A 53948-nucleotide genomic window follows, 5' to 3' on the forward strand; every position below is an offset into this window, starting at 1 on the left:
ACCGGTCGACTTGGCGATGAACGAGGGGAACATGGGCTGGCCGACGACGTTGCGGTTGGACTTTCCGCGTCCGGCCCAGTGCGTGTGCTTCAGATAGACGACCATGATCAGGTGCACCGTGATCAGAGCGAGGAGCGCACCGGGGACGAAGAGCACGTGGACGATGTACAGACGCCGGTCGATCGCGGTACCGGGGAAGGGGCCGTCCCAGAAGAGGAAGCTCAGGTAGGTGCCGACGACAGGAATGGACAGGACGATGGAGTTGGCGGTGCGCAGGCCCGTACCGGACAGCAGGTCGTCCGGCAGGGAGTAACCGCAGAAACCCTCCAGCAGGGACAGCAGGAACAGGGTCACCCCGATGATCCAGTTCCCCTCGCGGGGCCTGCGGAAGGCGCCGGTGAAGAAGATCCTCAGCATGTGCACGCCGATGGCCGCCACGAAGACGAGCGCCGCCCAGTGGTGCATCTGACGCATCAGCAGGCCGCCGCGCACCTCGAAACTGATATGGAGGGTCGACTCGTACGCCTTCGAGACGAGCAGCCCCTGCAAGGGCTCGTAGGAGCCGCTGTAGGGCACCTGGGCGAGACTGGGATCGAAGTAGAACGTCAGGTAGGTCCCCGTCAGCACGAGGACGATGAAACCGTAGAGCGCGATCTCCCCCAGCAGGAACGACCAGTGGTCGGGGAACGCCTTGCGCAGCAGCCGGCCGGCCAGTTCCGACACCGGTGACCGCCGGTCGGCCGCGACGTATGCCCGGAAGGCCGCCTGCCGTGCCCTCCCCCTCATCCTCTCCCTGCGCCGCCGTAGTAGCACGCCCGCACCACTCCTCTTCCGCCCGGCCCTTCGTGTGCGCCGCCCGGGCCCGACGGCTCGCGCGACGGGCGCTCGATTACCCGAAGGCCTCGTTCCTCAACCAGCCGCCTCCCCGCCCCGGAATGAAACGGGGGCGGGACGGGCATCCAGGACCGACACCCGCCGGTGACCGCCGGCGCCTCACCTTTCAGGGAGTTCAGGGAGTCCGAGTGGGGAGTGACAGCGGCATCATCGAACAGCTCGCGGCGGAGCACCGCGGGATCCAGGACCTTCTCGACCGGGTACGGTCCGCTCCGCCCGGCACCGACGAGCGCGCGTCACTCGTGGAGCAGGCCGGCAGCCGCCTGGTGAGCCATCTCGTGGCGGAACGGGAGTGCCTGTACCCGCTCGTGCACCGTTACGTCGTGGACGGGGACAAGGGGGTGGACGAGCTGCTCGCCGTGGACGAGGACATCCAGCGGACGCTGAAGTCCCTCGAGGCCGTCCCGGCCCACAGCGAACGGTATGTGCGTCTCCTGCTGTGCCTCGTCTCGGGTGTCACCGCACACGTGGTCGGGTTGGAGCAGCGGCTGTTCCCCCGCCTGCAGGTCATGGGCCCCGCAGACGTCCTGCGTGCCGCGGGGGCCGGGACACGGCGCGCGGAAGCCGGCGGGCCCACCCGACCACGCCCCGACGCGCCCGACTCGCCGGCACTGACCAGGCTCACCTCCGCCGTCTGGGGGCCCTGGGACCGTCTGCGCGACCGGCTGGGGCGCCGAGGGCTTCAGTGAGCCCGGACGGGCGACCCGCACCATGTGGCCGACCGTTCGGCCGACACCCCGGCCGTTCCTTCCGGTCCCGCCGTTCGGCCCTCCGGGGAGCCGGGGTCCGCTCTCCTTGCCGCCGTGTCCCGTCGTACGCGGGATCGGCATCGGTTCTCTGATCGGTCATGGTGCGCACGGTCGCGCGGCGCGGGCCGTCACCATCCGGTCCCGCGGGTGGCCGGCTGTCGTTGTGCCCGTGCGATGAGCAGGGCGACGTCGTCGTGGCCGCCGGGGTGCCGGAGGTGGTGCAGCAGCCGGTCGCAGGTTTCTTCCGTGGAGTGGTCGAGCCGCGCCAGAAGTCGGAGGAGGTCGTCCAGGCGTTCGTCGATGGGGTCGTTGCGGGTTTCGACCAGGCCGTCGGTGTAGAGGACCAGTTGACCGCCGGGTTGCAGGTCGACGGTGGTGGTCTCGAAGAGGACGCCACCGACGCCGAGCGGAGCGCCGGTGGGGAGATCGAGGAGTTCCGGTGGTCTGCCGGGCCGGGTGAGGACCGGGGGCAGGTGGCCGGCGGAGGCCACCTGCAGGCGGGCGTGGTGGGGGTCGTACACCGCGTACACGCAGGTGGCGATGTACGGGTCGAGGTCGAGGATGATCTCGTCGAGGTGCGTGAGGATGCGGGCGGGGTCGAGGTCGAGCTTGGCGAGGGTCGAGGTGGCGGTGCGCAGTCGGCCCATCGTGGTGGCGGCCTGGATGCCACTGCCCATGACGTCGCCGACGGTCAGGGCGGTGCGGTCGTCCCCGAGGGGGATGACGTCGTACCAGTCGCCGCCGACCTCGCTGAACGCCTGGGCCGGCAGGTAGCGGGCGGCGACCTCCAGGCCCGGGTGCCGGGGCGAGAGCCTGGGGAGCAGGCTGCGCTGGAGGGTCTCGGCGGCGCTGCGGATGTGATGGTGAAGGACGGCGTTGTCGATGCTCAGCGCCGCGGTGGAGGCGAGTTCGCAGGCGAGGGCGACGTCGTCCTCGTCGAAGGGCAGGGGGTTGCGGGCGCGGGCCATGCCCATGACGCCGATGACCCTGTCCCGGGCGATCAGGGGGACCGCCAGATCCGTGTGGACACCGGTCTCGGCGAACACGCGGGCGGCCTCGGAGTCGGTGGCGATCCGAGCGTGGTCGCCGCTCTCCAGGTGGCTGATCAGGTGGGGCTTGCGGGTGCGGACGACATGAGCCGCCGGGTGGTCCGCATGGTAGGTGGCGAGCCGGCCGGGCGACACGATCGCCTGGGCGGCGTCGGTGGGGTACGCCGTCTTCACCGCCATGGCACGGAACAAGGCCGGGCCCTCGCCCATGTCCGGGCGGCCCGTCTGCAGGATCGAGTCCAGGAGGTCCACCGCGACCATGTCGGCCAGGTCGGGCACGACGGCGTCGGCCAGTTCCTGTGCGGTCCGCTCCGTCTCCAGGGTGGTGCCGATACGGGCCGAGCCGCTGGCCACCAGGCGCAGACGCTGCTGGGCCCGGTCGGCCTTCCTGGCCGCCTCGTAGCGGTCGGTGACGTCCACCACCACGTTGGCGATGCCCAGCGCCTTGCCGTGCTGGTCCTCCAGCCGGTAGAACGACACGGCCCAGGCATGATCGTTTTCCGGGTCGGCGCGTGTGCGGCCCACGATCTGCTCGTCCACCACGGGGGCTCCGGACGCCAGCACCTGCCGCATCACCTCCTCTGCGGCCTGGAAGGGCGCGCCGGGCAGGATCTCGGTGAACCGGTGTCCTGTGTGGGCTGCCTCGGGGACGCCGTGCATCGCCGCCAGGGCCGGGTTGACCTCCACGTACCGCAGGTCGGTGTCCAGGATCGCGAGGCCGATCGGCGCCTGGGTGACCAGCCGGGTGGACAGTGCCACCTTGCGCTCCACCTGCCGCAACGTGGACCGGTCCGTCGCCAGCCCCAGCGCGTAGTGATCGCCGAGGTTGTCCGTCAGCCGCATGTTGCGGAACTCGACCAGCCGGGTGCCGCCGTCCTTGTGCCGGACGGGGAAGGCGCCGGCCCAGCCCCGGCCGGTCTCCATCACCTGGCCGAAGAGCATGATCGCCGCGTCCTGGTGCTCCGGGTGCAGGAGGATCGGGGCCGCGTAGCGCCCGAGCACCTCGGCACCCGTGTAGCCGAAGAGCTGCTCGGCCTGCGGGCTCCACATGTCGATCCGGCCGTCGGCCTCCAGCAGCACCGCGGCGACGCCCAGCAGATCCATCAGGCCGCTCGGGCCCGTGGCGGCGTCCTCCGGATCGCCCGGCTGGTTCGGACGCTGTTCCGCTGACGTCATCGCACTGGCTCCCTTCGCCTGCCGCATCGGCGTGGCCACGTGACCGCGGCGGATCGGATGAAGCTGTCTTCCTGCAGGTCAGCGTCCCTCTTCAGGATCCGGTACGGGCCCCGGGAGGGCCAGTGGGAGTGAGAGCCCGGCAGGACGCCGGCCGAGACGACCACCCCGCCGCGGGGGTGGGGATCCGCGCCGTCGCGAGGGCGTGGCATGACCGAGGGTCCCCGCACGGTGTGACAGGGAGAGGGCGGGAAGCGCGGGTGCGGCGGGCTTCCCGCCCTGTGGCCCGCACGGCCAGTGGTGACCCGTCCCACCGTCCGGATGACGAACGTCGTGCGGACGACTCGCACGGTGCCCCCGTAGGCCGGCCGGTGCGGCTGGTGGTCGTCGATGGCCCGGACGACGTCGCCGAACTCGGCGTGGCACATGTGCGTGTGGATCTGGGTGTCCGGGCGCACCCGCCGGTGGTCAGCCGGAACGCCTCCGTCGCCCACTCCAGGTAGGCCCGACGGCCGGCGGCGCGCAGCGGCAGGGTCGTGCGTATGACGGCGGTCGTTCCCGCTCACCGCTGCGGTGCAGTCCCGGATTGCCACCGGGTTCCCTCTTGCGACGCAACCCGCCTGGCGGACGGGGCGACTCGACGCCGACGTCATCAGCCTGGAGGCCGCCCGCTCCATATGCAGGTCGCCCGCGAACTCGCCGCCTGCGGATACCCCCGTGAGGCCGGCCCCGGTGTCTACGACATCCACTCCCCCGCGTCGCGAGTGCCGCGGAGGCCGCCGACCTGCTGCGCACGGGCCTGAGGGCCATCCCCGCCGCACGGCTCCGGGTCAACCCCGACTGCGGCCTGAAGACCCGCGGCCGGCCCGAGACCCGCGCCTCCCTGGAGAACCTGGTCGCCGCCGCCCGCACCGTCCGCGAGGAGCTGTCCTCCTCGTGACCTGACCGGACGCCGACGGTTCGGGCGCCAACTCGCAGCGTGGACAGTTCCACCGGCGTACGTCCGGGCTGCCGGAGCGGGCCTTCGTACGCACCCTTCCGTCGGACTCGGTGTTCGAAGAGTGCCGGAGGGCCCCCGGACGGTTCCGTGGGGCCCCCTGTCGTCCGGAAGGAGTCAGTGCGCGGCCGGAACCGTGCTGCCGCCGGCGGCTGCCGCCGACTTGGGGTTGAGCAGGCGTTCCGCCAGTTCGCCGAAGAGCAGGCCGAAGCCGGCCCACAGGACGGTCTGGATGGCCAGTGCGGACAGCCGGAACCGCCACAGCAGGGCGGCCGGGAAGTCCCCCGGCACCTCGTTGACGACCGGCAGGAACGCGTAGGCCAGGCCGATGACGAGGGCGAAGGCGGCCACCGCGGCGACCGTCGCCCACCAGGTGCCCAGGCTGGGCGCAAGGCGCTTGCCCAGGATGGTGGCGACGACCGCCAGGAGGACGCTGAGCAGCATCATCAGGAAGTACAGCGTGGTCCGCTTGCCGATGGTGTCGGGGTCGCCGACCGAGGGCGGATTGGCCGGGTACTTCAGGAACGGCACGACGTAGACGGCGAGCAGGGCGCAGCCGGACAGCAGCAGCGCGGTCGCCCGCGGGGTGAAGCGGCCCACGCGGCCGAGCGCGAAGCAGTAGGCGAGCGCGGCGATGCCGCCGAAGGCGACCCCGTAGACGAGGACGCCGGTGGCCAGGCCCGCGGTGGACTGCAGGGAGCGGGAGACGACTTCCATCTCGTGCTCGTGGGAGTGCGCGTCCTCGAAGGCGATCGCCTTGTCGACGCTCGGCTCACCGAGGAGGTAGGCCGCGATCAGGGCGAGCACGCCGGCGGCAAGGCCGGCGAGCATGCCCCGCACGAGAAGGTTCCGTACGGTTGCGGAGTTCATGAACGGGTGCTGTCCCCTCGCGTCAGTGGCAGGGGAAACCGAGCAGGTGGCGGGCGTCGTGCACCCACTCGTGGACGCCGGTTCCGTTGAGGACGGAGGTGGCGCCCTGCTCGGCGCCGACGAAGTAGAGCAGGACGAGCATCAGGATGCCGAAGAAGACCGCCCAGGGAGCCACCGCCTTCAGCGGCAGCTTGGCGGGGACGGCGGGAGTGGTGGCTGTCGGCCGGGCGACGGTCTGCGCCATGGCAGGACCTCCTCTGGGAGTTCGCGTCCCATCTCGGTGGTGCACAGGACGACGGCCACGGGTCTGACTCACGAACACCCCTGCGGGGGCCGCATACAGTGGCGCGACCGTGCCGGATTCCCACCGGCTTCCGTCTCGCCGTCGTCGATATCGGACAGACCGTACCGCGCGGCGCGGGGATGGCCAAGACCGCATCCACCGGCGTGATCTTCCTCTCCCACCGAGGGGGACGGTACGGGCTTCGTGGTTCGGCGGTGACGGAATTCCGGCGCTACGGCGGCCGGCCGGCAGTACGGTCCGGTCAGCCGATCGGCTCACGAACCCCCGTGCCCCGCCCGGGTCAGCCGCTTTCGTTCGATGAGGGTGGCGACGGCGTGCAGCCAGGTGGCCGCTGTGTCGTCCGCGGGGATTCCGCCGGCGAGTTCGGTGCCGGTCCGCAGCCATTCCCGTGCGAGGGCGGCCGCTTCGCGGCGGGGCAGGGGTTGGGGCAGGTCCGCGGCGCGGGTGAGTCCGCCGGCACGGACGGTGTCGGCGAGGAAGGCGACCGAGCGTGGCTCGGTGCCGAGGCGGTCGAGGGTGACGGCCGCGGCCGCGGCGCCGTCGCCGAACAGGGCGGTGCGGCGGGGGCCGGGTTCGGCGGTGAGGCCGTGGCGCAGCAGGGCGGTGATGTCGAGCCCGGCCAGTTCGTCGTCCGTGCGGTCGGGCGGGTGCGGGGCGTGGTCGTTCATGGCGGGGCCTCGGGTGTCTCGTCTCATCTGGCTGGTCCGCCGCGGCTCAGCCGACGGTGACGGTGTAGGTGATGCGCCGGGGGGTCTGGGAGGGGGTGGCCGCCCCCGTGGTCGGGGTGGCGGAGGGTCCCGTCGTCGCGGGGGGCACGGTGGAGGTGTTGCCCTGGCAGGTGGTGAAGGTGCAGTGCAGCAGCGTGAAGCGGGTGGTCCCCTTGGCCTTGGCCTCGAAGGTGAAGGTGAGCCGGCCGCCGGCGCCGGCCGCCGGCTCGTCGCCGGAGTGCGGCGCGTAGGCGTGGCCGCGGCTGACCAGTACCGAGGTGTCGGGCTTGGGGTCGACCAGGTACCAGTACTCGCGGGTGGAGGCGTTCTGGTGGACGGTGAGCGTGAAGCGCTCGCCCGGCTTCGCGGTGATGCTGGTGTCCTTCACCGAGTGGCTCGTCGGGTGGCCCGCGGTGCTCGTGGGGCCGCCGGCCGGGTCGTCGGTGCCCGAGCCGCAGCCCGTGGCGAGAGCGAGGAGCGCGGTCGCCGCGAGCGCGGCACCGCTCCTGCTACCGCGGAAGATAGACGCTGTACGCATTGGGGAGATCACTGTTGGAAGCCTTGCCCATGTGGCCGTTGATGAAGTCGTCCTCGCTGACCCAGGTGGTCGAGCCCCAGGGGTTGTACACCTGGAGCATGTCACCCTCCTGGGCGATGATGGTCATGGCGTGGGCGCTCTCCTTGCCCGAGACGTCGACGGGCACCGGCCGTCCCTCCGCCACCGACTTCTCGACCTGGGTGAGGACGGCCCTGCGGTCGGCGGCACTGTCGAGGTCCTGGCGCTCGTAGTCGGTGCCGGTGGCGCTGCCGACGGTGGAGTCGTTGATCCGCTCCTGGCCCTCGGGGCCCATGCCGCCCCAGTTCTTGCCGCCGTCGCCTTCGGTGTGCAGCCGGTGCTGTTCGGCCACCAGGCGCTGTTTGAAGGCCTCGGGGTCGTCCTGCTGCCCGTCGGGGCCGCCGGTGAGGTCGAGCGCGTAGAGGGGGTCGACCATGGCGCGGGACGTGACGGTGGACGAGGCCACGCAGGTGCCCTCGGAGCCGTCGCCGCCCTGGATCCAGCGCTGGCCGTCGAACATGACGTCGTCCTTGTTGTTGTTCGAACCGTCCGACGCCTGGCCCTCGTCGTTCATGCTGTCCTTCCGGGTGATCACCGGAGTGAGGTGCCGGCGCAGCCAGGCGGGGTCCTTGCCGTGGATCTTGTTCTGGAACGTCCCGATCTCGGCGACGCTGTGGCCGGCGGCCAGGGCCTTCATCAGGTAGGCCCGTTCCTGCGGGCTGTCCGACCGCGCCAGCATCCGCTCCATGGCCATCTCGTCGTCCAGGCTCAGCTGGTCCATGCGGGTCGACGCGCGCGCCAGGTCGCCGGGCGTGAGGATCTCGTTCAGCTCGGTGTCGGCGTCCGCGACGCCCGTGTCCGCGAGCATCAGCTTGTCGACGGCGGTGAGTTCGCTGGTCTCCATCTTTCCGGCCCGCGCCTCGGCCGCCCACTTGTTCAGGTCCCGGGCGGCGACGCGGGTGGCCTCCTGCATGTCGGCGACGGCGGTGTGCATCAGGTCGACCGCGAAGGAGCCGAAGTGGGCGGCGTTCTTGCGGTCCCACTCCTCCTCGTCGTTCTCGTGCAGGTCGTCGAAGAAACCGTCCTTGCCGCCGAGCGTCTTCTTCTGCTCCAGCAGCTGCCCGCGGCCCTGCTCGTCCTTGCCCTGCGCGGCGATGACCGCGTCGGCCAGCGTCAGCAGCACCGACGCGCAGCCCTGGAACGCCTCGCTCATCTGGGTCGCGGACCGGCCGGCGGCGTTCACCGCGTCGGAGGCCAGGACGCTGGTGTCGCCGACCCACACCTCCGGAAGGCCCTTGCGGCCCACCCGGTCGACCTGGTCGAAGACGCTGCCGACTTGGTCGACCTGGCCGCGGTAGAGGCTCGCCAGGCTCTCCAGCAGGGCCGGGTCGCCGCCTGGTTCGGGCACGGAGAGGGCGTCGTCGATGAGGTCGAGGAGGTCGTTCTTGCTGCCTGCCTGAAGCATCTTCTTGGAGAGCCCGGCGAGCCATTCGAGGCGGAGGGAAGGGGAGTCGAGAGGAGAGGAGAAGAACGACACGGGCCCGCTCCTCAGTAGCTCGACAGGACCGAGGTGCGCCCGCCCTGCGTCGATGTGTCGGTGAGGCTGCTCGTACCGCCGACGGTGACGCTGTCCGCGTGCGTCTTCACCAGGCCGTCGGTGCCGTGGTAGGTCTTCTTGGCCAACTGCACCTTGCCGCCGAGTTCGTGCAGGGCCGACGCCAGTGTCTTGGCCTCCGCCTCCCAGGCCTTGACGAACGCGTTGAGTGCCGAGGCGGCGTCCTCGCCGCCGGCGTCGTCGTACGAGTAGGTCATCCGCGCCTTGACGGCCGAGCTGATGGCGTCCATGTCCCTGCCGGCGTCGTCCAGTTGCCGGGCCTGGCCGGTCATACCCGCCTTGACCTGGTAGCCGTCCGATCCCACCGTGCCTCCCCCGTATGCATCCGATCGCGACCGCGGGCAGGCTAACACGCAGCGTATATGCGGACGATCACACGCCGATCCCCTCACACACCTCCTCCACATCGCGCACCCGGGGCAGCCGCCGCGGCCGTTCGTCCCGCCCGGAGGGCCGGCCGGAAGCGCCGTCGGCGCGGGGGCTGTGAGCCGGCGAACGCCGGGGCCTCGGATCCACTCCGGGAGCGTCGTGAGGCTCTTCCCCGGCGTTCAAGCGCCGCGACACCGGCGGCGGCACCGGCGGCCTCGCCCGGAGCGCGGCCGGCGTTCAAGCGCCGCGACACCGGCGGCGGCACCGGCGGCCTCGCCCGGAGCGCGATGTTCCGGTGCAGGACGCCGTCGCGGCGTTCGCCGAGGAAGCCGCGCGGACGGACGGTCGTGCGGACCTCGACCAGCTTCGCCGCCACGGCGACGGGCAGGCCGTTCCTCGCGACGGGCAGGCCGTTCCTCGCGGCGGGGACGTCGTCCGGGGGCCTGGCCCGATGCGGCGGCCGGTACGGCCGGTGTCGCGTCACCCGGCGGGGAGGGTCTCCCGCATCGCCTTCGCCGTGCCGGCCGGGTCGTAGTCCTCGGGAACACCGGGGACCAGGACGATGTCGCCGGCGATGTGCCGCGAGCGCAGCGGGGCGATCTCCTGGTACGCGGGTGAGTCCCACCAGGCCCGGGCCTCGGCGATCCCGGGGAAGGAGATCACCACGACGTGACCGGGCCAGCTGCCCTCCTTGACCTCGTGCTGCGCGGCGTGGACGAGGAAGCGGCCGCCGTACGGCTCGAAGGTGTCGGTGATGCGCTCGATGTACTCGGCGATCTCCGGGTGCGGGGCGGCTTCCTGCAGGTGCGCTATGGCGTAGGCGGGCATGGCGTCCTTCCGGTCGTTCGGGCTCCGTACGCCGATGATCGTGCCACGCGGGCCGGCCGGGATCGATGACCTGGGAGGTAAGGACGCTCAGAGGCGCGGGAGGCGGTGGCGGCCGGGGTTCACCACGGAGGTGAGGCCGTTGAGCAGCAGGCGGGTGCCGCCGCGGAGGTGGGCGGCGTCCTGGGTGCCGTCTCCGGTGGGGACGAGCCAGGTGTACTGCTCGGTCCAGGTCAGGCGGGAGCCGGCGGGCTGGTCGGCGAGTTCGACGGTGACGAGGGAGATCCAGCGGATGCTGCCGTCGACCTCGGCCTCGTAGACGTGGACGATCCGGGTGTCCGGCACGATGTGCAGGAACCGGGAGCGGTAGGCGAGGTGCTCCTCGGTGTCGCCGGAGACGAAGACGTTGCGGGCGGTCTCGCCGCCGCCGACCCGGAAGTCCAGCTCGTGCTCGGCGGTGGCGGATCTGCCGGGGAGGCGGAACCAGCGGCGCCGCAGGGAGGGTTCGGCGAAGCCGCGGAAGACCTCGGCCGACGCCACCGTGAAGTCCAGGTCCAAGGAGAAGGAGCCGTGCATCGCGCGGGGTGCCGGGGCAGCGGCCGGGGCGGTGTCGTCCGGGGAACCGGCCCGGGAAGCGGCCGGGGGATTCGGCGCCTCCGCCTGCGCGAGGTGACCTGCGTCCATTGGCTCAACCTAACACGGGCGGGGGCGCCTTCCCGGCGCCCCGCGCCCGTGGTCAGAGCCAGCCTTCGAGCGATTTCAGGAAGCCGTCGAGGTCGTCGCGGTGGATGCAGTGCCCGGTGTCCGGCACGTACACGACCTCGAAGCCGCGTCCGCGCAGCCGTTCGGCCAGCTCGTCCGGTACGAGGTGGTGGTCGCCGGCGCCCTGGACCAGCGAGGGCACCTCGGCGCGTGCCGGGATCAGGTCCCGGTCGCTCTGCAGCCACTCGATGGCCCGCACGTCCCAGCGGGCGTACCCGGCCAGCTCCGCCTCGATGTCCTCGGGCTGCCAGCGCGGGCAGAGTTGGCGGATGCTCTCGGCGGTGGCCGACTTGGTGGCCTGGGCGAACTCCCGTACCTCGTCGACCGATGTGGCGCCGAGCTTCCACGCCGGGTCGCTGTAGACGACCTGGGCGGGGCGCAGGCCGGGCACCGCGAGGGCGAGCACGGGTGCGCCGAAGGAGTGGGCGAGGGCCAGGTCGACGCCGGCCGGGACCGATTCCACGAGGTCGGCGGCGAGCAGTTCGGGGGTGTACGCGTCGGCGTGCGGGCTGTCCCCGTGGCCGCGCAGGTCGGGCATGATCACGCGGAAACCGCGCTCGGCGAGGGCCGGTGCGACCCGGCGCCAGGTGGCGGCCGACGACATCACGCCGTGGACGAGGAGCACCGTCCGGTCGCCGTCGCCGACCTCGTGCAGTGCGAGCTTCATGATCGGGGGTGTCCTTTCGACACACGGTGGGACAACGGACCACGGGGGTTACGGGGTTCGCGCTGTTCGGCTGTTCCAGGGGTTCAGCGGCTCAGCTGTTCGGCTCGGCCAGTTCCAGCAGTGCCTTCGCGGCCAGCCGGTAGCCCATCGGGCCCAGGCCGACGACGATGCCGGAGGCCAGCGGGGCGATCACGGACTCGTGGCGGAACCGCTCCCGGGCCCAGACGTTGCTCAGGTGCACCTCGATCCAGGGCCGCGGGTAGGCGGCGAGGGAGTCGCGCAGGCTCCAGCCGGCCATCATCAGCGCACCGGGGTTGACGATGGCGCCGACGGTGTCGTGGTGCCGGTTGATGTCACGCACCAGGTCGCCCTCGGAGTCGTGCTGGAGGGAGAGCACCTCCCAGCCGGCCCCGCTCACCTCGGCGGCCACGGCCTTCTCGATGTCGGCGAGGGTGTCGGTGCCGTAGATCTCGGGCTGACGGCGGCCCAGGATGCCGAGGTTGGGGCCGTTCAGCAGGAGCAGGGTGCTCATGGGGTCACCTCACTGTTCGACGTACCGGACGGTCCGGAGCCGTGCGGGGCCCGGGTGCGGGGGGAACCGGCGCCCTCCAAACTGAGCTCGGCGTCGGCGAGTTCCTCCGCGCGGATCATCGCGGCCCGCAGGACGGGCGGCGTCATCAGCGAGGTCACGATCGCGACCAGGATGATGATGGTGTACGCGTCGGTGTTCAGGACGCCGAGGCGCAGACCCGTCATCGCCACGACGACCTCGACCACGCCACGGCAGTTCATGCCGGCCCCGAGGGCGAGCGCCTCCCAGCGGTTGAGGCGGCTGAACCGGGCGCCGAGGAAGGCGCCGGAGAACTTGCCGAGGACGGCGACGGCGAGCACGGCGAGGGCCGCGGCGAGGACGGCGGGGCGGCGCAGGCCGGTGAGGTCCATCCGCAGCCCGGCGGTGGCGAAGAACAGCGGGGCGAGGAAGCCCAGCGCGGTGCTCTTCAGCGGTTCCAGCTTCTCCCGGTCCAGGTCCTTGCTGGTGCCGACCAGCACGCCGACGACGAAGGCACCGAAGATCGACTCCAGCTTCATCGCCTGGGTGGCCGCGGCACCGAAAAGGACCAGGACGACGACCGTCATGATGGTGGGGGTGGCGCCCTCGGCCCGGCCCGCCCGGCGCAGCGCGGCGCCCACCAGCGGGCGGCCGGCCAGCACGGCGAACAGCACGACACCGACCGGGTAGAGCACGGCGGTCGCCACGACACCCGCGGTGAGCCCGGCGGTGGCCATCGCGGAGACCACGGACAGCAGGAACCAGCCGACGATGTCGTCCACGACGCCGGCGGAAAGGATCAGCTGGCCGATGCCGCGGTGCAGCAGCTTCATGTCGAGGAGGGTCTTGGCGATCACCGGGATCGCGGTGACGCACATCGCGACGCCGAGGAAGAACGCGAAGACCGTGGAGTCGACGCCGTCCGGCAGCAGGGTGCCGCTCAGCGCGAAGCCGGTGGCGATACCGAGGCCCAGGGGCAGCACCAGGCCGGCGATGCTGACCCGGGCGGCGGTGATCCCGCGCTTGCGGACGAGGCCGAAGTTCAGCTCGGCGCCGGTGACTCCGACGAGCAGCAGCACGCCGAGCTGGCCGGTGGCGTCGAGCATGTGCATCTGCTCCGGCCGCTGGGGCAGCAGCCAGTGGGAGAAGGCGGGCAGCACGTGCTGGAGCACGGACGGGCCGAGCAGCAGTCCCGCGCACAGCTCGCCCACCACCGCGGGCATGCGGAAGCGCTCGGCGAGCCGGCCGAGGACGAGCGCCAACAGCAGCAGGAAGGCCAGCTGGAGGAGGAAGACCAGCAGGGAGTGGGGGGCGATGGTCGGCACGGGGTCGGCGAGCGTCACCGGGCCGGCGGGCGTCGGAGGACTGGCGAGCGTCACGGGCTCTTCCCTCGTCGGAGCGGTCGAGGCGGTCGGAGCGATCGAGGCGGTCGGGGCGGTCGGTGGGGTCAGCGGGCGGTGTCGGCGCCCTGGCCGCTCAGACTGCGGGACAGGAGCGCGATGACCTCGGCGCTCCGCTCGACGTGGAAGAAGTGCCCGCCCCGGAAGACGTGGACGTCGGTCGGACCGGTGGTGTGCTCCTCCCAGGCGTGGGCCTCGTCCAGTGTGGTCCGGGGGTCGGCGTCACCGGTGAGCACGGTCACCGGGCAGTCGAGCACCCTGCCGGGGTCGTGCCGGTAGTTCTCGATGGCGGTGTAGTCGCTGCGGATCGCCGGCAGGAACATCGCCAGCACCTCCGGGTCGGCCAGGATCGCCTGGTTGGGACCGCTGAGGGCGCGCAGTTCGGCCAGCACCTGCTCGTCGGTGGCCGCGTGCACGCGCTCGTCGCGGTACCGGGAGGGGGCGCGCCGGCCGGAGGCGAACAGCCGTACCGGGGCGGGCAGCCCGGCCTCGCGCATGCGCAGGGCGACCTCGTAGGCGAGGACGGCTCCCATGCTGTGCCCGAACAGGGCGAGCGGCCGGTCGTCCGGATGGCGCAGGGCCGCGAAGATCTGGTCGGCGTAGTCGGGGATGTTGTCGATGCCGGGTTCGTGCCGGCGCGTCTGGCGGCCCGGGTACTGGACGGCGAGGACCTCGACCGCGGGCGCGAGGGCGGTCGCGACCGGGAAGAAGAAGCTCGCGGAACCGCCGGCGTGGGGCAGGCAGACGAGCCGTACCGGGCTGTCGGGCGAGGGGCGGAAGACGCTGACCCACTTCTCGAACTGTGCCGTTGCTCCAGGCATGCCGAAGGGCTCGCTTTCAGTCGGGGAACCGCGCGGATCAGCGTCTGGTACGGGACTTCGGCAGGTTAGGCCGAGCGGTCGCGGAGCCGGTATCCCCCAACCTGATAGCCCGCGGGCGGATCACGGCCGGAACGGGCCGGCGGGCCGTACGCTCACCACGAGTCACCCGAGCAGGGCCCGCCAGCAGGCCGTACCGAGGGGGTTTCCATGTCCGCTGTGTCACCCGACCACCCGATGGCGTCCGCGAGTTCACCGGACACGGACGTACTCGTCGTCGGATACGGTCCGGTCGGCTCGGTGCTGGCGGTGCTGCTGGCGCAGCGCGGCTGGCGGGTGACGGTCCTCGAACGCCGGCGGCGGCCGTACGCGCTGCCCCGTGCGACGAGTTTCGACGGGGAGACCGCCCGGCTGCTGGCCGGTACGGGCGTCGGCGGGGAGCTGGGCCGGATCACCGAGCCGGGCACCGGCTACCAGTGGCGGACGGCGGACGGGAAGACGCTGCTGGACATCGAGTTCACCACCGAGGGGCCGTACGGCTGGCCCGACGCGAACACCATGCACCAGCCGGCGCTGGAGGAGCTGCTCGCCGCCCGCGCCGCCGAACTGCCCGGCATCACGGTGCTGCGGGACCGGCGGGTCGTGGACCTCGCCGACGGCCCGGACGGCGTCACGGTGACCGCGGAGGACGAGGAGGGGGCCACGCGGGCCTTCTCGGCGCGCTGGGTGGTCGGCTGCGACGGCGCGAACAGCTTCGTACGGGAACGAATGGGCGTGTCCGTCACCGATCTCGGGTTCTCCTACGAGTGGCTGCTGTGCGACGTGGAGCTGCGCGAGCCGCGGGAGTTCGTGCCGACCAATGTGCAGCTGTGCGATCCGGCCCGGCCGACCACGCTGGTCGGGAGCGGGCCGGGGCACCGGCGCTGGGAGTTCATGCGGCTGCCGGGCGAGCGGGCGGCCGACCTGAACCGGGAGGAGACCGCGTGGCGGCTGCTCGCGCCGCACGGCGTCACCCCGGAGACCGCGCGGCTGCTGCGCAGCACGACGTACATCTTCCAGGCGCGGTGGGCCGACGAGTGGCGGGCGGGGCATGTGCTGCTGGCCGGGGACGCGGCCCATCTGATGCCGCCGTTCGCGGGGCAGGGCATGTGCTCGGGCGTACGGGACGTGGTCGGGCTGGCGTGGCGGCTGGACCTGGTGCTGCGCGGTACCGCCCCGCGGTCGCTGCTCGACAGCTACACCGAGGAACGCCTGGCGCAGGTCCGTGAGTCGATCCTGGCGTCGGTGCAGCTGGGGCGGCTGATCTGTGTGACGGACGCGGCGGCCGCGGCGGAGCGGGACGCGACGGTGCTGGCGAACCGGCGCGGGCGGGGGCCGGGCCGGCCGGACCCGGCCCGGCCGATCACCGGCGGTCTGCTGCACCGCCCCGACGGCACCGACGCCCGGGTGCCGCCCACGGGCGAGGTCCTGCCGCACGCCCGGCTGCTCGGGCCGTCAGACGCCCAGCCGCTGGAGGACCCGGTGCGGGGCGGGTTCGTCCTGTTCACCAAGGCGGAGACGGAGCCGGACCTCACCCCGGACCAGCGGGCGTTCCTGCGGGCCGTCGGTGCCGGGACGGTGCGCCTGTGGCCGGCCGGCGGACCGTACGACGGCACGGGCGGCGCGGCGGACGCGGGCGGCGCGGCGGACGCGGGCGGTGCGGTGGACGCGGTGGACGCCGACGGGGTGCTGCGCGCCTACCTCGACCGGTACGGCGCCACCGCCCTGCTGGTACGCCCCGACTACCACGTCTTCGGTGCGGCGACCGGTCCGACCGGGGCGGCGCTGCTCGTGGACGACCTCCGCACCCGGCTGACCGCACCGACACCGGCACCGGAACCCGCGGGGCGCGCGGGCTGACCCGGGCGCGGGCGGGCGAGTTGAGCCGGGCGCGGGCGGGTTGCCGCCGGGAGAGTCTCCGCGCGCAGGGCGCCGGCCGACGTCGGGCAGGCGGGCGACCGCTGCCGGCCGGCGGTACCGGCGGGCACGCGGGGACGGGCTCCGGGCGACGGAGGCGCCCGGGTGGGCGCGAGCGGGCGGGGAAACCGCCGGTGCCGGCCACGCGGCACGGCCGGGCAGCTGGGCACCTGCCTGTCGGCCGCGTGCCGGGCCCGGGAACCGGCGGCGCCGGCCGTCGCCGTGCGGGCGGGCGATCGCCACCGGTCGGCGGTATAGGCGGGCGTGCTGGGAGGGGCTTCGGGTGGTGGTCCGTCGGGGGGTCAGAGGTGGTGGGCCAGTAGGACCGCGCCGCGTAGGGAGGACAGGCCGCCCAGCCGGGCGGGGGCCAGGGGCGGGGTGGGGTGGCCGGGGCGGGTGAGTGCGGTGAGGTGGGTGTCGACGGCGGGCAGGAGCGCCGGGATGCCCGCCGCGAAGCCGCCGCCCAGCACGGCTCGGTCGGGGTGGAGGAGTTCGGTGACGCTCGTCAGGGCCGTGGCCAGGGCGCGGGCCGTGCGGTCCAGGGCCGTGAGCGCCCAGGGCAGCCGGTCGCGCAGGCCGTCGCGCAGCTCGTCGAAGGTGACCGGGGCGCCGCGGAGTGCGGCGGCGTGGGCGAGGGTGGCCGGGCCGGACGCGGTCGCCTGGAGGCAGCCCCGGCGTCCGCAGACGCACTCGGGGCCGTCCTGGTCGATCGTCAGGTGACCGATCTCGAAGGAGCCGCGCGCGGGTCCGGGACACAGCGTGCCGTCAAGGACGAGCCCGCCGCCCACCCCGGTGCCGACGCCGACGTAGAGGAGGTGGGCGCAATCCGCCGCGTCCGCCTCGGCGAGGGCGCCGAGGTCGCCGTCGTCGGCCCAGGCGACCGGCGTTCCGGGGAACAGCCCGCGCAGGGCGGGGCCCAGGGCGAGCCCGGTCCACGCGGGACGGCTGGGCCAGGCGGTGATCCGTTCGTCCGGGCCGACGGTGGCGGGCATGGCGACGCCGACGGCCCGTACGTCCGCCAGGGCGGGGAAGGCCTCCAGGTGTGCGGCGAGGGCGGCCAGGTCGTCCTCGGCGTCCCGGCGCGGGCCCCAGGTGAAGACCGACTCCTCGGTCCCTCCGTCGTCGGTCTCCACGCGCAGGGCGACCTTGGTGCCGCCGATGTCGACACCCAGACGGCCCGGCGCCGGACGGGCGCCGGGCCGTCGGTCCCGGGGAGCGGGCACGCTCAGTCGCCCGGTACGGACGGGCACAGCGCGAGCAGGTCGCAGGGGCGGCGCAGGACCGCGTCGGGTCCGGCGGAAAGCAGTTCCTCCTCGTCGGGACCGACCCACAGGGCGGCGGCGGAGGCCACGCCGGCGTCACGGGCACTGGCCAGGTCGGTGGGCGCGTCGCCGACCATGATGGCCTGTTCGGGCGGCACGTCCAGCAGTTCCAGCGCGCGCCGCACGATGTCCGGCGCGGGCTTGGGCCGGGGCACCTCGTCGGAGCCGATGACGTGTGCGAAGAACGGCAGCAGGCCGAGTCCGTCGAGCAGCGAGCGGGCGCGGTCGCCGGCCTTGCCGGTGGCCACGGCCAGCCTCAGGCCACGCACCCGCAGGGTCAGCAGGAGTTCGAGGACGCCGTCGAAGACCTCCACGCGGTGGGCGAGCCGGTAGCTCTCGCGGACGAAGGGCTCCTCCATCTCCAGCGGCAGGCCCATGATGCGCATGATGTCGGGGAAGTAGCGCCCCTGGTGGCGCACGTACTCCTCGAACGGGGCCGGGCCGTCGCCGACGACCTCGGCGTAGGCGACCGCGAAGGCCTCCCGCATGACGGCGAAGCTGTCGACGATCACCCCGTCCAGGTCGAAGACGACCGCCCGCCGGGTTGCCGTCAGGAGGCCGGCCGGGGCGAGGGGCCGGTCGGGCGAGTGGACTGTCATGGGGTCCTCATCTGCTGGTGGTCTAGCTGGTACGCGGGCTCGCTCGGCGTGTCGCGTCCGGCCCGGGCGGAGGCGTAGAGGCGCTCCACGAGCCGTACGGTGGTGCGTGCCTCGGCGATGGCCCGGCCCCGGCCGGCCGGGTCGGCGAGGAGGGCGGGCACGCCGTCCAGTTGCCGTCCGTACTCCGCGCCGACGGGTTCGGCGGGGACGGGCAGCCGGCGGGTGGTGCCCTCGCGGGTGAGGGTGAGGACGGACTCGGGCTGCCGGTTGGGGCTGAAGCCGAAGGTGCAGCGCAGTTCGGCGGTGCCGGTGCTGCCCTCGATCCGGATCAGGGACAGGTCCGTCGCCTCGTGCGAGGCCCAACTGGTGTGCAGGGAGACGGAGATGCCGTCCTCGCGGAGCAGGAAGCCGCGGGCCGTGTCCTCGACGTCGCCGGTGAGGGCGGCGGCGGGCCGCTCGCGGCGCCAGGCCGCGGACCACGCGCCGGTGTTGAGGAAGTCGTCCGAGACGGAGCCGACGGCCTGGTGGACCGGGGACGGACCGAGCAGTGCGGTCAGGGTGTCCACGAGGTGCCAGCCGAGGTCGACCAGGGCGCCGCCGCCGGCTTCGCTGCGCCGGGTGAACCAGCCGCCCGCCCGCGGCACCCCGCGGGCTCGCACCCAGGCCAGGTCGACATGCCGCACCTTGCCCAACTCCGGCAGTGCGGAGACGAGTTCGAGGACGTCCGCGCGGTGGCGGGCGGCGCTGCCGGCCAGCAGCAGGCCGCCGGTCCGCTCGGCCTCGGCCAGGGTGTCGGCCTCGGTGCTGGACAGGCACACCGGTTTCTCCAGGAAGACGGACACGCCCCGGCCCAGCAGGCCGGCGGCGACCGTGGTGTGCAGGTGGTTGGGTACGGCGACGACGGCGAGGTCGACGGAGCCGGGGTCGAGCGCGTCCGTCCCGGCGTGGGCGGGGGTGCCCGTCGCCGCGCCGACGTCCGCCCGGGCGGCGGGGTCGGGGTCGACGACGGCGACCAGGTCGAAGTCCGGGTGGGCCCGCAGCCGGGGCAGCCACAGCTCCCGCCCCGCCCAGCCGAGCCCCACCACGGCGGCTCGCACGCTCATATCGCGGCCACTGCGTCCGCGATGATCTCGGCCGTGATCTCCAGGTTCCGCTCGTCGGCGAGGAGCACCCGGTGGTGCAGCCAGACACAGTCGCCGTTGATGGCCTCGGTGTTCGGGCAGCGCTCGGCGATCTGCTCCACGGTCTCGTCGGGGGCGCCGACCTCCCAGAACGCGTCGGTGCGGTAGACGGCGCGGAACGCGGCGAACGCGGGCAGCCCGGCCTCCACCAGCCGGTCCACCAGGGCGTTGCGGTCCGCCTCGGTGATGCCGGGGATCCGGAACATCGCCATGTAGTGGGTGTTCTGGTCGGCGCGGACGTCACCGCCCTGCGGTACGACGCCGTCGACGGCGCCGAGCAGCCGGGACAGCAGTGCCCAGCGCCGGTCGCGCAGCTCCGTCTGGGCGGGCAGGCGGCGCAGCTGGGCGCGCAGCACGGCGGCGGAGAACTCGTTGAGCCGCATGTTGGTGCCGGCGACCTGGTGCTTGTAGTGCCGGTCGGTGCGCGGCCGGCCGCAGCTGTGCCGGAGGAACGCCGCCTCGTACAGGTCGCTCTCGGGGAACACCACGGCGCCGCCCTCGCCGGCGGTCATCAGCTTGCCGTTCTGGAAGGAGAACGCGGCGACCGTGCCGAGTTCACCGACCCGCTTGCCCTGCCAGCGGGCGCCCTGGGCGTGGGCCGCGTCCTGCAGGATCGGTACGCCGGTGTCGGCGGTGAGCTTGCCGAGGGCGTCCATGTCGGCCATCAGACCGGCCATGTGCACGGGCATGATCGCGCGGGTGCGCGGGGTGACGGCGGCGGCCGCGGCGGCGACGTCGATGTTGTACGTGTCCGGGTCGACGTCGACGGGGACCGCGACGGCGCCGATGCGCTGGGCGGCCTGGGAGGAGGAGATGAAGGTGAAGGCGGGCACGATGACCTCGGTGCCCGGGCCGACGCCCATGACCTGGAGGGCGAGTTCGAGGGCGTGGGTGCCGTTGGTGACGGCGAGGGCGTGCGGGGCGCCGTGGAAATCGGCGAACTCGCGCTCGAAGGAGGCGACTTCCTCCCCGCCCATGCGCCACCACTGCCCCTGTTCGAGGGCGCGGATCAGTCCGGTCCGCTCCTCGTCGTCGTACTGGGGCCATGTGGGGAATTCCGGTGCCGGTCGCGCGTTCATGGTTCTCCAAATCTCCGTCGGGAACGGGCTGGGCGGGATGAGCGGGCGAGGCGAAGGGGGCGACAGAGCCGGTCCGGACGGTTCGCGCAGTGCTGGCCGTCCTCAGACTAGGGCGCGGTGTGCCGGGCCTCCCATCCCTCGGTCTGGTAGTCGGCCGGTGGCTCGGTCAGGGCGTGTGCAGTCCGAAGAACGCGCGGTAGGAGTCGATCTGTCCGGTGAGCATGTGGCGTCCGTGGTGCACGGGGAGTCCGTGTGCGGCGGCCTCGCGCAGCAGCCGGGTCTCGCGGGGTTTCATGATGATGTCGGCGACGACGGCGCCCGCCGGCAGCGCGTGCGGCGCGAAGGGCAGCGGGTCGTCGGGGCGCAGGCCGAGCGGGGTGGCGTTGACGGCGATGTCGGTGTCGGCCAGGGGCGGTTCGCCGGCGGTCCGGACGCGGCCGGGCCAGTGGGCGGCCAGCCGGTCGACGAGGGTGGTCAGCCGGGGGGTGTCGGGGTCGGTGATGGTCAGCCGGTCCGCTCCGGCGGCGAGCAGGGCCGCCGCGATGGCGCTGCCGGCCCCGCCCGCGCCGACGAGCGCCACGCGGGCTCCCTTCGGCTGGTGCCCGGCCTGGGTCAGACCGGCCACGAAGCCGGAACCGTCGAAGTTCTCGGCGAGCCAGGTGCCGTCGGGTTCGCGGCGCAGCGCGTTGGCGCTGCCGGTGATCTCGACGGTGGGACCGCGCCGGTCGGCGAGCAGGGCGGCGGCCGTCTTGTGCGGGACGGTGACGAACAGGCCGTCGAGGTTGCCGACGCGCTGGAGTCCGCGGACGACCGGTTCCAGGTCGGCGGGGCGGACGTGCACGGGGACGAGTACGGCGTCGATGCCGAGGCGGGCGAAGAGCGGGTTGAGCAGGCCGGGTGACTGGACCTGGCCGACCGGGTCGCCGAGGACGGCGTAGAGCCGGGTGGTTCCGCTGACCAGGGTCTGCTCGGGGGCGTCGGCGGGGGCCGGCCGCGGGGTGTCGGTCATCGTGGTGCCTCCGTGCTGCGCGCCGCCCCGGTCGCGTACGACTCGGCGACGGCGAAGGCGAGTTCCATGGACTGTTCGGCGTTGAGGCGGGGGTCGCAGGCGGTGCGGTAGCGGGCGGGCAGGTCGGCCTCGGTCAGGCCGCGGGCGCCGCCGGTGCACTCCGTGACGTCCTCCCCGGTCGCCTCCAGGTGCAGGCCGCCGGGGTGCGTGCCGAGCGCCCGGTGCACCTCCAGGAAGCCGGTGATCTCGTCGAGGATGTGGTCGTAGCGCCGCGTCTTGTAACCGGACGCGGTGGTGCGGGAGTTGCCGTGCATGGGGTCGCAGCTCCAGATCACCTGGCGGCCGGAGGCGGTGACCTTCTCCACGATCGGGGGGAGCACCTCGCGTACCCGGTCGTGGCCCATCCGGCTGATCAGGGTGACCCGGCCCGGCTCGCCGTGCGGGTCGAGGCGCCGTACGTAGTCGAGCGCCTGTTCCGGGGTGGTGCCGGGGCCGATCTTCACACCGACGGGGTTGGCGAGCAGTTCGGCGAAGGCGATGTGCGCGCCGTCGGGGTGCCGGGTGCGCTCCCCGATCCACAGGAAGTGGGCGAGTCCGCTGGACAGCCGGGGCTCGGGGCCGTCGGGGTCGACCCACAGCAGGGTGCGTTCGTAGTCGAGGAGCAGGGCCTCGTGGCTGGTCCAGATCTCGCCGAGCCGGGGTGCGGGGGCGCCGATGCCGGTGATGAAGCGCAGCCCGCGGCCGATCTCCGCGGCGCGTGCCCGGTACCGGCGGCCTCCGGGAGCGGTGTCGGCGAACCGGCGGTTCTCCTCGTGCAGGGCGTGTACGTCGGCGAGGTCGCCGTGGGCGAGCCGGCGGACGACGGTCATCGCCTCCCGGGCGTGGTGGTGGGCGCGTGCCATGCGTTCGGGGTCGGGGGTGCGGGCGGCGTGGCCGGGTTCGGCGGAGTTGACGAGGTCGCCCCGGTACACGGGCAGTCCGTGCGCGTCGAGGGTCGCGGAGCGGGGTTTGGCGTACTGTCCCGCGGCGCGCGCCACCGTGACCACGGGCAGGCCGGATGCGTGGGTGAGGACCAGCGCCATCCGCCGGAGCAGGCCGAGGTTGGCCCGCAGGTGGGGTTCTGTGCTCTCGGCGAAGGTCTCGGCGCAGTCGCCGGACTGCAGCAGGAGGGCCTCGCCGCGGGCGACGGCGCCTAGCCGGTCGAGCAGCCGCCGGGTCTCGGCGGGTGTGACGAGGGGCTCGCCGGCGGTCAGCCGGCGGACCACGGCCCGGGCCCGGTCGGGGTCGGGCCAGCCGGGCTGCTGTGCGGCGGGCCTGGCCAGGGCCGCTTCGAGCCGGTCGGCGAGGGTGCGCTCGACCGCCCGCCGCCGGGTCCGCCCGGGGGTGCCGGGCGGCCACCGTGGTGAGTACGTCATGTCACCGCCGCCTCCGTTCCCGCGGTGCCGGCCGGGGCGCCGGTGACGAGCCGGTCGAGGGGGGCGCGTTCCATCCGGGTCAGGGCGTCGGCGACCGCCGGCTCGGGCACGTCGGTGACGAGGTCCGCGCCGGACGGGCCGTCCAGGACGAAGGTGAGGCCCGAGCGCGCCTTCTTGTCCCGGCGCATCAGCGTGATCAGCGTGCCGGGGTCGGTGTCGTCGGGCAGTGCGGTGGGCAGGCCGTAGGAGGCGACGTGCGTGCGGTGTTCGCTCACCCGGTCGGGGCTGATCCGGCCGAGGAGGCCGGCGAGGAGGCCCGCGAAGACGGTGCCGATGGCGACGCCCTCGCCGTGCCGCAGGGCGAAGCCGGTGGCGGCCTCCAGGGCGTGGCCGAGGGTGTGGCCGTAGTTGAGCAGGTGCCTGCGGCCGGTGTCGCGTTCGTCGGCGGAGACGATGCCGGCCTTGAGGGTGACACCGGCCGCGATCTGTTCGGCGAGCGGCAGTCCGTGCAGGCCGGGGGCGCCGATGAACTGGCAGCGGGCGATCTCCCCGAGTCCGTTGCGCAGTTCGCGGGGCGGCAGGGTGGTCAGGTAGTCGGTGTCGCACAGCACGGCGGCGGGCTGCCAGTAGGCGCCCACGAGGTTCTTGCCTTCGGGCAGGTTGACGGCGGTCTTGCCGCCGACGCTGGCGTCGACCTGGGCGAGGAGGGTGGTCGGCAGGTGGACGACGGGGACACCGCGGTGGTAGAGCGCGGCGGCGAGGCCGACGACGTCGGTGGTGGTGCCGCCGCCGACGGAGACGACGGCGTCGGAGCGGGTCAGTCCGAACCGTACGAAGGCGGCGCACAGGGACTCCACCGTGGCGAGGTTCTTGTCCGGTTCGCCGTCCCGGGCGGGCAGCAGCAGCGTCTCCGCGCCGGTGTCGGGCACCCATTCGACGGGGCGGGCCGAGACCACGGCGACGCGCCGGGCGCCGAGTCTGTCGATGATCCCGGGCAGGGCGGAACGCACTCCGGGGCCGATGAGCACATCGTAGGACCGGTCGCCGAAGCGCACCGGGACTTGTCTGGTCACTTCCGTCTCACCTTGTTCGGTAGTGCGCGGACTGTTCGGTGGTGCGGGAGTCGGTCGGTCGCCCGGAGCCCGGCCGGCGGCGGCACACCGGCGGCCGGGTCTCCGTGGCGGACGGGCCCCGGAGGGCTCGGGCCCTCGGGAAGGGCGTTACTGGCCGGCGGTCACCCGGCGGATGCGGGACTCGGCGCGCTCCTTGCGGTCCTGCTCGTCCAGGTGCGGGTAGGACGGGCAGCCGTAGACCCGCTGGAACGGCTCGAAGGTGTCCCACTCGGGGCGCCGGCGCATCTCCTGGGCGACCGCGTTGTGCTCGCTCCAGAAGTCGCCGCCGATCAGCCGGATCAGGTAGCGCTCCAGCGTGTCGCGGTCGGTGGTGCGACCGGCGTCGGCGGCGACCGCGACGAGTTCCCCGTCGTAGAAGGCGTGGATGAGCCGGATGTAGGTGTCGTAGCCGGTCTTGAAGAAGTTCTCGTACTCCGCGATCAGCCGGTCGGCGTCCTGCGGGTCCTTCAGGGCCCGGCTGAGCGTCTGGGCGGCGCGGACCGCGGTGGCGGAGGCGACGAGGACGCCGCCGGAGAACATGGGGTCGCCGAAGCAGCCGGCGTCGCCGACCATGACCCAGCCGGGGCCGGTGACGGTGTCGGTGTGGTAGCAGTAGTCGGTCTCGACCTTCAGGTCCATGACGGGGCGGGTGCCGGTCAGCCGGGTGGTGATCCGGGGCACCCGGGCGAGGTGCTCCTCGAAGACCTCCTCCGGGGTGGAGGCGCGGAAGACGTCGCGGGGCATGACGGTGCCGACGCTGATGACGTCCTTGGACAGCGGGATGGCCCACACCCAGCCGTCGGCGTGCGCGCCCACCTGGATGTCGCCCTCGACGCCGGGGTTGTGCTTCTCGTCCAGGCCGTCGTAGTGCCGGAACACCGCGACCATGCGGAGCTTCTCCAGCGTCTTGCGCAGCCCGAACTTGTGGGCGATGCGCCCGGCACGCCCGCTGGCGTCGACGACGTACTGCGCGCGGACCTCGTGCTCCTCGCCGTCCTTGGTGTAGCGGACGCCGACCATGCGGTCGCCCTCCATCAACAGCTCGCCGACGGCGGCGCCGTAGTGGACGTCGGCTCCGGCCTTGCCGGCCTCCTCTACCAGCATGCGGTCGAACCTGGCGCGCTGGACCTGGAAGGCCCGGTCGTAGCGGCCCTCGCCCTGCTTCCCGAAGTCGGCGCGGAAGACGCCGGAGAAGAACTTCGTCTCGGTCGGGTCGATGAACTCGCCGCCGAACTTGGGGACGTAGCCCCCGCTCTCCACCGCTTCCCGGATGCCGATCCGGTCGAACAGGCCCATCATGTACGGCAGCAGGGACTCGCCGATGTGGAAGCGCGGGTTCTCCTCGCGCTCCAGGAGCATCACGGAGTGCCCCTCCTTGGCCAGTGTGTAGGCGCTCACCGCGCCTGCGGGTCCGCCGCCGATGATGACGACGTCGGCCGAGTTCTTGCTCATGGGATGTCCTTCCGGTCGGTTGCTGGTGACGTTGGTCGGGGTGGTCCGCCGCCCGGTCACGCGAGGTCGGCGGGGTCGAGGTCGCCGGTGAGGAGGGCGGTGACGAGTCGGTGGTGTTCGGCGTCGTCCACGACGGTGCGGACGCGTTCACGGCCGTCCCGGACGACGAGGAAACGGCGGCCCTTGAGCACGGCCTGGCCGTCGGCGAAGGTCCTGCCGCACAGGGTGCCCTGGCCGTCGTCCGGGGCGGCGGTGGCGTGGTGGGCGCGGGCCCGGTCCTCCAGTTCCTTCCAGTCGTGCCACCGGCGGGCCTGGAGCCGGAAGGTGTAGACGGTGCCCCACCGGGTGACGCGCCCGCGCCGCTGCACGGCGACGGTGCCGTCCTCCTTGCCCACGAGCCGGTACTGGCAGCCGTACTGGGTCTGCACCTCGTCGCCGACGCGCAGCGGTTCCAGGTACGACGGTCCGGGGTAGCCGACGTCGACGAGCCACTCCTCGCCGTCGAGGACGGCCCGGAGGAACATGTGCTCGATCTCGGTGCCGAAGTTCTCCCGGCCCTCGGCGGTGCTCGCGGCCAGCAGGGACACCTCGTAGCCCAGTGCGGACAGGAGCCGGAAGAAGAGCCGGTTGAGCTGGAAGCAGGTGCCGCCCAGACCCTCCGAGACCACGGTGCGGAACGCCTCGTCCTCGTCCACGTCCACGAGGTTCACGCCGTCGGCGAAGCCCTGCCCGGCGACGTTGTACGGCAGGCTCGTCAGGTGCTGTTTGTGCAGGGTGCGCAGGGTGGCCAGGTCCGGCCTCGGCGCTCCCTGCGTCCAGCCGATGCGGCGGAGATAGGCATCCACGTCGAACATGCGGTCATCTGCTCCCTTCGGGGTCGGTGGGGTGGTGGACGCCTCAGACGGACAGGGCGACGGGCCCGGCCGTGTCCTCGCCGTACAGGCGCTCGGTCAGGTGGGCGACGATCCTCGCCGGGGTCGGATGGTCGAAGACGAGGCCCGCGCCGAGCTTGGTGCCGGTCAGCTCGCCGAGCCGGTTGCGCAGTTCGAGCGCGGTCAGCGAGTCGAAACCGATCTCGAACAGGCCCTGGCCGGCGTCGACCCGGTGGGTGTCGGCGTAGCCGAGGACGACGCCGATCTGGGAGCGCACCAGCTCCAGCAGGGCCTCGGCCCGCTCCCCCGCCGGCAGCCCGGCGAGGCGCTCGGCGAGCCGGCGCCGCTCGTCCCCGGTGACGGCGGCCCGCGCCGACTGCCGGCCGGCGCGGACGAGTCCGCGCAGCAGCGGCGGCACGGCGGCCCCGGCGGTGGCGTCGGCGCGCAGGCCCCGCAGGTCCAGCTTGGCCGGCACGAGCAGGGTGTGGTCGCTGCCCAGCGCCGCGTCGAACAGCTCCATGCCCTCCTCGGGTGTGAGGGCGAGGACGCCGCCGCGGCGGCTGAGCCGGCCGCGGACGCGTTCGTCGGCGCCGGCCGCCATGCCGGTGGTCTGCTCCCACAGGCCCCAGGCGAGCGACCGCGCCGGGAACCCGGCCGCCCGGCGGAGGGCCATCAGCGCGTCCATGCAGGCGTTGGCGGCGGCGTAACCGCCGGTGCCGGCGCCGAGGAAGACCGCGGAGACCGAGGAGTAGGCGAGGAACGCGTCCAGGTCCGGGGCGAGTTCGCGGGTCAGCTCGTCCAGGTGCCGGGTGGCCGTCACCTTGGGCGCGAACACCCGCGCCAGCCGGTCGGGTTCGATCTCGCCGACGACGCCCGCGTCGTACAGGCCGGCCGCGTGGACGACGGCGGTGAGGCGGGGCTTCCCGGGCGCGGCGAGCCCGGTGAGCAGTGCCGCGACCGCGTCCCGGTCGGTCGTGTCGCACGCGGGCACCGCGACCGACTCGGCGCCCAGCGCCTCCAGCTCCGCCACCAGCTCCCGTGCTCCCTCGGCCTCCGGGCCGCGCCGGCCGGCCAGGACGAGGTGCCGGATGCCGTGCCGGGTCACCAGGTGCCGGGCGAGCAGCCCGGCCAGGGAACCGGTGCCGCCGGTGATCAGGACCGTGCCGTCCGGGTCCAGCGCCGGTTCCGCGGGGCCGGCCGGGGTCCTCCGCGCGAGCCGCGGCACGTACAGCGCCCCGTCGCGGAGCGCCAGCTGCGGTTCACCGGTGGCGAGCACCGCGCCCAGCAACTCGCCGGTGTTCTCGGCGCCTTCGGCGTCGGTGTCGGTGCCGGTGTCGAGGAGGACGATCTGGTCGGGGTTCTCGGCCTGTGCGGCGCGGATCAGTCCCCAGACGGCCGCGCCGCCGGGGTCGGTGACCGTCTCGTCACCGCCCGCGGGCACCGCGCCCCGGGTGAGCACCACCAGCCGGGTGTCCTCCAGGCCGCCGCCGGCGAGCCAGGTCTGGACGACCTCCAGGACGCGCTCGGTCACGGCGAGCGGGGTGTCGTCCCGTCCTGTGGTCACGGCCTCCACGGCGACGGCGCGGGGCAGCCCGGCGCCGTCCTGGGCGTCCTCGGCGAGGGTCGCCACCTCCTCCGCGGTGGACAGCCGCAGCCAGGACGGGGCCTCGGTGCCCTGGGGCCGGGGCAGCGGGACCCAGTCGACGCCGAACAGCATGTCGCCGCCGCCGCTGGTACGCAGCTGTTCGGGGGTGACCGGCCGGAACACCAGGGAGTCCGCGCTGAGGACCGGGCTGCCGGTCTCGTCGGCGGCCTCCAGGGACAGCGCGTCCGGCGCGGGCCGGGCGACCCGGAGCCGCAGGGCCGTGGCGCCGGCGGCGTGCAGGGTGAGCCCGTTCCAGGCGAAGGGCAGCATCGTGCGGTGTTCGCCGCTGCTCAGGAACGCCTTGGTGTGCAGGGCTGCGTCGAGCAGGGCGGGATGGAGGCCGAACTCCGCTGCGGCGGCGCGCTGCTGTTCGGGCAGGGCGATCTCGGCGAAGAGTTCCTCGCCGCGCCGCCACACCGCGCGCAGGCCGCGGAAGACGGGGCCGTAGCGGTAGTCGTGGTCGCGCAGTCCGGCGTAGAAGTCCTCCGGGGTCACCTCGACGCGTTCGGCGCCAGGCGGCGGCCAGGTGGTGAGGTCGGGGTGGGCGGCGGCGCGGGTGCGGGGGGCCGGGGTGAGGACGCCGGTGGCGTGCCGGGTCCAGCCGCCGGTGCCGGCCGGGCCGTCGGGCGTGGAGTGGAGGGTGACGGTGCGGGCGCCGTGGTCGTCGGGTCCGCCGACGCTGACCTGGACGCGTACGCCGCCCTGCGCGGGCAGGACGAGCGGTGCCTCGATGACGAGTTCGTCCAGGGTGGCGCAGCCGGCCTCGTCGCCGGCGCGGACGGCGAGCTCCACCAGTGCGGTGCCGGGCAGCAGCACGACGTCGCCCACGGCGTGGTCGGCGAGCCAGGGGTGGCTGTGCAGGGACAGCCGGGAGGTGCACAGCACCCCGCCGGTGTCGGGCACCTCGACGACCGCGCCGATGAGCGGGTGGCCGGCGCCGGCCAGGCCCAGCGAGGCGGCGTCCGCTGCGGCGGCCGGGGCGGGCAGCCAGTAGTGCTGGTGGTCGAAGGCGTACGTCGGCAGGTCCACGCGTGCGGCGGTGCCCTCGCGCAGGAGTGCCGTCCAGTCCACGGGGACGCCCTTGACGAACAGGTCCGCCAGGGAGGCCAGCAGCCGCCGGGGGCCGCCGTCGTCGCGGCGCAGGGTGCCGGTGACCAGCACGTCGGCGCCGTCGGCGGTCTCGCTGATCGCCGGAGCCAGTACCGGGTGGGCGCCGACCTCCACGAACACGGTGTGCCCGGTCTCCAGCAGGTCGGCGACGGCGGCGCCGAAGCGGACCGGCCGGCGTATGTTCCGGTACCAGTAGTCGGCGTCGAGTACACCGGCCCCGGTGACGCGCTCGCCGGTGACGGTGGAGTGGAAGGGGATGACGGGAGCCTGGCCGCGGACGTCGGCGAACGCCTTGGCGAGGGGTTCGCGCACCGCATCCACGTGCGGGGTGTGGGAGGCGAAGTCGACCGCGATCCGCCGGGTCCGGACGCCCTGCGCCGTCAGTGCCGCGAGGACCTCGTCCAGGGCGTCGGCGTCGCCGGACACCACGACGGAGGAGGGGCTGTTGACCGCCGAGAGGTGGACGCGGCCCGCCCAGGGTTCGACGGCGGCGGCCGCCTCCGCCTCGGACAGGGACACGGCGATCATGCCGCCGTGCCCGGACAGCCGCTCGGCGATCACCTGGCCGCGCAGCGCCACCAGCCGGGCGGCCTCCTCCAGCGGCAGTGCTCCGGAGACGCAGGCCGCGGCGATCTCGCCCTGCGAGTGACCCACGACCGCGTCCGGGACGACGCCGGCCGCGGCCCACACGGCCGCGAGGCCGACCATCACGGCGAAGCCCGCCGACTGCCCGACGTCGGCGCGCCGCAGCAGTTCGGCCGGTGTCCGGCCGCGCAGTACGTCCTCCAGTTCCCAGTCCACCCAGGGTTCCAGCGCTCGGGCGCACTCGGCGATCCGCTCGGCGAACACCGGTGAGCTGTCGAGGAGTTCGGCGCCCATGCCGGCCCACTGGGCGCCCTGGCCGGGGAAGACGAAGGCGACCTTGCCGGCGGCGGCCGGGGCGGGGCCGCCGGTCACGACGGCGGGGCTGTGCTCGCCGCGGGCCAGCGCGCCCAGCCCGGCCAGTGCCTCCTCACGGGTCCCGGCGACGACCACGGCCCGCTCGGGCAGGACGGCCCGCCGGGTCACCAGGGCCGCCGCGACCTCGGCGGGCATCGCGTCGGTGGTGTCGAGGAACGCGGCGAGCCGGGCGGCCTGCCCGGCGAGCGCCGTGGTGCCCCGGGCCGACACCACGAGGGGTACGAGCCCGGCCGGGGCCGCCTGCGGCGCGCTCGCGTTCTCCTCGACGTCGTCGGCCTCCTCCAGGATGACGTGCGCGTTGGTGCCGCTGAGCCCGAACGAGGACACCGCGGCCCGGCGCGGTCGCCCCGGGTCGGCCCACACGCGGGCCTCGGTGAGCAGCCGCACCGCACCGGCCGACCAGTCGACCTGGGAGGAGGGCGCGTCGACGTGCAGGGTGGCGGGCATCTCGTGGTGCCGCAGCGCCTGTACGGCCTTGATCACGCCGGCCACCCCGGCGGCGGCCTGGGCGTGTCCGATGTTCGACTTCAGCGAGCCGAGCCACAACGGCCGCTCGGGGTCGCGGTCCCTGCCGTACGTCGCGAGCAGGGCCTGGGCCTCGATGGGGTCGCCGAGGACGGTGCCGGTGCCGTGGCCCTCGACGAGGTCCACGTCCGCCGGGGCCAGCCCGGCCGCGGCGAGCGCCTTGCGGATGACCCGCTGCTGGGAGGGCCCGTTGGGGGCGGTGAGGCCGTTGGAGGCGCCGTCCTGGTTGACGGCGGAGCCGCGGATCACGGCGAGCACCGGGTGCCCCTTGCGCCGGGCCTCGGAGAGGCGTTCCAGGACGACGACGCCCGCGCCCTCGGCCCAGCCGGTGCCGTCGGCGGCGTCGGCGTACGACTTGCACCGCCCGTCCGGGGCCAGCGCCCGCTGCCGGGAGAACTCCATGAACATGCCCGGACCGGCCATCACCGTGGAGCCACCGGCGAGGGCCAGGGAGCACTCGCCGCCCCGCAGCGCCTGCGCGGCCAGGTGCAGGGCGACCAGCGAGGAGGAGCAGGCGGTGTCGACGGTCACCGCCGGGCCCTCGAAGCCGAAGACGTACGACACCCGGCCGGAGGCCACGCTGGCCCCGGCGCCGGTCAGCGCGAACCCGCCGACCTCTTCCGGTACTTCGCCGCCGGAGTAGTAGTCGACGCCCATGATGCCGCTGAACACGCCGACGTCGCTGCCCTTGAGCGCGGTCGGGTCGATACCGGCCCGCTCCAGCGCCTCCCAGGAGGTCTCCAGCAGCAGCCGCTGCTGCGGGTCCATGGCGACCGCCTCACGCGGCGAGATCCCGAAGAACAGCGGGTCGAACAGCGGCGCCTCGTGCAGGAAGCCGCCCTGCCCGACGTACGACGTCCCGGCGTGCTCGGGGTCGGCGTCGTAGACCGCGTCGAGGTCCCAGCCGCGGTCGGCGGGGAACCCGCTGACACCGTCGCGTCCTTCCCGCACCAGCCGCCACAGTTCCTCCGGGCTGCCGACTCCGCCGGGCAGCCGGCAGGCCATGCCCACCACGGCGATCGGCTCGTCCGGGTCGTGCCGCACGGGCACCGGCGCGGCGGCGGCCGGGGTGACGCCCTGGAACTCCTCGTGCAGGTGCCGGGCCAGGGCGAGGGGGGTCGGGTAGTCGAAGACGGCGGTGGCGGGCAGGTTGAGGCCGGTGGCCTCGCGGAGCCGGTTGCGCAGTTCGACGGAGGTGAGCGAGTCGAAACCGGCGTCCTTGAACGCCGTCTCGGCCCTGACCCGCTCGGGTCCGGCGTGCCCGAGGACGTTCGCGACGTGGGTGCGGACGAGGTCGAGGAGCAGTGCCTCCCGCTCGGCGGGGGCCAGCCCGGCCAGCCGCCCGGCCAGTCCGTCCCGGCCCTCGCGTCCGGTCCCGCGCGCGGCACGCCGTCCCGCGCGGACGAGCCCGCGCAGCAGCGGCGGCACGGTGGTCCCGCCGGTGGCGTCGGCCCGCAGCGCGCGCAGGTCCAGTCTGACCGGCACGAGCAGGGTGTGCCCGCTGCCCAGCGCCGCGTCGAACAGCTCCATGCCCTCCTCGGCGCCGAGGGCCAGCACGCCACCCCGGCGGCTCATGCGGCTGCGGGACAGCTCGTCCAGGCCGGCGCCCATGCCGGTGGTCTGCTCCCACAGGCCCCAGGCGAGCGACTGCGCCGGAAATCCGGCCGCCCGGCGGCGCGCCGTCAACGCGTCCATGCAGGCGTTGGCGGCGCCGTAACTGCCGGTCCCCGCACCGAGGAAGACACCGGAGACCGACGAGTAGGTGACGAACACGTCCAGGTCCGGGACGAGTTCCCGGGTCAGCGCGTCCAGGTGCTCCACGGCCGTCACCTTCGGCGCGAACACCCGTTCCAGCCGTGCGGGGTCGATCTCCGCGACCACGCCCGCGTCGAACACACCGGCCGCGTGGACGACGGCGGCCAGCCGGGGCTTCCCGGGCCCGGTCAGCCCGGCCAGCAGGGCCGCCACCGCGTCCCGGTCGGTCACGTCACAGGCTGGCACGGCGACCGACTCGGCGCCCAGCGCCCTCAGCTCCGCCACCAGCTCCCGCGCCCCCTCGGCCTCCGGGCCGCGCCGGCTGACGAGGACGAGGTGCCGGATGCCGTGCCGGGTCACCAGGTGCCGGGCGAGCAGCCCGGCCAGGGAACCGGTGCCGCCGGTGATCAGGACCGTACCGTCCGGGTCGAGCGCCGGCCCGGCCGAGCCGGCCCCGGCGGCCCGGACGAGACGCGGCACGTACAACGCGCGCGAACGGACCGCAACTTGCGGTTCACCGGTCGCCAGTACCGCGTCGAGGTCCACCTCGTCCGTCTCGGTGTCGACGAGGACGATCCGGTCGGGGTTCTCCGCCTGTGCGGCCCGCACGAGCCCCCACACGGCCGCCCCGCCGGGATCGGTGACCGCCTCCTCGCCCCCGGCCGGCACCGCACCCCGGGTCACCACGACCAGCCGGCCGTCCTCGGCGGCCTGGTCGTCCGCGAGCCACGCCTGCAGGGTCTCCAGCACCCGGCCCACCAGCGCCACCGGGGTCTCCCCGGCCGCACGGGCGTCGACCACCGACGCCACACCGGCTCCTGCACCGGTGCCCGACACGGGGGGCAGCTCGCTCCACTCCACCCGGTACAGCGCGTCGGTGCCGGGCGCGCCGGCCGCCGCTTCGAGCTGCTCGCCTGAGACGGCCCGCGAGACCAGCGAGTCCAGCGTCAGCACCAGGTCGCCGGTGTCGTCCACGGCTTCCAGCGACAGCGTGTCCGGGTCGGGCCGCAGCAGCCGTACCCGGACCGACGCGGCACCGGAGGCGTGCAGCGTGAGCCCGTTCCAGGCGAACGGCAGCCGCACCACCGCCTCCCGCTCCGCCACGGAAGCGTCAAAGACCTCGGCCGCCGCGTCCAGGATGCTCGCGTGCAGCGCGGCGTCGAGCAGTGCCGGGTGCATGCCGAACCCGGCGGCGGCGTCCCGCTGTTCCTGCGGTACGACGACCTCGGCGAACAGCTCGTCGTCGCGCCGCCAGACCTTCCGCACGCACCGGAACGCCGGGCCGTAGCCGTATCCCGCGCGCGTCAGCTTCTCGTAGCCGTCGGAGATGTCGACCTGCCGGGCGCCGGGCGGGGGCCAGGCGGTGAAGTCGAACGTGCCGTCCGTCGCGGGGGCGGTCGTGGTGAGTCTGCCGGAGGCGTGCCGGGTCCAGGCGTCCGGCCCGCTCTCCGCCCCGGCCTCCTGACGGGTGGAGTACACCTCCACACTGCGGCCACCGGTCTCGTCCGGCCCGCCGACCGCGACCAGGACGCGCACGGCACCCTGCTCGGGCACGACCAGTGGAGCCTCGATCACCAGCTCCTCCAGCACTCCGCAGCCCACCTCGTCACCGGCCCGTACGGCCAGCTCCACCAGCCCGGTACCGGGCACGAGCACCACTCCTCCGATGGCGTGGTCGGCCAGCCAGGAGTGCGTGCGCAGGGACAGCCGGGAGGTGAGGACCAGCCCGTCCGACTGCGGCAAGGGCACCACCGCGCCCAGCAGCGGGTGATCCGCCGGCCCCTGCCCCAGGGCGGCGGCGTCCATGAGGGGGCTGGGTGCCGGGAGCCAGTAGTGCTGGTGGTCGAAGGCGTACGTCGGCAGGTCCACGTGCGCCTGGGCGGCGCCCTCGGGGAGCGTGGCCCCCCAGTTCACCTTGGTCCCGTGTACGAAGAGACGGGCCACGGCCGAGAGGAGGGTCTGCGCCTCACCGCGCTCGTCGCGCAGTGCCGGCACGCTCACGGCGTCCTCCGCCGCCGACTCCGCGATGGCACCGGTCAGGGCGCCGCCGGGGCCGAGTTCCAGGAACACCGATCCGCCCGTGGCGCCGATGCCGTCCGCGAAACGGACGGGACGGCGGACGTGGTCCACCCAGTACGCCGGATCGCTCAACTGCCCCGGCTCGGCGAGCCGGCCCGTCACGTTCGACACCACCGGCATCGTCGGCTCGTTCCAGGACAACCCCGACAAGGCCGCGGCGAAGTCCGACAGCATCGGCTCCATCAGCGCCGAGTGGAAGGCGTGCGAGACGGTCAGCCGCTTCACCCGACGGCCCTGCTCGCGCAGCTTCTCCGCCACTGCCAGGACAGCCGTCTCGTCACCGGACAGCACGACCGAGCCGGGCGCGTTCACCGCCGCCAAGTCCACCCCGTCACCGAGGTGTTCGGCGACCTCCGCCTCGGTCGCGGCGACCGCCACCATCGCACCGCCCGACGGAAGGGCCTGCATCAGCCGACCCCGCGCCGCCACCAGAGCCGCCGCATCCTCCAGCGACAGCACACCGGCCACATGCGCCGCGACGACCTCACCGATCGAATGCCCTGCCACCACGTCCGGCCGTACGCCCCACGACTCCACCAGCCGGAACAACGCCGACTCCACCGCGAACAACCCGGCCTGCGTGAACACCGTCCGGTCCAGCGCACCGTCACCCGCGGCACCGAAGACCACGTCCCTGACCGACTGTTCCAGACGCAGCTGTGCGTCCAATGCAGCACAGGCGTCATCCAAGGCCTGCGCGAAGACGGGGTACATGGCGTACAACTCCCGCCCCATGCCGACCCGTTGCGATCCCTGTCCGGGGAAGACGAACACCGTCTTCCCGTCGGCCCCCGTGCCCACGACCGCCGAAGGTGCCGTCTCCCCCTCGGACAGTGCCCGCAGCCCGGTCACCGCCTCCTCACGCGACTCGGCGAGCACCACGGCCCGTTCGGCATGGACCGCCCGTCGCGACACCAGCGCTCCGGCGACGACGGCCAGCGGGGCGCCGGTGCCGGTCCCGGTGAGGAAGTCCGCGAGTCGTCCCGCCTGGGTGGCCAGGGAGGCGGTGTTCCGTGCCGACACGACGACCGGTACGGGGCCGTCGGTGGGGGCCACCGGCTGGGCAGGGGGTTCCTCCGGTGCCTGCTCCAGGATCACGTGGGCGTTGGTGCCGCTGACGCCGAAGCCCGAGACGCCGGCGCGGCGCGGCCGGTCCGCGTCCGGCCACTCGCGGGCCTGCGTGAGGAGCCGTACGGCGCCCGCTTCCCAGTCGACGCGGGGGGACGGTTCGTCCACGTGGAGGGTGGCCGGGAGGACGCCGTGCCGCATGGCCTGGATCATCTTGATGACGCCGGCGACACCCGCGGCGGCCTGGGTGTGGCCGATGTTGGACTTCAACGAACCGAGCCACAGCGGACGTTCGCGGTCCTGGCCGTAGGTGGCGAGGAGGGCCTGGGCCTCGATCGGGTCGCCGAGGGTCGTTCCGGTGCCGTGGCCCTCCACCGCGTCGACGTCCGCCGGCGTCAGCCCGGCCGCCGCCAACGCCTTGCGGATCACGCGCTGTTGTGAGGGACCGTTGGGGGCGGTGAGGCCGTTGGAGGCGCCGTCCTGGTTGACCGCTGTGCCGCGCACGACGGCGAGCACCCGATGGCCCTTGCGCTGCGCCTCCGACAGCCGTTCCAGTACGACGACTCCGGCGCCCTCCGCCCAGCCGGTGCCGTCGGCGGTGGACGAGTAGGCCTTGCAGCGGCCGTCGGCGGCGAGGCCCCGCTGCCGGGAGAAGTCGATGAACAGACCGGGTGTGGCCATGACGGTGGCGCCGCCCGCCAGGGCCATGGAGCACTCGCCGCGGCGCAGCGCCTGCGCGGCGAGGTGGATGGCGACCAGGGAGGACGAGCACGCGGTGTCGAGGGTGACGGCGGGGCCCTCGAACCCGAACACGTAGGAGATGCGGCCGGAGGCCACGCTGGACGCCGCGCCGGTGCCGGTGAAGCCCTCCAGTTCGGGCGGGACGCTCCCTCCGGCGAAGTAGTCGACGCCCATGATGCCGTTGAAGACACCGACGTCCGTGCCCTTCAACGACAGGGGATCGATGCCGGCCCGCTCCAGTGCCTCCCAGGACGTTTCGAGGAGGAGCCGCTGCTGCGGGTCCATCGCCAGCGCCTCGCGCGGGGAGATCCCGAAGAACTCCGCGTCGAACCGCCCGGCGCCCCGCAGGAACCCGCCCTGGTCGACGTAGGAGGTGCCGGTCTTCTCGGGGTCGGCGTCCAGCAGCGTGTCGAGGTCCCAGCCGCGGTCGTCCGGGAAGCCCGACACTCCGTCGCGGCCCTCGGCGACCAGCTCCCAGAGCTGTTCGGGTGTGTCGGCGCCGCCGGGGAGCCGGCAGGCCATGCCGACGATCGCGATCGGTTCGCGCGAGGCGGACAGCAGCTGCTGGTTCCGCTTCTTCAGCGTGCCGACCTCTTCGAGCGACTTGCGCAGCGCCTCGACAAGCTTCTCGTAGGAAGCACTCACTTTCCCTGCCCCAATCTGTCGTGTGCCGCGTCAGCCTTCGAGGGTTTCGCTGTCGCCGAGCGCGAGGTGGACGAGGTCGTCGACGTCGAGGTCGGCCAGCGCGCCCCGCTCGGTGTCCGGGTCGCCGGGCGCGGGTGCGCCGGGTTCCAGGGCGGTCAGTTCCACCAGCGCGTCCAGCAGGCCGGCCTCCCGGAACCGCTCCAGCGGGAGGGTGAGCAGCGCGTGGCGCAGCCTTTCCTCGTCGGCCTCCGCCGCCGGCCGCTGCCCTGCCGCGCCCTCGGGGGCGAGTTCGCCGTGCAGGTGGCGGGCGAGGGCGAGCGGGGTGGGGTAGTCGAAGACGACGGTGGCGGAGAGGTTGACGCCGGTCGCGGCGCGCAGCCGGTTGCGCAGTTCCACGGAGGTGAGGGAGTCGAACCCGGCGTCCTTGAACGCCGTCCCGGCCCCGACGCCGTCCGCTCCCGCGTGGCCGAGCACACTGGCGACGTGGCCGCGGACGAGGTCCAGCAGCACGGCCTCCTGCCGCTCGCGGTCCAGTCCGGCCAGCCGGCGCAGCAGCGCGTCCCCGCCGTCTCCGGCGGCGGCCGCGCGTGCCGACTGCCGTCCGGAGCGGACGAGTTGGCGCAGCAGCGGCGGCACTCCGGCGCCCGTGGCCGCTTCGGCGCGGACGGCCCTGAGGTCCAGCTTGACCGGCACGAGCAGCGTGTCGTCGCCTGCCAGGGCCGCGTCGAGGAGGGCCAGGCCCTCCTGCGGGGCCAGCGGCAGGATGCCGCCGCGCCGGTTGCCGCGGGTACGGGCCGCGGCCTCGGTGCCGCTGGTCATCCCGGTGGTCTGCTTCCAGGGCCCCCAGGCCAGGGACAGCGCGGGCAGTCCGGCCGCCCGGCGCCGGGCCATCGCCGCGTCCAGCCAGGCGTTGGCGGCGGCGTAGTTGCCCTGGCCGGCCGAGCCGAACAGGCCGGAGGCGGAGGAGAAGACGGCGAACGTGGTCAGGTCCAGGCCGCGGGTCAGCTCGTCCAGATGGCGTACGGCCACGGCCTTCGGCGCGAAGACGCGGTCCAGGCGCTCCCGGTCGAGGGTGCCGATCACGCCGTCGTCCAGGACGCCCGCGGTGTGCAGGACGGCGGTCAGCGGGTGGTCGCCGGGTACGGAGTCCAGCAGGGCGGCGACCGCGTCCCGGTCGGCGATGTCGCAGGCGGCCACCCGTACGGTCTCCGCTCCGAGCCGGGTCAGCTCGGTGACCAGGTCCCGCGCACCCTCGGCGTCCGGTCCGCGCCGGCTCGCCAGCAGCAGGTGCCGTACGCCGTGCCGCTCGACCAGGTGCCGGGCCAGCAGGGCGCCGAGCGAGCCGGTGCCGCCGGTGACGAGGACCGTGCCGTCCGTATCCCAGCCCGCGTGCCCGGCGGCGGGGCGTGCGGGGGTGGCGCGCACCAGGCGCGGTGCGCGCAGGGTCGTACCGCGCAGCGCGAGCTGCGGTTCACCGGCCCCGGCGGCCGCGGTGGCGGTGGCGAGGAGGGCGGAGAGGGACGCGTCGTCGGCCGGCGGGACGTCCGTGTCGACGATCGTGATCCGGTCGGGGTTCTCCGCCTGGGCGGCCCGCACGAGTCCCCACACGGCCGCCCCCGCGGGGTCGGCGACGGTCTCCTCACCGGCGGCGGGTACCGCGCCCCGGGTCACGACCACGAGCCGGGAGTCGGCGAGCCGTTCCTCGGCCAGCCATGCCTGGAGGACGCCCAGCACCCGGTCGGTGCGCTCCAGCGGGTCGTCGTCCAGGGTGTCGTCGTCCCAGCCGTCGGCCGGTACGGCCAGCACCTGCGGCACGGTGTCACCGGCGGCCGCGCCGGCCAGGTCGGCGGTGGTGGCGACCCACGCCCAGTCGGGAACCGGGCCGCCCGTGCGGACGGGCACGGTGACGTCCGCCCATTCCACGCGGAACAGCGCGTCCCCGCCGGGCGCGCCGGCCGCGGCCTCCAGTTGCTCGGCGCTGACCTCGCGGAACACCAGGGAGTCGGTGGTCAGCACCGGCGCACCGGTTTCGTCGGCGGCCTGCACCGTCACCGTGTCGGGCCCGGACGGCGCCACCCGCACGCGCAGCGCCGAGGCGCCCGCCGCGTGCAGCGCGAGCCGGTTCCAGGCGAACGGCAGGACTGTGCGCGGCGTGGCCCCGGGAGCGGTGGGGCCGGAAGCGGTTTCCTCCTCCGGGGTGACGAATCCGTTGGCGTGCAGGGCGGCGTCCAGCAGGGCGGGGTGGATGCCGAACCGGGCCGCTTCCTCGCGCTGCCCGTCCGGCACGGCGACCTCGGCGTACACCTCGCCGCCGCGCCGCCACACCGCCCGCAGCCCCTGGAACACCGGGCCGTACGTGTACCCCTTCTCGATGAGCCCTGAGTAGAAGGCGTCGACGTCCACCTCGACCCGCTCGGCGCCGGGCGGCGGCCAGGCGGTGAAGTCGAACGTGCCGCCGGGCGCCGGGGCCGTGGTGGTGAGGGTGCCGGTGGCGTGGCGGGTCCAGGCGTCGGCACCGATCTCACCCGCGGTGTCCTCGCGGGCCGAGTAGACCGCCACCGTCCGCGAGCCCTCCTCGTCCGGTCCGCCGACGGCGACCTGGACCCGGACACCGCCCTGCTCGGGCACGACCAAAGGCGCCTCGATGACCAGCTCCTCCAGCACTCCGCACCCGGCCTCGTCACCGGCGCGCACCGCGAGCTCGACCAGCCCGGTGCCGGGCACCAGAACCACCCCGCCGACGGCATGGTCCGCCAGCCACGGATGCGTACGCAGCGACAACCGCGACGTGCACAGGAGTCCACCGGTCTCGGGGACCTCCACGACCGCACCCAGCAACGGATGGTCGGCCGCGCTCTGACCCAGCGCCTCCGCATCCGTGGCAGGAGCCGTCCGCAGCCAGTAGTGCCGGTGCTCGAAGGCGTACGTCGGCAGGTCCACACGCGCCTCGGTGGCGCCCTTCGGGAGCGTGGCCCCCCAGTCCACCTTCGCTCCGCGTACGAAGAGATGCGCCACGGCCGACAGGAGGGTCTGCGCCTCGTCCCGCTCGTCACGCAGGGCGGCCACACTCACCGCGTCCCCGCCGGACGACTCCGCGATGGCACCGGTCAAGGCGCCGCCGGGGCCGAGTTCCAGGAACACCGATCCGCCCGTGGCGCCGATGCCGTCCGCGAAACGGACGGGACGGCGGACGTGGTCCACCCAGTACGCCGGGTCGCTCAACTGTCCCGGCTCGGCGAGCCGGCCCGTCACGTTCGACACCACCGGGATCGTCGGCTCGTTCCAGGACAGCCCCGACAAGGCAGCGGCGAAGTCCGACAGCATCGGCTCCATCAGCGCCGAATGGAAGGCGTGCGAGACGGTCAGCCGCTTCACCCGGCGGCCCTGCTCACGCAGCTTCTCCGCCACCGCCAGGACAGCCGTCTCGTCACCGGACAGCACGACCGAGCCAGGTGCGTTCACCGCCGCCAAATCCACCCCGTCACCGAGGTGTTCGGCGACCTCCGCCTCGGTCGCGGCAACCGCCACCATCGCACCGCCCGACGGAAGGGCCTGCATCAGCCGACCCCGCGCCGCCACCAGAGCCGCCGCATCCTCCAGCGACAACACCCCGGCTACGTGAGCGGCCACGACCTCACCGATGGAGTGCCCGGCCACCACGTCCGGCCGCACACCCCAGGACTCCACCAGCCGGAACAGCGCCGACTCCACCGCGAACAACCCGGCCTGCGTGAACACCGTCTGGTCCAGCAGACCGTCACCCGCGGCACCGAAGACCACGTCCCTGACCGAGTGGCCCGCACCCAGTTGCCCGTCGAGGGCGGCGCACGCATCGTCCAGAGCGCGTGTGAACACGGGATACCGTGCGTACAGCTCCCGGCCCATACCGACACGTTGTGACCCCTGGCCCGGGAACACAAACACGGTCCTGCCGCCGGTGTCCGTGCCCGTGACGACGAACGGTGAGGGTTCGCCGGCCGTCACCGACTCCAGTCCGGACACCGCTTCCTCCGGCGACCCGGCGACGACCACGGCCCGCTCGGACAGCACCGCCCTCCGGGACACCAGGGCACCCGCAACGGCCGTCAGGGGAAGGTTCGTTCGGCCAATGAACCGCGCCAGTCGTCCCGCCTGCCCGGCAAGGGCGCCGGTGCTCCGCGCGGAGACGAGCAGCGGCACCATGCCGTCGACCGGGGTGACCGGCTCGGTGGCGGGCTCCTCCGGTGCCTGTTCCAGGATCACGTGGGCGTTCGTGCCGCTGACGCCGAAGCCGGAGACACCGGCGCGGCGCGGCCGGTTCACGTCCGGCCACTCGCGGGTCTCCGTCAGCAGTTCGACCGCTCCGTCCGACCAGTCGACCTGGGAGGTCGGGGTGTCGACGTGCAGGGTGGCGGGCAGGACGCCGTGCCGCATGGCCTGGACCATCTTGATCACGCCGGCCACGCCCGCGGCCATCTGGGTGTGTCCGATGTTGGACTTCAACGAGCCGAGCCACAGGGGCTGTTCGCGGTCCTGGCCGTAGGTGGCGAGGAGGGCCTGGGCCTCGATCGGGTCGCCGAGGACGGTGCCGGTGCCGTGACCCTCCACCGCGTCCACGTCCGCCGGAGTCAGCCCGGCCGCCGCCAACGCCTTGCGGATCACCCGCTGCTGTGACGGACCGTTGGGGGCGGTCAGGCCGTTGGACGCGCCGTCCTGGTTCACCGCGCTGCCCCGCACCACCGCCAGCACCCGGTGCCCCTTGCGCTGCGCCTCCGACAGCCGCTCCAGCACGACCACACCCGCGCCCTCGGCCCAGCCCGTGCCGTCGGCCGCATCGGCGTACGACTTGCAGCGGCCGTCCGAAGCGAGGCCCCGCTGCCGGGAGAACTCGACGAAGGTGCCCGGCGTGGCCATGACGGTGGCGCCGCCGGCCAGGGCCATCGAGCACTCGCCGCCCCGCAGGGCCTGGGCTGCGAGATGGATGGCGACCAGGGAGGAGGAGCAGGCGGTGTCCACGGTGACGGCCGGACCCTCGAAACCGAAGACGTAGGCGACGCGGCCGGAGGCCACGCTGCCCATGCCTCCGGTGCCGGTGAAGCCCTCCAGCTCGGGCGGGACCGGGCCGGAGGTGCCGTAGCCCTGGCCCATCAGGCCGGAGAAGACGCCGACGTCCGTGCCCTTCAGGGAGAGCGGGTCGATACCGGCCCTCTCCAGTGCCTCCCAGGACGTTTCGAGGAGGAGCCGCTGTTGCGGGTCCATCGCCAGCGCCTCACGCGGGGAGATGCCGAAGAAGCCGGCGTCGAACAGGGCGGCGTCGTAGAGGAAGCCGCCCTGGCTCACGTAGGACGTGCCGGCCTGGTCCGGGTCGTCGCTGAAGAAGCCGCTCAGGTCCCAGCCTCGGTCGTCGGGGAAACCGGACATCGCGTCGCGGCCCTCGAACACCAACCGCCACAGCTCTTCCGGGCTGTTGACACCACCGGGCAGCCGGCACGCCATGCCGACGATCGCGATCGGCTCGTCCGGATCGGCGAGTGCGGGTGCCGTCGCCGGTGCCGGAGCGGTCGCCGCCGTCTCGCCCAGCTCCCCGTGCAGGTGACGGGCCAGGGCCAGCGGGTTCGGGTGGTCGAAGACGACCGTGGCCGCCAGCTTGAGGCCGGTGGCCTCGCGGAGCCGGTTGCGCAGTTCCACCGAGGTGAGCGAGTCGAACCCGGAGTCCCGGAACGCCGTGTCCGGCTTGACACCCTCGGGACCGGCGTGGCCGAGCACGGTCGCCGCGTGCGTGCGCACCAGCTCCAGCAGCAGCGCCTCCTGCTCCGCCGCGCCCAGTCCGGCGAGGCGGTCCGTCAGGCCGCCGCCGCTGTCGCCGGCCGCGGCCCGCACGGTCTGCCGGCCGGTGCGCACCAGGCCGCGCAGGAGAGTGGGGACGGCCCGGCCGGCACCGGCGTCGGTGCGCAGTTGCCGCAGGTCCAGTTTGGCCGGGACGAGCAGCGCCTCGCCGGTGCGCAGGGCGGCGTCGAAGAGGTCCATGCCCTCCTCCGGGGACATGGGCAGGACACCACCGCGCCGGTTCATGCGGCTGCGGGTGAGGTCGTCCATGCCGGCCGCCATGCCGCCGGTGGCCTGGTCCCACAGGCCCCAGGCGAGGGAGGTGGCGGGCAGGCCCGCGGCGCGGCGCTGGTGGGCCACGGCGTCCAGGAAGGCATTGGCCGCCGCGTAACTGCCGGTGCCCGCGCCGAGGAAGACGGAGGAGACGGAGGAGAAGACGACGAACGCGGCCAGCTCGGGGGCGAGTTCACGGGTCAGCTCGTCCAGGTGCCGTACGGCGGTCACCTTCGGCGCGAAGACGCCCGCGACCTGCTCGGGACGGATGGTGCCGATCACTCCGGCGTCGGCGATGCCGGCGGTGTGCACGACCCCGGTCAGCGGGCGTCCGCTCCGGCGGACCTCGGTCAGCAGCGCGGCGACCGCGTCGCGGTCCGTGACGTCGCAGGCGGCCACCGTGACGTCGACGGCGCCGAGCCCGGTGAGTTCCGCGACCAGCTCCGCCGCCCCGTCGGCGGCTTGGCCGCGGCGGCTGGCGAGGACGAGGTGGCGGATGCCGTGGCGGGCGACCAGGTGCCGGGCCAGCAGGCCGCCGAGCGATCCGGTACCGCCGGTGATCAGGACGGTGCCCTCCGGGTCCAGCGCGCGGGGCCCCTGCGCGGCTCCTTGGTCGGGGCCGCCGGCCGCGCCGGCGCGGGCGAGCCGCGGGATGTACGGCGTCCCACCGCGCAGGGCCAGCTCGGGCTCGGTGTCGGTCGTCAGGTGGCCGAGTAGAGGGGTGAGTTCGGGGGTGAGGTGATCGAGGGTGAGTCGATCGGGGGTGCGGTGTTCGGAGGTGGGGTCTTCGGGGCTGAGGCGTTTGGGGGCGGGGTCGAGGCCGAAAGGTGGGTCGAGGGCGAGGCCGGGGTCGAGGTCCAGGAGCACGATGCGGTCCGGGTTCTCGGACTGCGCGGCCCGGATGAGGCCCCACACCGCGCCGCCCGCCGGATCGGTGACCGCTCCGTCGGCGCCGGCCGGCACCGCCCCCCGGGTGGCCACCACCAGCCGGGTCGGCTCCAGCGCGGGAGCGGCCAGCCAGGCCTGCACCGCCGCCAGGACCCGGTTCGTCAGCGCCAGCGCCGGGTCGTCCGCCCCTTGGTCATGGATGGCTGAGGCCTCCAGGACGACGAGCGCGGGCGGCTCCTCCGCGACACCCTCCGCGGCGTCCTCCGCCAGGGCGGCGACATCGGCGGCCGACCGCACCCCGGCCCAGACCGGCTGCTCGCCCACCGGTCCGGCGGCTCCGGACAGCGCGGTCCATTCGACGCGGAACAGGGAGTCGTCGCTCGCCGTACCCGCGGCGGACTCCAACTGCGCGGCGACGAGTGGTCGTAGCTCCGCCGCGTCCGCGCGCAGGACCAGTCCGCCGGCCTGGTCGACCGCCTCCAGCGCCAGCGCGTCCCGGCCGAACGGCGTGATCCGCACCCGCAGCGCCGTGGCGCCGACGGCGTGCAGTGCGAGGCCGCGCCAGGTCGGGTACTGCCACACCCGGGGCCCGCCGTCGGCCACGGCCGCGTCGAGCAGGGCCGGGTGCAGGGCGGCGTCCAGCAGGGCCGGGTGCAGGGCGGCGTCCAGCAGCGCCGGGTGCAGCCCGAACCGCTGGGCGTCCTCCCGCTCGTCCTCGGGTACGGCGACCTCGGCGAGGATCTCGTCACCGAGCCGCCAGAGTGCCCGTACGGCCTGGAAGGCGGGTCCGTACGCGTAACCGCGACGGGCCAGTCCCCCGTACAGCGCCTCCACGTCGACGCGCCGGGCGCCGGCCGGCGGCCAGGCGCCGAAGTCGCCCTGCGGGCTCTCGCCGGGCTTGGGCGTCGCCGTCAGCACACCGGTGGCGTGCCGGACCCAGGCCTCCGCTCCGACCACCTCGGTGGCGTCCTCGCGTGTCGAGTACAGGGTGACCGTGCGGCAGCCGCTCTCGTCCGCGCCGCCGACGGCGACCTGGACGCGCACCCCGCCCTGCTCCGGCAGCACCAGCGGGGCGGCGACCGTGAGTTCGTCCACGGTTCCGCAGCCGACCTCGTCACCGGCCCGTACGGCCAGCTCGACCAGGGCCGCGGCGGGGACGAGGACCACCCCGCCGACGGTGTGGTCCGCCAGCCAGGGGTGCGTGCGCAGGGACAACCGCGAGGTGCACAGGACACCGCCGGTCTCGGGCACTTCCACGACCGCGCCGAGCAACGGGTGGTCCGTCGGTGCCTGCCCGAGGGCCGTGGCGTCGGTCGCTCCGTTCAGCCGGAGCCAGTAGTGCCGGTGGTCGAACGCGTACGTCGGCAGGTCCACCTGCGCGCCGCCGCTGCCTTCGGGCAGCACGGCCGTCCAGTCGACCGCCACGCCCTTGACGAACACCGCGGCCATCGACATCAACAGCCGCCGAAGCCCGCCCTCCTCACGACGCAGCGAGCCGGTGACAACCGTGTCCGACTCCCCCGCCGCCTCGTCCACGATCTCGTTGACCGGCTGGACGAGGACCGGGTGGGCGCTGGACTCGACGAACACCGTGTGACCCTCGGCGAGGAGCGCCTCGACAGCCGGGCCGAAACGGACCTGGCTGCGGAGGTTGCGGTACCAGTAACCGCCGTCGAGGACACCCGCCTCACGCACCCACTCACCGGTCACGGTCGAGAAGAACGGCACCAACGGCGCCTGACTACGGATGTCGGCGAACGCGTTCCCCAACGCGGCCTCGATCGCCTCGACATGACGGGTGTGCGAGGCGTAGTCCACCGCGACCCGCCGGACCCGGACACCGTCGGCCTCCAACGCGGCCAGCGCCTCGTCCAACGCTTCGGCGTCACCGGCGATCACCACGGACGTGGGGCTGTTGACCGCCGCGACCTCAACCCGCCCGCCCCAGGCGGCAATCCGCGCGGCCGCCTCGACCTCGGACAGCGCCACCGACGCCATACCGCCCCGGCCCGCCAGTTCACCGGCGATCACCTGACTGCGTACGGCCACGATCCGCGCCGCATCCTCCAGCGACAACGCCCCGGCCACACACGCGGCGGCGATCTCGCCCTGGGAGTGACCGACCACCGCGTCCGGCACGACACCCACCGACGCCCACACCGCCGCCAGAGCGACGTTCACGGAGAAACTCGCCGGCTGGACGACGTCCACCCGGTCCAGCAGATCGACATCACCGCGCAGGACGGCCGTCAGGTCCCAGTCCACCCACGGCTCCAAGGCCCGGGCACACTCCCCGACCCGCTCCGCGAACACCGGCGAGGACTCCAGCAACTCCCGGCCCATCCCCAGCCACTGCGACCCCTGACCCGGAAAGACCAGAACCGTCCGCCCGGACGCCGCGCCCTCGGCGCCGGTCACCACCGCGGGATGACTCTCGCCGTTCGCGAGCGCGGCCAAGCCGGCCGCCGCTTCCTCGCGCGATCCGGCGACGACCACGGCCCGTTCGCCGAGCAGTGCCCGCTGGGAGACGAGAGCGGCCGCGAGGTCCGGCAGGGAGGCGTCCGAGCCGGTGGTGAACGGGGCCAGGCGGCCGGCCTGGGACGCCAGGGCCGCCTCGGAGGCCGCCGACACCACCAGGGGGACCACGCCGTCGGCCGGGGGCACCGGCTCCACAGCCCGCGGTTCCTCCGCGGGCTCTTCCAGGATCAGGTGGGCGTTGGTGCCGCTGACGCCGAACGAGGAGACGCCGGCCCGGCGGGGGCGGCCGGTCCGGGGCCAGTCCCGCTCCTCGGTCAGCAGCTCGACGGCGCCGGCGGACCAGTCGACCTGGGAGGAGGGGGTGTCGACGTGGAGCGTGGCGGGGAGGACGCCGTACCTCATCGCCTGGACCATCTTGATGACGCCGGCGACACCGGCGGCGGCCTGCGTGTGGCCGATGTTGGATTTCAACGAGCCCAGCAGCAGCGGACGTTCGCGGTCCTGGCCGTAGGTGGCGAGGAGGGCCTGGGCCTCGATCGGGTCGCCGAGGACCGTGCCGGTGCCGTGGCCCTCGACCACGTCCACGTCCGCCGGGGTCAGGCCGGCTTCGGACAGTGCCTTGCGGATGACACGCTGTTGGGAGGGACCGTTGGGGGCGGTCAGGCCGTTGGAGGCGCCATCCTGGTTGACGGCCGACGCGCGGACGACGGCCAGCACGCGGTGGCCGTTGCGGCGGGCGTCGGACAGGCGCTCCAGGACGACCACGCCCGCGCCCTCGGCCCAGCCGGTACCGTCGGCCGCATCAGCGTACGACTTGCAGCGGCCGTCGGCGGCCAGCGCACGCTGCCGGGAGAACTGCATGAACATACCGGGGCCGGCCATGACGGTGGCACCGCCGGCCAGGGCCATGGAGCACTCCCCGCGCCGCAGGGCCTGCGCGGCGAGGTGCATGGCGACCAGGGAGGAGGAGCAGGCGGTGTCCACGGTGACGGCGGGACCTTCGAGACCGAAGACGTACGAGATGCGGCCCGAGGCCACGCTTCCGGTGGTCCCGGTGCCGGTGAAGCCCTCCAGCTCCGGCGGGACCGGGCCCCCGGTGGCGTAGCCCTCGTTGATGACGCCCACGAACACACCGGTGTCCGAGCCCTTGAGGGTCAGCGCGTCGATGCCGGCCCGCTCCAGCGCCTCCCAGGACATCTCGAGGAGGAGCCGCTGCTGCGGATCCATCGCGACCGCCTCGCGCGGTGAGATTCCGAACAGTCCGGCGTCGAAGAGGGCCGCCTCGTGCAGGAAGCCGCCCTGGTCGACGTAGGACTTGCCCGTTTTGTCGGGGTCGGCGTCGAACAGTTCCTCCAGGTCCCAGCCCCGGTCGGTCGGGAACCCCGAGACGCCGTCGCCGCGTTCGCGGACGAGTCGCCACAGGTCGTCGGGGTCGGTCACCCCGCCGGGCAGCCGGCACGCCATGCCCACGATCGCGATCGGCTCCGCCTTCTCGGCCTCAAGTTCACGGACGCGTTGCTGGGAGCGGCGCGCGTCGGCGAGAACGCGCTTGAGGTAGTCGCGAAGCTTGCTTTCATCCGCCATTGCGGGTCAGCTCCTAGTGGGGCTAAGGCGTCAGGTGGACTGCGGGGCGGGCGTGGACATGGCCGGCTGGGTGGCCCGGTGGCCGACGGCCGTGTGATGGGTGGCCGACGGCAGGGTGATCGGTGGCTAATGGCCGAACTCGGTGTCGATCAGCTCGAACAGTTCGTCGTCGGAGGCGGAGTCGAAGTCCATGCCGTGCTCGGCGTCCTGCTCGGTGACGTTCGCCGTGGACCAGGTGGTCAGCAGGCCCTGCAGCCGGGTGGCGACCTGGGCGCGGGTGGAGTCGTCGGGTGCGGTGTCGGCCAACAACTCCTCCAGCTTGCTGAGTTCGGCGAGCAGGGGGTGCGTGGTCGGGGCGGCCTGGTCGCCGGGCGCCAGCCGGTCGTGCAGGTAGCGGGCGAGGGCGAGGGGGGTCGGGTAGTCGAAGACGGCGGTGGCGGGCAGGTTGAGGCCGGTGGCCTCGCGGAGCCGGTTGCGCAGTTCCACGGAGGTGAGGGAGTCGAACCCGGCGTCCTTGAACGCCGTCTCGGCCCTGACCTGGTCCGCCCCGGTGTGTCCGAGGACGGTCGCCACCTGGCCCTGCACCAGCGTCAGCAGCAGGTTCCCCTGTTCGGCCGGGGAGAGCGTGGCCAGCTTGCGGGCGAGTCCACCGGAGTCCCCGGCGCCGGCCCGGGCGGCCTTCCGGCCGGTCCGGACCAGTCCCCGGAGCAGGGGGGCGACACCGGCGCCCAGCGCGGCGTCGGCGCGCAACGCCCTCAGGTCCAGCTTCACGGGCACCACCAGCGTCTCACCCGCCGGCAGGGCCGCGTCGAGCAGCTCCATGCCCTCGGCGAGCGTGAGCGGTACGACGCCTCCGCGCCGGCCGGTCCGGTTCCGTGCGGTCTCTCCGGCGGCCGTGTCCTGGCCGCCGGTCGGCTCCCACGGTCCCCAGGCCAGCGAGACGGCGGGCAGTCCGGCCGCCCGGCGCCGGTGGGCGACCGCGTCCAGGCAGGCGTTGGCCGCCGCGTAACCGCCGGTGCCCGCGCCCAGGAAGACGGAGGAGGCGGAGGACAGCAGAACGAACGCGGCCAGTTCGGGGGCGAGTTCGCGGGTCAGCTCGTCCAGGTGCTGGACGGCCGTCACCTTCGGGGCGAAGACCCGGTCCATCCGGTCCTGGTCCATCTCGCCGATCATCCCGGCGTCGAAGACGCGTGCCGCGTGGACGACACCGGTCAGCGGACGGGTGTCCGGTATGGCGGCGAGGAGCGCGGCGACCGCGTCACGGTCGGTGACGTCGCACGCGACCAGGGAAACGGCGGCGCCCCGTTCCCCGAGTTCGGCGACGAGCCGATCCGCGCCCTCGGCCTCCGGACCCCGCCGGCTCGCCAGCAGCAGATGGCGCACACCGTGCCGCTCGACCAGGTGCCGGGCGACCGCGGCGCCGAGCATTCCGGTGCCGCCGGTGATCAGGACCGTGCCCTCGGGGTCGAACGCCGGCGCCCCGGAGCCGCCGGCCGGGGACAGCCGGGCCAGCCGCGGCACGTACAGCGCCGAGCCGCGGACCGCCACCTGCGGCTCACCGGTCGCGAGAACCGCGTCGAGGTCCACCTCGTCCGTCTCGGTGTCGACGAGGACGATCCGGTCGGGGTTCTCCGCCTGCGCGGCCCGCACCAGCCCCCACACGGCCGCCCCGCCGGGATCGGTGACCGCCTCCTCTCCCCCGGCCGGCACCGCACCCCGGGTGAGCACGACCAGCCGGCCGTCCTCGGCGCCCTCCTCCGCCAGCCGGCCCTGTACGGCGGCCAACACCCGCCCCGCCAGCATCACAGGCGTGTCGTCGCCGCCGGTACGGGCCTCGACCACCGTCACGTCCGGCACCCCACCGGCACCGGACACGGACGCCAGCTCGCTCCACTCCACCCGGAACAGCGCGTCGTCCGCGCCGGTGCCGGCCGCCGCCGTCAGCTGCTCGGCCGGGACCGGCCGTAGCGTGACGGCCTCCGCCGTGACGACCGTGCCACCGGTCTCGTCGGCGGCCTGGACCGCCAGGGCACCGGATGCGGACGGCGCGAGGCGCACGCGCAGCACCGTGGCGCCCTCGGCGTGCAGCTCCAGCCGGCTCCACTCCAGAGGCTGCCGGACCTGGGCGTCGTCCGTCGCCGTGGTCTCCAGCAGCGCCGGGTGCAGGGCGGCGTCCAGCAGGGCGGGGTGGATGCCGAACCGGGCCGCGTCCCGCTGTCCGTCCGGCAGCGCGACCTCGGCGAACCGCTCGTCACCGCGCCGCCACAGTGCCCTCAGCCCCTGGAAGACCGGACCGTATTCGTACCCGTCACGAAGCAGTCGCTCGTCCGCACCGGACAGGTCCTCCGCCTGCGCGCCGGGCGGGGGCCAGGCGGTGAAGTCGAAGGCGTCGGCAGTGGTCGGCGTACCGGTGAGGCGTCCGGTGGCGTGCCGGGTCCACGCCTCCGCACCGATCTCGCCGACGGCGTCCTCCCGCGCGGAGTGGACGGCCACCGGGCGGCGGCCCTCCGCGTCGGGGGCTTCGACCGTGACCTGCACCCGCACGCCACCCTGCTCGGGCACGACCAGCGGAGCCTCGATCACCAGCTCCTCCACGACACCGCAGCCGACCTCGTCACCGGCCCGTACGGCCAGCTCCACCAGCCCGGCGCCGGGCACGACCACCACTCCCCCGACGCGGTGGTCGGCCAGCCAGGCGTGCGTGCGCAGCGACAGCCGCGAGGTGAAGACCAGCCCGTCCGACTGCGGCAACGGCACCACCGCGCCGAGGAGCGGATGGTTCGCCGTGCTCTGACCGAGCGCCACCGCGTCCGTGGCGGGGGCCATCCGGAGCCAGTAGTGGCGGTGGTCGAAGGCGTACGTCGGCAGGTCCACACGCGCCTCGGTGGCGCCCTTCGGGAGCGTGGCCCCCCAGTCCACCTTCGCTCCGCGTACGAAGAGATGCGCCACGGCCGACAGGAGGGTCTGCGCCTCGTCCCGCTCGTCACGCAGGGCGGCCACGCTCACCGCGTCCCCGCCGGACGACTCCGCGATGGCACCGCTCAGGGCGCCGCCGGGACCGAGTTCCAGGAACACCGCGCCACCAGACGCGCTGGTCCCCTTCGCGAAACGGACGGGACGGCGAACGTGGTCCACCCAGTACGCCGGATCGCTCAACTGCCCCGGCTCGGCGAGCCGGCCCGTCACGTTCGACACCACCGGGATCGTCGGCTCGTTCCAGGACAGCCCCGACAAGGCAGCGGCGAAGTCCGACAGCATCGGCTCCATCAGCGCCGAATGGAAGGCGTGCGAGACGGTCAGCCGCTTCACCCGACGGCCCTGCTCACGCAGCTTCTCCGCCATCGCCAGCACAGCCGTCTCGTCACCGGACAGCACGACCGAGCCGGGTGCGTTCACCGCCGCCAAGTCCACGCCGTCATTGAGGTGTTCGGCGACCTCCGCCTCGGTCGCGGCGACCGCCACCATCGCACCGCCCGACGGAAGGGCCTGCATCAGCCGACCCCGCGCCGCCACCAGAGCCGCCGCATCCTCCAGCGACAGCACACCGGCTACGTGAGCGGCGACGACCTCACCGATGGAGTGCCCGGCCACCACGTCCGGCCGCACACCCCAGGACTCCACCAGCCGGAACAGCGCCGACTCCACCGCGAACAACCCGGCCTGTGTGAACACCGTCCGGTCCAGCAGACCGTCACCCGCGGCACCGAAGACCACGTCCCTGACCGACTGCCTCAGCCCCAGTTGCGTGTCCAGGGCGGCACAGGCATCGTCCAACGCCTGCGCGAACACGGGATACCGTGCGTACAAGTCCCGGCCCATACCGACCCGTTGCGACCCCTGCCCCGGGAACACGAACACCGTCTTCCCGTCGGCCCCCGTGCCTGTGACCACGAACGGTGAGGGTTCGCCGGCCGCCACCGACTCCAGTCCGGACACCGCTTCCTCCGGCGACCCGGCGACGACCACGGCCCGCTCGGACAGCACCGCCCTCCGGGACACCAGGGCACCCGCAACGGCCGCCAAGGGGGCGTCGGTTCGTCCGACGAAGACGGACAGGCGCTCCGCCTGCCCGGTCAGCGCACCGGCGCTCCGGGCCGTCAGTACGAGCGGCGTCACACCACCGGCCGGCAGGACCGGTTCCCGCGTGTCGGCCGCCTCCGGCGCCTGTTCCAGGATGAGGTGGGCGTTGGTGCCACTCAGGCCGAAGGAGGAGACGCCGGCCCGGCGGGGGTGTCCGGTGTCGGGCCAGTCATGTGCCTCGGTGAGGAGTTCCACGGCCCCGGACGTCCAGTCCACCTGGGACGACGGCGCGTCGACGTGCAGGGTGGGCGGCAGGATGCCGTGCCGCATCGCCTCCACCATCTTGATCACGCCGGCCACGCCGGAGGCGGCCTGGGTGTGACCGATGTTCGACTTCAACGAGCCGAGCCACAGCGGCCGTTCCGGATCACGGCCCTTGCCGTAGGTGGCGAGGAGGGCCTGGGCCTCGATCGGGTCGCCGAGGACGGTGCCGGTGCCGTGGCCCTCCACCGCGTCCACGTCCGCCGGAGTCAGCCCGGCGTTGGCGAGCGCCTTGCGGATCACCCGCTGCTGTGACGGACCGTTGGGGGCGGTCAGGCCGTTGGACGCGCCGTCCTGGTTCACCGCGCTGCCCCGCACCACCGCCAGCACCCGGTGCCCCTTGCGCTGCGCCTCCGACAGCCGCTCCAGCACGACCACACCCGCGCCCTCGGCCCAGCCCGTGCCGTCGGCCGCGTCGGCGTACGACTTGCAGCGGCCGTCCGAGGCCAGGCCCCGCTGCCGGGAGAACTGGACGAAGGCGCCGGGGCTGGACATGACGGCCGCGCCGCTGGCCAGGGCCAGGGAGCACTCGCCGCTACGCAGGGCCTGGGCGGCCAGGTGCATGGCGACCAGGGAGGAGGAGCAGGCGGTGTCCACGGTGACGGCCGGACCCTCGAAACCGAAGACGTACGACACCCGTCCCGAGGCCACACTGCTGCCGGCGCCGGTGGTGACGAACCCCTCCAGTTCGGCGGGGATTTCCCCACCGGAGCCGTAGCCCTGGCCCATCAGGCCGGAGAAGACGCCGACGTCCGTGCCCTTCAGGGAGAGCGGATCGATACCGGCCCTCTCCAGTGCCTCCCAGGACGTTTCGAGGAGGAGCCGCTGCTGCGGGTCCATCGCCAGCGCCTCACGCGGCGAGATCCCCCAGAAGCCGGCGTCGAACAGGGCCGCCTCGTGCAGGAAGCCGCCCTGGTCGACGTACGAGGTGCCGGCCTTGTCGGGGTCGGCGTCGAACAGGCCCTCCAGGTCCCAGCCCCGGTCGTCGGGGAAACCGGACATCGCGTCGCGGCCTTCGAACACCAACCGCCACAGCTCTTCCGGGCTGTTGACACCGCCGGGCAGCCGGCAGGCCATGCCGACGATCGCGATCGGCTCGTCCGGGTCGGCGAGTGCGGGTGCCGTCGCCGGTGCCGGGGCGGTCGCCGTCGTCTCGCCCAGCTCCCCGTGCAGGTGACGGGCCAGGGCCAGCGGGGTGGGATGGTCGAAGACGACCGTGGCGGGCAGTTTGAGGCCGCTGGCCTCGCGGAGCCGGTTGCGCAGTTCGACCGAGGTGAGCGAGTCGAACCCGGAGTCCCGGAACGCCGTGTCCGGCTTGACGCCCTCGGGACCGGCGTGCGCGAGCACGGTCGCCGCGTGCGTGCGCACCAGCTCCAACAGCAGCGCCTCCTGCTCCGCCTGGTCCAACCCGGCGAGTTGCCGGGCGAGTTCGCCGGTGGCGTCGGTGGTAGCGGCTGCCCGTGCGGCCTGCCGGGCCACCTTGACCAGGCCGCGCAGCAGGGGCGGTACGCCACGCCCGGCCGCCGCGTCGGCCCGCATGGACCGCAGGTCCAGCTTGATCGGGACGAGCAGGGGGTCGCCGGTGCGCAGGGCCGCGTCGAACAGGTGCAGGCCCTCGTCGGAGGCGATGGTCTGGCTGCGGCTCCGGCTCACCCGGGCCTGGTCGGCGGTGTCGAGGTGGGCGGTCATGCCGGTGGCCTGCTCCCACAGACCCCACGCCAACGACACACCCGGAAGCCCGGCGGCCCG

27 protein-coding genes and 2 pseudogenes (1 of these 29 cut by a window edge) are annotated in these 53948 nt (G+C 73.9%); 3 read left to right on the forward strand and 26 right to left on the reverse strand.

The features are described 5' to 3' along the window. Window positions 1–786, reverse strand: the 5' end (the start) of a protein-coding gene (gene qcrB, locus ACZ7N4_RS26470; protein WP_471362203.1) for a cytochrome bc1 complex cytochrome b subunit. The gene continues 837 nt to the left of window position 1, outside the view; the window shows 786 of its 1623 coding nt (coding positions 1–786); its start codon is at window positions 784–786; its stop codon lies beyond the left edge, outside the window. Window positions 787–1022: 236 nt separating this feature from the next. Between qcrB and ACZ7N4_RS26475 the strand changes: the two genes are divergently transcribed. Beyond that, on the forward strand, window positions 1023–1583 hold the full coding sequence (locus ACZ7N4_RS26475) for a hemerythrin domain-containing protein (RefSeq protein WP_471362206.1): 561 nt from the start codon (window positions 1023–1025) through the stop codon (window positions 1581–1583). A gap of 188 nt (window positions 1584–1771) precedes the next feature. On the opposite strand, the gene ACZ7N4_RS26480 is transcribed toward ACZ7N4_RS26475, so the two are convergent. Further along, entirely contained in the window at window positions 1772–3868 is a 2097-nt protein-coding gene (locus ACZ7N4_RS26480; RefSeq protein WP_471362209.1) for a SpoIIE family protein phosphatase, read from the reverse strand. A gap of 633 nt (window positions 3869–4501) precedes the next feature. Here ACZ7N4_RS26480 and ACZ7N4_RS26485 point away from each other — a divergent pair. After that, window positions 4502–4805 (forward strand): annotated as a pseudogene (locus tag ACZ7N4_RS26485) (5-methyltetrahydropteroyltriglutamate--homocysteine S-methyltransferase); the annotation flags it as partial. 174 nt (window positions 4806–4979) lie between these two features. On the opposite strand, the gene ACZ7N4_RS26490 reads toward ACZ7N4_RS26485, so the two are convergent. From ACZ7N4_RS26490 to ACZ7N4_RS26545, 12 genes are all read right to left on the reverse strand, one after another. Then, a complete protein-coding gene (locus tag ACZ7N4_RS26490) occupies window positions 4980–5732 on the reverse strand; it encodes a CbtA family protein (protein ID WP_471362211.1) in 753 nt (250 codons plus the stop codon). A 22-nt stretch (window positions 5733–5754) separates the two neighbouring features. Beyond that, window positions 5755–5976, reverse strand: coding sequence for a CbtB domain-containing protein (locus ACZ7N4_RS26495; protein WP_471362213.1), 222 nt, complete (start codon window positions 5974–5976; stop codon window positions 5755–5757). Window positions 5977–6290: 314 nt separating this feature from the next. Continuing rightward, window positions 6291–6704, reverse strand: coding sequence for a hypothetical protein (locus ACZ7N4_RS26500; protein WP_471362216.1), 414 nt, complete (start codon window positions 6702–6704; stop codon window positions 6291–6293). Between the two features lie 46 nt (window positions 6705–6750). Further along, window positions 6751–7281, reverse strand: coding sequence for a protease inhibitor I42 family protein (locus ACZ7N4_RS26505; protein WP_471362218.1), 531 nt, complete (start codon window positions 7279–7281; stop codon window positions 6751–6753). Beyond that, window positions 7253–8836 (reverse strand): peptidoglycan-binding protein, encoded by a 1584-nt coding sequence (locus ACZ7N4_RS26510; RefSeq protein ID WP_471362221.1) that lies wholly within the window; start codon window positions 8834–8836, stop codon window positions 7253–7255. The genes ACZ7N4_RS26505 and ACZ7N4_RS26510 overlap by 29 nt, the downstream gene beginning before the upstream one ends. Before the next feature lie 11 nt (window positions 8837–8847). Further along, complete coding sequence (locus ACZ7N4_RS26515) at window positions 8848–9219, reverse strand: hypothetical protein (RefSeq protein WP_471362224.1); 372 nt, start codon at window positions 9217–9219, stop codon at window positions 8848–8850. A 544-nt stretch (window positions 9220–9763) separates the two neighbouring features. After that, on the reverse strand, window positions 9764–10111 hold the full coding sequence (locus ACZ7N4_RS26520) for a DUF1330 domain-containing protein (protein ID WP_471362227.1): 348 nt from the start codon (window positions 10109–10111) through the stop codon (window positions 9764–9766). A gap of 87 nt (window positions 10112–10198) precedes the next feature. After that, complete coding sequence (locus ACZ7N4_RS26525; protein WP_471362229.1) at window positions 10199–10792, reverse strand: SRPBCC domain-containing protein; 594 nt, start codon at window positions 10790–10792, stop codon at window positions 10199–10201. A gap of 52 nt (window positions 10793–10844) precedes the next feature. Next, window positions 10845–11537, reverse strand: a complete 693-nt coding sequence (locus ACZ7N4_RS26530; RefSeq protein WP_471362232.1) for an alpha/beta fold hydrolase — start codon at window positions 11535–11537, stop codon at window positions 10845–10847. A gap of 91 nt (window positions 11538–11628) precedes the next feature. Beyond that, entirely contained in the window at window positions 11629–12069 is a 441-nt protein-coding gene (locus tag ACZ7N4_RS26535) for a type II 3-dehydroquinate dehydratase (protein WP_471362235.1), read from the reverse strand. Further along, a complete protein-coding gene (locus tag ACZ7N4_RS26540; RefSeq protein ID WP_471362238.1) occupies window positions 12066–13466 on the reverse strand; it encodes a cation:proton antiporter in 1401 nt (466 codons plus the stop codon). Before ACZ7N4_RS26540 ends, ACZ7N4_RS26535 begins: the two co-directional genes overlap by 4 nt. Before the next feature lie 68 nt (window positions 13467–13534). Continuing rightward, window positions 13535–14308: a thioesterase II family protein gene (locus tag ACZ7N4_RS26545; RefSeq protein ID WP_471362240.1), complete on the reverse strand. Its 774-nt coding sequence runs from the start codon at window positions 14306–14308 to the stop codon at window positions 13535–13537. Window positions 14309–14515: 207 nt separating this feature from the next. Between ACZ7N4_RS26545 and mhpA the strand changes: the two genes are divergently transcribed. After that, window positions 14516–16204 (forward strand): bifunctional 3-(3-hydroxy-phenyl)propionate/3-hydroxycinnamic acid hydroxylase MhpA, encoded by a 1689-nt coding sequence (gene mhpA, locus ACZ7N4_RS26550; RefSeq protein WP_471362243.1) that lies wholly within the window; start codon window positions 14516–14518, stop codon window positions 16202–16204. A gap of 359 nt (window positions 16205–16563) precedes the next feature. Here mhpA and ACZ7N4_RS26555 read toward each other — a convergent pair whose 3' ends face one another. From ACZ7N4_RS26555 to ACZ7N4_RS26610, 12 genes and pseudogenes are all read right to left on the reverse strand, one after another. Next, window positions 16564–17484 carry an ROK family protein gene (locus ACZ7N4_RS26555; RefSeq protein ID WP_471362245.1) on the reverse strand — a complete coding sequence of 307 codons (921 nt, stop codon included), beginning with the start codon at window positions 17482–17484 and terminating at the stop codon, window positions 16564–16566. 2 nt (window positions 17485–17486) lie between these two features. Then, window positions 17487–18182: an HAD-IA family hydrolase gene (locus ACZ7N4_RS26560; protein ID WP_471362247.1), complete on the reverse strand. Its 696-nt coding sequence runs from the start codon at window positions 18180–18182 to the stop codon at window positions 17487–17489. Continuing rightward, complete coding sequence (locus ACZ7N4_RS26565) at window positions 18179–19285, reverse strand: Gfo/Idh/MocA family protein (RefSeq protein WP_471362249.1); 1107 nt, start codon at window positions 19283–19285, stop codon at window positions 18179–18181. The genes ACZ7N4_RS26560 and ACZ7N4_RS26565 overlap by 4 nt, the downstream gene beginning before the upstream one ends. Continuing rightward, window positions 19282–20442, reverse strand: a complete 1161-nt coding sequence (rifK, locus tag ACZ7N4_RS26570; protein WP_471362252.1) for a 3-amino-5-hydroxybenzoate synthase — start codon at window positions 20440–20442, stop codon at window positions 19282–19284. Before rifK ends, ACZ7N4_RS26565 begins: the two co-directional genes overlap by 4 nt. A 166-nt stretch (window positions 20443–20608) precedes the next feature. Then, window positions 20609–21451, reverse strand: a complete 843-nt coding sequence (locus ACZ7N4_RS26575; RefSeq protein ID WP_471362254.1) for a shikimate dehydrogenase family protein — start codon at window positions 21449–21451, stop codon at window positions 20609–20611. Further along, the gene (locus tag ACZ7N4_RS26580; protein ID WP_471362257.1) at window positions 21448–22866 is read right to left on the reverse strand and encodes a 3-deoxy-7-phosphoheptulonate synthase; all 1419 of its coding nucleotides are present in this window, start codon (window positions 22864–22866) and stop codon (window positions 21448–21450) included. The genes ACZ7N4_RS26575 and ACZ7N4_RS26580 overlap by 4 nt, the downstream gene beginning before the upstream one ends. Further along, window positions 22863–23939, reverse strand: coding sequence for a 3-dehydroquinate synthase family protein (locus ACZ7N4_RS26585; RefSeq protein ID WP_471362260.1), 1077 nt, complete (start codon window positions 23937–23939; stop codon window positions 22863–22865). Before ACZ7N4_RS26585 ends, ACZ7N4_RS26580 begins: the two co-directional genes overlap by 4 nt. Window positions 23940–24086: 147 nt before the next feature. Then, window positions 24087–25430: an NAD(P)/FAD-dependent oxidoreductase gene (locus tag ACZ7N4_RS26590; protein ID WP_471362263.1), complete on the reverse strand. Its 1344-nt coding sequence runs from the start codon at window positions 25428–25430 to the stop codon at window positions 24087–24089. A 56-nt stretch (window positions 25431–25486) separates the two neighbouring features. After that, window positions 25487–26284 carry an arylamine N-acetyltransferase family protein gene (locus ACZ7N4_RS26595; RefSeq protein ID WP_471362266.1) on the reverse strand — a complete coding sequence of 266 codons (798 nt, stop codon included), beginning with the start codon at window positions 26282–26284 and terminating at the stop codon, window positions 25487–25489. Between the two features lie 43 nt (window positions 26285–26327). After that, a pseudogene (locus ACZ7N4_RS26600) lies at window positions 26328–36815 on the reverse strand (type I polyketide synthase); the annotation flags it as partial. A gap of 45 nt (window positions 36816–36860) precedes the next feature. Next, on the reverse strand, window positions 36861–47858 hold the full coding sequence (locus ACZ7N4_RS26605; protein WP_471362268.1) for a type I polyketide synthase: 10998 nt from the start codon (window positions 47856–47858) through the stop codon (window positions 36861–36863). A 126-nt stretch (window positions 47859–47984) separates the two neighbouring features. Beyond that, the coding region (locus tag ACZ7N4_RS26610; protein ID WP_471362271.1) for an SDR family NAD(P)-dependent oxidoreductase at window positions 47985–53948 on the reverse strand (5964 nt) is incomplete at its 5' end.

The sequence above is a fragment of the Streptomyces sp. NPDC107654 genome (genome assembly GCF_055639035.1).

Bases quoted from the DNA above. Each gene is read 5' to 3' on its own strand.
- ACZ7N4_RS26520 (WP_471362227.1), bottom strand. From the start codon at position 10,111: ATGCCCGCCTACGCCATAGCGCACCTGCAGGAAGCCGCCCCGCACCCG.
- ACZ7N4_RS26525 (WP_471362229.1), bottom strand. From the start codon at position 10,792: ATGGACGCAGGTCACCTCGCGCAGGCGGAGGCGCCGAATCCCCCGGCC.
- ACZ7N4_RS26490 (WP_471362211.1), bottom strand. From the start codon at position 5,732: ATGAACTCCGCAACCGTACGGAACCTTCTCGTGCGGGGCATGCTCGCC.
- ACZ7N4_RS26505 (WP_471362218.1), bottom strand. From the start codon at position 7,281: ATGCGTACAGCGTCTATCTTCCGCGGTAGCAGGAGCGGTGCCGCGCTC.
- ACZ7N4_RS26595 (WP_471362266.1), bottom strand. From the start codon at position 26,284: ATGTTCGACGTGGATGCCTATCTCCGCCGCATCGGCTGGACGCAGGGA.
- ACZ7N4_RS26575 (WP_471362254.1), bottom strand. From the start codon at position 21,451: ATGACCGACACCCCGCGGCCGGCCCCCGCCGACGCCCCCGAGCAGACC.
- ACZ7N4_RS26495 (WP_471362213.1), bottom strand. From the start codon at position 5,976: ATGGCGCAGACCGTCGCCCGGCCGACAGCCACCACTCCCGCCGTCCCC.
- ACZ7N4_RS26545 (WP_471362240.1), bottom strand. From the start codon at position 14,308: ATGCCTGGAGCAACGGCACAGTTCGAGAAGTGGGTCAGCGTCTTCCGC.
- ACZ7N4_RS26560 (WP_471362247.1), bottom strand. From the start codon at position 18,182: ATGACAGTCCACTCGCCCGACCGGCCCCTCGCCCCGGCCGGCCTCCTG.
- mhpA (WP_471362243.1), top strand. From the start codon at position 14,516: ATGTCCGCTGTGTCACCCGACCACCCGATGGCGTCCGCGAGTTCACCG.
- ACZ7N4_RS26580 (WP_471362257.1), bottom strand. From the start codon at position 22,866: ATGACGTACTCACCACGGTGGCCGCCCGGCACCCCCGGGCGGACCCGG.
- ACZ7N4_RS26605 (WP_471362268.1), bottom strand. From the start codon at position 47,858: ATGGCGGATGAAAGCAAGCTTCGCGACTACCTCAAGCGCGTTCTCGCC.
- ACZ7N4_RS26480 (WP_471362209.1), bottom strand. From the start codon at position 3,868: ATGACGTCAGCGGAACAGCGTCCGAACCAGCCGGGCGATCCGGAGGAC.
- ACZ7N4_RS26590 (WP_471362263.1), bottom strand. From the start codon at position 25,430: ATGAGCAAGAACTCGGCCGACGTCGTCATCATCGGCGGCGGACCCGCA.
- ACZ7N4_RS26530 (WP_471362232.1), bottom strand. From the start codon at position 11,537: ATGAAGCTCGCACTGCACGAGGTCGGCGACGGCGACCGGACGGTGCTC.
- ACZ7N4_RS26535 (WP_471362235.1), bottom strand. From the start codon at position 12,069: ATGAGCACCCTGCTCCTGCTGAACGGCCCCAACCTCGGCATCCTGGGC.
- ACZ7N4_RS26565 (WP_471362249.1), bottom strand. From the start codon at position 19,285: ATGAGCGTGCGAGCCGCCGTGGTGGGGCTCGGCTGGGCGGGGCGGGAG.
- ACZ7N4_RS26500 (WP_471362216.1), bottom strand. From the start codon at position 6,704: ATGAACGACCACGCCCCGCACCCGCCCGACCGCACGGACGACGAACTG.
- rifK (WP_471362252.1), bottom strand. From the start codon at position 20,442: ATGAACGCGCGACCGGCACCGGAATTCCCCACATGGCCCCAGTACGAC.